This window comes from Ruegeria sp. BH8, from assembly GCF_056538065.1.
The window spans coordinates 114,300-168,215 of the sequence record NZ_JBQFSP010000008.1; the positions used below are offsets into that span (position 1 = coordinate 114,300).

General features: G+C 55.4%; 51 protein-coding genes and 6 pseudogenes (1 of these 57 cut by a window edge). 28 read left to right on the top strand and 29 right to left on the bottom strand.

Features of this window, described 5'->3' with window-relative positions:
* Positions 1-1,444: the 3' portion of an oxidoreductase gene (locus ACR0AD_RS14320; protein WP_480487963.1), read on the top strand. 584 nt of this gene lie to the left of the window's left edge; only the last 1,444 of its 2,028 coding nucleotides appear in the window; its start codon lies off the left edge, out of view; it ends in the stop codon at positions 1,442-1,444.
* Between the two features lie 35 nt (positions 1,445-1,479).
* On the opposite strand, the pseudogene ACR0AD_RS14325 reads toward ACR0AD_RS14320, so the two are convergent.
* A pseudogene (locus ACR0AD_RS14325) lies at positions 1,480-1,875 on the bottom strand (IS6 family transposase); the annotation flags it as partial.
* Between the two features lie 183 nt (positions 1,876-2,058).
* Between ACR0AD_RS14325 and ACR0AD_RS14330 the strand changes: the two are divergent.
* Both ACR0AD_RS14330 and ACR0AD_RS14335 read left to right on the top strand, forming a co-directional pair.
* Positions 2,059-2,757, top strand: a complete 699-nt coding sequence (locus tag ACR0AD_RS14330) for an aspartate/glutamate racemase family protein (RefSeq protein ID WP_480483566.1) — start codon at positions 2,059-2,061, stop codon at positions 2,755-2,757.
* 19 nt (positions 2,758-2,776) lie between these two features.
* Positions 2,777-4,156, top strand: coding sequence for an NCS1 family transporter (locus ACR0AD_RS14335; RefSeq protein WP_480483567.1), 1,380 nt, complete (start codon positions 2,777-2,779; stop codon positions 4,154-4,156).
* 415 nt (positions 4,157-4,571) lie between these two features.
* On the opposite strand, the gene ACR0AD_RS14340 is transcribed toward ACR0AD_RS14335, so the two are convergent.
* The 13 genes from ACR0AD_RS14340 to ACR0AD_RS14400 all read right to left on the bottom strand — a co-directional run bounded on the left by ACR0AD_RS14340 (position 4,572) and on the right by ACR0AD_RS14400 (position 19,497).
* Complete coding sequence (locus ACR0AD_RS14340; RefSeq protein WP_480483568.1) at positions 4,572-6,353, bottom strand: thiamine pyrophosphate-binding protein; 1,782 nt, start codon at positions 6,351-6,353, stop codon at positions 4,572-4,574.
* Complete coding sequence (locus ACR0AD_RS14345; RefSeq protein ID WP_480483569.1) at positions 6,353-7,762, bottom strand: aldehyde dehydrogenase family protein; 1,410 nt, start codon at positions 7,760-7,762, stop codon at positions 6,353-6,355. The genes ACR0AD_RS14340 and ACR0AD_RS14345 overlap by 1 nt, the downstream gene beginning before the upstream one ends.
* On the bottom strand, positions 7,743-8,657 hold the full coding sequence (locus ACR0AD_RS14350; protein ID WP_352996563.1) for a sugar phosphate isomerase/epimerase family protein: 915 nt from the start codon (positions 8,655-8,657) through the stop codon (positions 7,743-7,745). The genes ACR0AD_RS14345 and ACR0AD_RS14350 overlap by 20 nt, the downstream gene beginning before the upstream one ends.
* Positions 8,658-8,809: 152 nt before the next feature.
* On the bottom strand, positions 8,810-10,000 hold the full coding sequence (locus ACR0AD_RS14355; RefSeq protein WP_480487961.1) for a Gfo/Idh/MocA family protein: 1,191 nt from the start codon (positions 9,998-10,000) through the stop codon (positions 8,810-8,812).
* Positions 9,993-10,667 carry a hypothetical protein gene (locus ACR0AD_RS14360; RefSeq protein WP_480487959.1) on the bottom strand — a complete coding sequence of 225 codons (675 nt, stop codon included), beginning with the start codon at positions 10,665-10,667 and terminating at the stop codon, positions 9,993-9,995. Before ACR0AD_RS14360 ends, ACR0AD_RS14355 begins: the two co-directional genes overlap by 8 nt.
* A 7-nt stretch (positions 10,668-10,674) precedes the next feature.
* Positions 10,675-11,847, bottom strand: coding sequence for a Gfo/Idh/MocA family protein (locus ACR0AD_RS14365; RefSeq protein WP_480487957.1), 1,173 nt, complete (start codon positions 11,845-11,847; stop codon positions 10,675-10,677).
* Entirely contained in the window at positions 11,834-12,649 is an 816-nt protein-coding gene (locus ACR0AD_RS14370) for a citryl-CoA lyase (RefSeq protein ID WP_480487955.1), read from the bottom strand. The genes ACR0AD_RS14365 and ACR0AD_RS14370 overlap by 14 nt, the downstream gene beginning before the upstream one ends.
* Entirely contained in the window at positions 12,646-13,578 is a 933-nt protein-coding gene (locus ACR0AD_RS14375; RefSeq protein ID WP_480483574.1) for a shikimate dehydrogenase, read from the bottom strand. The genes ACR0AD_RS14370 and ACR0AD_RS14375 overlap by 4 nt, the downstream gene beginning before the upstream one ends.
* Positions 13,520-15,406: a bifunctional sugar phosphate isomerase/epimerase/4-hydroxyphenylpyruvate dioxygenase family protein gene (locus tag ACR0AD_RS14380; RefSeq protein ID WP_480483575.1), complete on the bottom strand. Its 1,887-nt coding sequence runs from the start codon at positions 15,404-15,406 to the stop codon at positions 13,520-13,522. Before ACR0AD_RS14380 ends, ACR0AD_RS14375 begins: the two co-directional genes overlap by 59 nt.
* Entirely contained in the window at positions 15,406-16,701 is a 1,296-nt protein-coding gene (locus ACR0AD_RS14385) for a TRAP transporter large permease (RefSeq protein ID WP_170753386.1), read from the bottom strand. Before ACR0AD_RS14385 ends, ACR0AD_RS14380 begins: the two co-directional genes overlap by 1 nt.
* The gene (locus tag ACR0AD_RS14390) at positions 16,698-17,273 is read right to left on the bottom strand and encodes a TRAP transporter small permease (protein WP_480483576.1); all 576 of its coding nucleotides are present in this window, start codon (positions 17,271-17,273) and stop codon (positions 16,698-16,700) included. The genes ACR0AD_RS14385 and ACR0AD_RS14390 overlap by 4 nt, the downstream gene beginning before the upstream one ends.
* Before the next feature lie 30 nt (positions 17,274-17,303).
* On the bottom strand, positions 17,304-18,314 hold the full coding sequence (locus tag ACR0AD_RS14395) for a sialic acid TRAP transporter substrate-binding protein SiaP (RefSeq protein WP_480483577.1): 1,011 nt from the start codon (positions 18,312-18,314) through the stop codon (positions 17,304-17,306).
* A gap of 100 nt (positions 18,315-18,414) precedes the next feature.
* Positions 18,415-19,497 (bottom strand): Gfo/Idh/MocA family protein, encoded by a 1,083-nt coding sequence (locus ACR0AD_RS14400; protein WP_480483578.1) that lies wholly within the window; start codon positions 19,495-19,497, stop codon positions 18,415-18,417.
* A gap of 208 nt (positions 19,498-19,705) precedes the next feature.
* Here ACR0AD_RS14400 and ACR0AD_RS14405 point away from each other — a divergent pair, with 208 nt between their 5' ends.
* Complete coding sequence (locus ACR0AD_RS14405) at positions 19,706-20,359, top strand: GntR family transcriptional regulator (protein ID WP_209506749.1); 654 nt, start codon at positions 19,706-19,708, stop codon at positions 20,357-20,359.
* Between the two features lie 244 nt (positions 20,360-20,603).
* Here ACR0AD_RS14405 and ACR0AD_RS14410 read toward each other — a convergent pair.
* From ACR0AD_RS14410 to ACR0AD_RS14420, 3 genes and pseudogenes are all read right to left on the bottom strand, one after another.
* Positions 20,604-20,836, bottom strand: a pseudogene (locus ACR0AD_RS14410) (IS6 family transposase); the annotation flags it as partial.
* Between the two features lie 530 nt (positions 20,837-21,366).
* Positions 21,367-22,476, bottom strand: coding sequence for a ParB/RepB/Spo0J family partition protein (locus ACR0AD_RS14415; RefSeq protein WP_480487952.1), 1,110 nt, complete (start codon positions 22,474-22,476; stop codon positions 21,367-21,369).
* Positions 22,473-23,780, bottom strand: a complete 1,308-nt coding sequence (locus ACR0AD_RS14420; RefSeq protein WP_480483587.1) for an AAA family ATPase — start codon at positions 23,778-23,780, stop codon at positions 22,473-22,475. The genes ACR0AD_RS14415 and ACR0AD_RS14420 overlap by 4 nt, the downstream gene beginning before the upstream one ends.
* A 469-nt stretch (positions 23,781-24,249) precedes the next feature.
* Here ACR0AD_RS14420 and ACR0AD_RS14425 point away from each other — a divergent pair, with 469 nt between their 5' ends.
* Together ACR0AD_RS14425 and ACR0AD_RS14430 are read left to right on the top strand one after the other, a co-directional pair.
* Positions 24,250-24,933: a DnaA N-terminal domain-containing protein gene (locus ACR0AD_RS14425; protein ID WP_480483588.1), complete on the top strand. Its 684-nt coding sequence runs from the start codon at positions 24,250-24,252 to the stop codon at positions 24,931-24,933.
* A 261-nt stretch (positions 24,934-25,194) separates the two neighbouring features.
* Positions 25,195-25,663: pseudogene (locus ACR0AD_RS14430) on the top strand (DDE-type integrase/transposase/recombinase).
* Between the two features lie 104 nt (positions 25,664-25,767).
* On the opposite strand, the gene ACR0AD_RS14435 reads toward ACR0AD_RS14430, so the two are convergent.
* The 4 genes from ACR0AD_RS14435 to ACR0AD_RS14450 all read right to left on the bottom strand — a co-directional run bounded on the left by ACR0AD_RS14435 (position 25,768) and on the right by ACR0AD_RS14450 (position 28,238).
* Entirely contained in the window at positions 25,768-26,391 is a 624-nt protein-coding gene (locus tag ACR0AD_RS14435; RefSeq protein ID WP_480483589.1) for a class I SAM-dependent methyltransferase, read from the bottom strand.
* Positions 26,392-26,400: 9 nt separating this feature from the next.
* Positions 26,401-27,147: a CDP-diacylglycerol--serine O-phosphatidyltransferase gene (gene pssA, locus ACR0AD_RS14440; protein WP_480487950.1), complete on the bottom strand. Its 747-nt coding sequence runs from the start codon at positions 27,145-27,147 to the stop codon at positions 26,401-26,403.
* A gap of 12 nt (positions 27,148-27,159) precedes the next feature.
* Positions 27,160-27,834, bottom strand: a complete 675-nt coding sequence (locus ACR0AD_RS14445) for a phosphatidylserine decarboxylase (protein WP_480483591.1) — start codon at positions 27,832-27,834, stop codon at positions 27,160-27,162.
* Between the two features lie 83 nt (positions 27,835-27,917).
* On the bottom strand, positions 27,918-28,238 hold the full coding sequence (locus ACR0AD_RS14450; protein WP_480483592.1) for a hypothetical protein: 321 nt from the start codon (positions 28,236-28,238) through the stop codon (positions 27,918-27,920).
* 72 nt (positions 28,239-28,310) lie between these two features.
* Between ACR0AD_RS14450 and ACR0AD_RS14455 the strand changes: the two are divergent.
* Both ACR0AD_RS14455 and ACR0AD_RS14460 read left to right on the top strand, forming a co-directional pair.
* Positions 28,311-28,514, top strand: a pseudogene (locus tag ACR0AD_RS14455) (transposase); the annotation flags it as partial.
* 83 nt (positions 28,515-28,597) lie between these two features.
* A pseudogene (locus ACR0AD_RS14460) lies at positions 28,598-29,277 on the top strand (IS6 family transposase); the annotation flags it as partial.
* 57 nt (positions 29,278-29,334) lie between these two features.
* On the opposite strand, the gene ACR0AD_RS14465 reads toward ACR0AD_RS14460, so the two are convergent.
* Complete coding sequence (locus ACR0AD_RS14465) at positions 29,335-30,045, bottom strand: GntR family transcriptional regulator (RefSeq protein WP_480483593.1); 711 nt, start codon at positions 30,043-30,045, stop codon at positions 29,335-29,337.
* Positions 30,046-30,273: 228 nt separating this feature from the next.
* On the opposite strand from ACR0AD_RS14465, the gene ACR0AD_RS14470 reads away from it, so the two are divergent.
* The 6 genes from ACR0AD_RS14470 to ACR0AD_RS14495 all read left to right on the top strand — a co-directional run bounded on the left by ACR0AD_RS14470 (position 30,274) and on the right by ACR0AD_RS14495 (position 35,609).
* Positions 30,274-31,461 carry an ABC transporter substrate-binding protein gene (locus ACR0AD_RS14470; protein WP_480483594.1) on the top strand — a complete coding sequence of 396 codons (1,188 nt, stop codon included), beginning with the start codon at positions 30,274-30,276 and terminating at the stop codon, positions 31,459-31,461.
* Between the two features lie 97 nt (positions 31,462-31,558).
* Positions 31,559-32,428 (top strand): branched-chain amino acid ABC transporter permease, encoded by an 870-nt coding sequence (locus ACR0AD_RS14475; protein WP_480483595.1) that lies wholly within the window; start codon positions 31,559-31,561, stop codon positions 32,426-32,428.
* A 19-nt stretch (positions 32,429-32,447) separates the two neighbouring features.
* On the top strand, positions 32,448-33,419 hold the full coding sequence (locus ACR0AD_RS14480; RefSeq protein WP_480478205.1) for a branched-chain amino acid ABC transporter permease: 972 nt from the start codon (positions 32,448-32,450) through the stop codon (positions 33,417-33,419).
* Positions 33,416-34,198, top strand: coding sequence for an ABC transporter ATP-binding protein (locus ACR0AD_RS14485; RefSeq protein WP_480487948.1), 783 nt, complete (start codon positions 33,416-33,418; stop codon positions 34,196-34,198). Before ACR0AD_RS14480 ends, ACR0AD_RS14485 begins: the two co-directional genes overlap by 4 nt.
* A gap of 3 nt (positions 34,199-34,201) precedes the next feature.
* Complete coding sequence (locus tag ACR0AD_RS14490; RefSeq protein WP_480487946.1) at positions 34,202-34,924, top strand: ABC transporter ATP-binding protein; 723 nt, start codon at positions 34,202-34,204, stop codon at positions 34,922-34,924.
* Between the two features lie 7 nt (positions 34,925-34,931).
* Positions 34,932-35,609 carry an aspartate/glutamate racemase family protein gene (locus tag ACR0AD_RS14495; protein WP_480483598.1) on the top strand — a complete coding sequence of 226 codons (678 nt, stop codon included), beginning with the start codon at positions 34,932-34,934 and terminating at the stop codon, positions 35,607-35,609.
* A 364-nt stretch (positions 35,610-35,973) separates the two neighbouring features.
* Here ACR0AD_RS14495 and ACR0AD_RS14500 read toward each other — a convergent pair whose 3' ends face one another.
* On the bottom strand, positions 35,974-36,351 hold the full coding sequence (locus tag ACR0AD_RS14500; RefSeq protein WP_480487944.1) for a winged helix-turn-helix transcriptional regulator: 378 nt from the start codon (positions 36,349-36,351) through the stop codon (positions 35,974-35,976).
* A 126-nt stretch (positions 36,352-36,477) separates the two neighbouring features.
* Between ACR0AD_RS14500 and ACR0AD_RS14505 the strand changes: the two genes are divergently transcribed.
* The 7 genes and pseudogenes from ACR0AD_RS14505 (at position 36,478) to ACR0AD_RS14535 (ending at position 41,521) form a co-directional block, all read left to right on the top strand.
* The gene (locus ACR0AD_RS14505; RefSeq protein WP_480487943.1) at positions 36,478-37,389 is read left to right on the top strand and encodes a PLP-dependent cysteine synthase family protein; all 912 of its coding nucleotides are present in this window, start codon (positions 36,478-36,480) and stop codon (positions 37,387-37,389) included.
* 321 nt (positions 37,390-37,710) lie between these two features.
* Complete coding sequence (locus ACR0AD_RS14510; protein WP_480487942.1) at positions 37,711-38,076, top strand: MerR family transcriptional regulator; 366 nt, start codon at positions 37,711-37,713, stop codon at positions 38,074-38,076.
* Complete coding sequence (locus ACR0AD_RS14515; RefSeq protein WP_480487941.1) at positions 38,073-38,783, top strand: transporter substrate-binding domain-containing protein; 711 nt, start codon at positions 38,073-38,075, stop codon at positions 38,781-38,783. Before ACR0AD_RS14510 ends, ACR0AD_RS14515 begins: the two co-directional genes overlap by 4 nt.
* 197 nt (positions 38,784-38,980) lie before the next feature.
* A complete protein-coding gene (locus ACR0AD_RS14520; protein ID WP_480483603.1) occupies positions 38,981-39,343 on the top strand; it encodes a MerR family transcriptional regulator in 363 nt (120 codons plus the stop codon).
* Positions 39,340-39,939 (top strand): short chain dehydrogenase, encoded by a 600-nt coding sequence (locus ACR0AD_RS14525; protein ID WP_480483604.1) that lies wholly within the window; start codon positions 39,340-39,342, stop codon positions 39,937-39,939. Before ACR0AD_RS14520 ends, ACR0AD_RS14525 begins: the two co-directional genes overlap by 4 nt.
* 270 nt (positions 39,940-40,209) lie before the next feature.
* Positions 40,210-40,341 (top strand): annotated as a pseudogene (locus ACR0AD_RS14530) (IS481 family transposase); the annotation flags it as partial.
* Between the two features lie 550 nt (positions 40,342-40,891).
* On the top strand, positions 40,892-41,521 hold the full coding sequence (locus ACR0AD_RS14535) for a helix-turn-helix domain-containing protein (protein ID WP_480483605.1): 630 nt from the start codon (positions 40,892-40,894) through the stop codon (positions 41,519-41,521).
* Here ACR0AD_RS14535 and ACR0AD_RS14540 read toward each other — a convergent pair.
* Genes ACR0AD_RS14540 through ACR0AD_RS14560 form a run of 5 tightly spaced genes read right to left on the bottom strand, consistent with a single transcriptional unit; the run spans position 41,499 to position 45,862 of the window.
* A complete protein-coding gene (locus tag ACR0AD_RS14540; protein WP_480483606.1) occupies positions 41,499-41,996 on the bottom strand; it encodes a GNAT family N-acetyltransferase in 498 nt (165 codons plus the stop codon). The genes ACR0AD_RS14535 and ACR0AD_RS14540 overlap by 23 nt on opposite strands.
* 28 nt (positions 41,997-42,024) lie before the next feature.
* On the bottom strand, positions 42,025-43,092 hold the full coding sequence (locus ACR0AD_RS14545) for a heme-dependent oxidative N-demethylase family protein (protein WP_480483607.1): 1,068 nt from the start codon (positions 43,090-43,092) through the stop codon (positions 42,025-42,027).
* A 13-nt stretch (positions 43,093-43,105) separates the two neighbouring features.
* On the bottom strand, positions 43,106-44,068 hold the full coding sequence (locus tag ACR0AD_RS14550; protein WP_480483608.1) for a PDR/VanB family oxidoreductase: 963 nt from the start codon (positions 44,066-44,068) through the stop codon (positions 43,106-43,108).
* On the bottom strand, positions 44,065-44,661 hold the full coding sequence (locus ACR0AD_RS14555; protein ID WP_480487939.1) for a dimethylamine monooxygenase subunit DmmA family protein: 597 nt from the start codon (positions 44,659-44,661) through the stop codon (positions 44,065-44,067). The genes ACR0AD_RS14550 and ACR0AD_RS14555 overlap by 4 nt, the downstream gene beginning before the upstream one ends.
* A 55-nt stretch (positions 44,662-44,716) precedes the next feature.
* Complete coding sequence (locus ACR0AD_RS14560; RefSeq protein ID WP_480487937.1) at positions 44,717-45,862, bottom strand: aminomethyl transferase family protein; 1,146 nt, start codon at positions 45,860-45,862, stop codon at positions 44,717-44,719.
* A 340-nt stretch (positions 45,863-46,202) separates the two neighbouring features.
* On the opposite strand from ACR0AD_RS14560, the gene ACR0AD_RS14565 reads away from it, so the two are divergent.
* The 6 genes from ACR0AD_RS14565 (at position 46,203) to glnT (ending at position 52,324) form a co-directional block, all read left to right on the top strand.
* The gene (locus ACR0AD_RS14565; protein ID WP_480483611.1) at positions 46,203-47,576 is read left to right on the top strand and encodes an ammonium transporter; all 1,374 of its coding nucleotides are present in this window, start codon (positions 46,203-46,205) and stop codon (positions 47,574-47,576) included.
* An 11-nt stretch (positions 47,577-47,587) separates the two neighbouring features.
* A complete protein-coding gene (locus ACR0AD_RS14570) occupies positions 47,588-47,803 on the top strand; it encodes a hypothetical protein (protein WP_480483612.1) in 216 nt (71 codons plus the stop codon).
* A 147-nt stretch (positions 47,804-47,950) separates the two neighbouring features.
* Positions 47,951-48,880: a class II glutamine amidotransferase gene (locus ACR0AD_RS14575; protein WP_480487935.1), complete on the top strand. Its 930-nt coding sequence runs from the start codon at positions 47,951-47,953 to the stop codon at positions 48,878-48,880.
* Position 48,881: 1 nt separating this feature from the next.
* Complete coding sequence (locus ACR0AD_RS14580; RefSeq protein ID WP_480487933.1) at positions 48,882-49,565, top strand: protein GlxC; 684 nt, start codon at positions 48,882-48,884, stop codon at positions 49,563-49,565.
* Between the two features lie 20 nt (positions 49,566-49,585).
* Positions 49,586-50,914, top strand: coding sequence for an FMN-binding glutamate synthase family protein (locus ACR0AD_RS14585; RefSeq protein WP_480478657.1), 1,329 nt, complete (start codon positions 49,586-49,588; stop codon positions 50,912-50,914).
* 81 nt (positions 50,915-50,995) lie between these two features.
* A complete protein-coding gene (gene glnT, locus ACR0AD_RS14590; RefSeq protein WP_480487932.1) occupies positions 50,996-52,324 on the top strand; it encodes a type III glutamate--ammonia ligase in 1,329 nt (442 codons plus the stop codon).
* Positions 52,325-52,393: 69 nt separating this feature from the next.
* On the opposite strand, the gene ACR0AD_RS14595 is transcribed toward glnT, so the two are convergent.
* Positions 52,394-52,843, bottom strand: a complete 450-nt coding sequence (locus tag ACR0AD_RS14595) for a group II truncated hemoglobin (RefSeq protein WP_480487931.1) — start codon at positions 52,841-52,843, stop codon at positions 52,394-52,396.
* A 129-nt stretch (positions 52,844-52,972) separates the two neighbouring features.
* Here ACR0AD_RS14595 and ACR0AD_RS14600 point away from each other — a divergent pair, with 129 nt between their 5' ends.
* Positions 52,973-53,818 (top strand): EamA family transporter, encoded by an 846-nt coding sequence (locus ACR0AD_RS14600; protein WP_480483616.1) that lies wholly within the window; start codon positions 52,973-52,975, stop codon positions 53,816-53,818.
* The last annotated feature ends 98 nt before the right edge of the window (positions 53,819-53,916 follow it).

A 53,916-nucleotide genomic window follows, 5' to 3' on the forward strand; every position in this document is an offset into this window, starting at 1 on the left:
GCGCCTGACCTTGCAGGTGCTCGACGCCGTGCGCGCCGAAGTCGGCGCTAATTTCATCCTGTCGATGCGCATCACCGGCGATGAACTGAAAGAACGTGGGCTGAGCGCTGAAGAATGCATTGCCGCAGCCAGGATGCTGGAAAAATCCAGCGATGTCGACCTGCTCAACATCCTCGCCGGCGCGCCCTATGATGATCTGGGTTTGGCTGAATGGGTGCGCCCCATGGGCCTGCCGGCGGCACCGCATATCACCGTGGCCGGGCGCATCCGTGATGCCGTCGATTTGCCTATCCTGCACGCAGGAGGGATTGCGGATATTGCCACGGCCCGCCACGCGGTCTCCGGCGGCCATGTCGATCTGGTGGGCATGACCCGCGCACAGATGGCAGATCCCTATCTGGTAGAAAAACTCGCGCGGGGGGAAGAAGAACGCATCCGCCCCTGTGTCGGCTTGGGCTACTGCGTGGACCGGGTCAATCAGGGCAAACCTGCCGTTTGCGGACACAATGCCGCCACGGGGCGTGAGCAGACCTTGCCTCATATCATCGCCTACAGCGACACCCGAAAGAAAGTTGTTGTCGTCGGCGGCGGGCCCGGCGGACTGGAGGCCGCACGGGTCTGCGCCCTGCGCGGTCACGAAGTCGTGCTGTTCGAGGCATCGGATCGGCTGGGCGGGCAGTTGGTTCTGGCCTCTAAAGGGAAAACGCGCAGACAGGTCTGGGGCGTAGCTGACTGGTTGATTTCCGAAGTGACTTTGCTTGGGATCGATATCCGCTTGAACACCTATGCCGAAGCTGATGACGTGATATCCGAAGCCCCCGATTTGGTGATCGTTGCAACAGGCGGCTGGCCCGAAACCACAGTTATCCCCGGCGGCGACCTGGCAATTTCCAGTTGGGACGTGTTGTCGGGCGAGGCACGTGTCTCGGGCGAGGTGCTGTTGTTCGATGAAGTCGGCGACCACCCTGCGGCTGTAACTGCCGACGCGCTGGCGGGCAATGGTTGCAGTGTTAATCTTGTAACCCCGGACCGGGCACTTCTGCATGACCTTGGCCCAACGACCTCTGCCGTCGCCTTACGCGATCTGGCCGCCAATGGAGTTACCTTCACCAGCCTGCAAGAGCTTACCTCCCTGGTGCGCGAAGATGATGGAGTTCGCGCCAGCCTGCGTCATGTGTTGACGGGGGATGTCACTGAACGTCTTGTTGATCACGTAGTCGTAGAACATGGCCTGTCCCCAATGGACGGACTTTTTCACGATCTCAAACCAAGCTCGCGGAACCACGGGCAGGTTGAACACAAGGCGCTTATTGGTGGGACATTTCCATTCGTTGACACCAATCTAAGCGGCCGTTTCCATTTGGCCCGAATTGGCGACGCAGTTACAAGCCGAAATATACACGCCGCAATTCTCGATGCATTGCGGATATGTGTAACTGTCTGAAAGAAATTTCACTTCTTTGCTGACCAATGGAGGAAGCCAAGACGCTTTATCAGGCGGCGCAACAACCGTTTTGCGGCCCGTTTGTCCCGCTTCGGTTGGAGTATTTCGTCCAGCACGATGCCATGCTGATCGACCGCGCGCCAAAGCCAATACCTGCGACCAGCGATTTTCACGACAACTTCATCGAGATGCCAGACATCACCAGGACGGTCCTGACTTAGTCGCAAGTTTCGAGCCATCATCCGTCCGAACTTGATCACGCAACGCCGGACAGTCTCGTAAGAAACGCCGATCCCGCGCGCAAGCAGCATCTCTTCAACTTCGCGAAGGCTCAAATTGAAGCGGAAATACAGCCACACAGAGTGGGCAATGATCTGAGGCGGAAATCGGTGACGCTTGTAGCTGTTGGACGATGGATTCACCAATGCGATCTATGTCCAAATCCAGACACGAGCAACCGATCTAGGGTTAACCTGACAACACCCCTGTCATTCTGCCCCCAGTCGGAACAGACGCCATCTAGGCATCGGTAACGCCTTGACAATTTAAGTTAACATTTTGTTTGGAATCGTTAACACTGTTTGTTAACAATTTATATCGTCAAGGGAGATCACATGGAAATTCTAGTTGTAAACCCCAACTCTACTGAATCGATGACACGCAAGATCATCACGTCCGCCCAGGCGGCCGCGAGTGCCGGTGTCGTGATCAGAGGCGCTACCGCGCAAGGCGCACCGGCGAGTATCGAAGGGCATTTCGACGAAGCGATGTCAGTTCCCGGCCTTCTGTCCTGCGTGCAAGCCGCAGAAGACCAGCAGGTCGATGGCATTGTCGTTGCTTGTTTCGATGATCCCGGTATCGGCGCTTGCCGCGAGATCGCGACGGGCCCTGTCATCGGAATCTGCGAAGCTGCGGTGAAGGCGGCGAGCATGCTTGCCACCTCGTTCTCGGTCGTCACCACTTTGCCGCGGTCAGTGCCCATCATCGAACACATGATCCATGGCTATGGCCTGTCGCATCAATGCCGGCGGGTTCGGTCAGCAGAGATCCCTGTTTTGGCCTTGGAAGAGCCCGGCTCGAACGCGCGCGAAAAGATCCGCGAGGAAATCCTGCGCGCGATTGAGGAAGATCGTTGCGAAGCAATTGTTCTGGGATGTGCGGGGATGGCCGATTTGACCGCGTGGCTCAGCGAAGAGACCGGCATTCCTGTGATCGATGGCGTGAGCGTGGCAACCCGCATGATCGAAGCGCTGGTCGGTTGCGGCCTAAAGACCAGCAAAATCAATGCCTACGCCCGGCCAAAACTAAAATAACCTGTCATCGGAGGAGAAAATGACAATCAAATCAGACACGGCCGACACGGTCGCTATGTCGCACGACGATCACGTAACCCATATCGAACACAAGGCGATCGGGGAAGAGAGCCTGGCACCGCAAGAGACGCGGATCATGGACCCGTGGTCCTATCTTTTCGCGTGGCTTGGCGGATGTGTTTCCATCGGAACATTTACTATCGGGTCGGGCTTGGTCGGTACGCTGAACCTCCTGCAGACCTTTGTCGCTATCGCCATCGGCTGCACGGTGATCGGGCTCGCGCTAATGATCAACGGTCAGGCCGGTCACAAATATGGCATTCCGTTCATGGTACAGGCCCGGTCCGCCTTTGGCTTTGCGGGCACTCGGATTCCGGCGCTGGTGCGTTCGGTTCCCGCTATCGTCTGGTTCGGGTTCCAGAGTTGGATCGGCGCGGGCGCACTCAACCTCGTGTCGGAAACGCTCCTCGGTTATTCGAACATGTGGGCGTTCTTTATCGGCTTCCAGTTCCTTCAGATCGGTCTTTCGGTGCTTGGGTTTCACGGGATCAAGTGGCTCGAGAATATCGGATCGATCTTCATCATCGCGTCGCTGATCTACATGTTCTTTAGCGTCATCAACAAATACGGCGAAGAAATCTCGACCAATCTGGTAAATGTCGAGGGCACCTGGGGTGCACCGTTCTGGGGGGCAACCATGCTCTTCCTTGGGATCTACAGTACGATGATGCTGAACGTATCGGACTATTCGCGCGAATTGCGTCGGAGCGTTGGGCCGCTAAGGCAGGTCGCGATCTATGCCAATTCGATCCTGCCGGCGACACTTTTTATGGGCCTCATTGGGCTGATGGTGTCCGGTGCTACCGGTGAAGTTGATCCAATCAAGGTGTTTTCGAGCGCTGTCGACAACAAGCTGCTGCTGGTCGTAACGCTCCTGTTCATTGCTTTTGCTCAGGTCACAACGAACATCCTGAACAACGTCGTCCCTCCCGCCTATGCGCTGATGGATGTCTTCAAGATCAAATTCAAAACCTCTGCAGTGATCGTCGGCTTGCTCGCCTTCTGCACTTTCCCGTGGGAACTTGTAAAAGATGAGTCCGCGGCAGGCCTGAGCATTTTCATTCAGACCTACTCGGCTTTCCTAGGTCCCATCTTCGCGATCCTTGTCGTCGATTACTTCGTGCTGCGCAAACAGACGCTTGATCTTGACAAGCTCTATGATCCGGAAGGCCCCTATAACGGCGTGAACTGGGCTGCCGTGATCGCCATGGGTGTCGGAGTTGTCGCGGCCCTGATCTTTTCGGGGATCTCCTGGTACGCAAGTCTGATCCCGGCGGGTCTGACCTACTACGTGCTGATGCACCACCTGCCGAGCGCGAAAAGGTTTCTCGACGCATAGTCGATGACCCATCCGCCAAAAGAAGGCTCGCGTCATTGCGGGCCTTCTTTCTTAGGCATTTACTGCTCGCCGCCATCAAAAAACAGTCACGTACCGGGTAGCTAATAAGCGCCTTGGCCTAAACGACGCGCCCGGCCCTAGGCTGCCGTTGGCTGCCTGTTGGTGATGCTGCGACGCATCCCGTCGTATCTGCCATTCGCTGCGAGAGAGAAAACTTGGACGCTAAGAACGCACATACTTCAGCGTTATTGCAATTTGACATTATCTCACGTGCTTCGTTGAGAATAACTAACCAACAAAAAAGTTCAGACACACAACAACGATGACCGCGCCGCGACGGAGCTGTTGATATTTGCTCGAACACGGATGAGCATTGACACAAGAAACTGGGCGCGTTCAGACGCGCCCAGTTTCGTCAAGTCGCGACGTGAGATACCTCTTTGTCCGGTGAGTATATGTCCAAGATGTTCCAATGTCCGGTCGTTGGTGTTGGGTTGTTGATCATTGGGACATCAAGAACGGTTGGTTTGCCGCTGGCGATTGCCGCTTCCAATGCGGGCAACAATTCATCAGCAGCACTGAGCCTGTGCCCTTCTGCACCATAAGCTCTTGCAATATCCGCATAACCCGGTCCGTTTGCAGGAGCTGCGGCTGATCCAGGGAACGTGGTCCCGTATGTCAGACCGTAATGCGCCTTTTGAAGGCCCGCGATAGTGCCGAAGGCGTTGTTGTTCATAACCAGCCAGATGATGCCCAGATCAAGCTCGACCGCGGTTGCCAGCATCGACGGGTTCTGACCGAACCCCCCATCGCCAACAAGACTTATCACCACACGGTCAGGGGCTGCCAGTTTTGCGCCGATCGCTCCCGGAGGGCCAAAGCCCATCGTCGCGAATCCACCCGGGGTCAGGATTGAACCGGGTGCCAGGATATCAAATTGTTGTCCGACGCCGTTCTTGTTCCATCCCACGTCCGTAGTGATAATGGCATCCTCGGGCAGTGCCTTGCGGGTATCTGCCAAAATACGTTCGGGCATCATCGGAAAGGACGACGAGGTCGCCATGTCCACGTTGCGCGCTTTGAAGTTCGTTCGGAAGTCGGTGATCTTCTGTTCCAGCGCGGGGCGTTTGAAGCCCTCAGGATACATCTCGCGGGCAACTCGGTTGACGACGCGCAAAGCGGCCTTGGCGTCAGCAACGACTCCGATCTCGGTGGGATAATTCCGTCCAATCTCTTGCGGTTCAATGTCGATATGGATGACCTTTGAGCCAGGAATGTTGAACGTGTAACCAGGATACCAGCTGGAGCAATCGGCCTCTTTGAACCGGGTTCCGACAGCAAAGATGTAATCCGCATTCAGGCAAGACTGGTTGACCAGCTCGGTGCCCCAAAACCCGGTCATTCCCAGCACAAGCGGATGGTCGTCGCGCAGTGCGCCTTTACCCATCAAAGAATGCGCGACTGGTAGGCCCATGTGCTCCACAAAGGCGCGTAATTCCTCGCTGGCCTGTGCCAGTAGAATACCACCACCGACATAAGCGACCGGACTTTGAGCCTGCGCCAACGCTTCGACAATCTCTCGCGCTGTTTCATCGTCAATCGACGGTTTTTTGAGCGCGCGCGTGTTGTCGCGGATACGGTCGAAACTGTCCGAGGGGATCACCTCGGAGAAGATGTCCATCGGCACGTTGACCAGCACTGGCCCGGGCTGGCCGCTTTCGGCCAGATGAAACGCCTTTTCCAGAATTTCGGCCATCAGGTCTGCCCGATCGACCCGCCAGGCGCGTTTGACAAAGGGACGATAGATCTCCCACTGGGCGGCGTCTGCATGGAGGTTCACTTCCTGATGTGGATGTTTACCGTAGTAGTGCGTTGGAATGTCGCCCGCGATCACGACCATCGGGATACAGTCCAGTGCGGCGTTGGCGACCCCGGTTGCACAATTGGTCAGCCCCGGGGAGAGATGGGACAGCACCACCGAGGCCTTGCCCGTCACGCGGGCATATGCGTCCGCTGCGTGGCTGGCGATTTGTTCGTGCCGTACGGTGACGAAATCGATGGGGCTTTCCGCCAACGCGGCCAGAACCGCGATATTCGTGTGCCCGCACAGGCCAAATACATGCTTGACCTCGCGACGTTCGAGAAAGTCGACGATGTGTTCGGCAACGGTTTTGCCTTCCAGTTTCGCTCCGTCCATCACGCGACCTCCTGTCCGTAGAACTCACCGAACAGGTCCGGCTCCGAGGGGCGATCCTCGGGGATGGGACGGCTGACCCAGGTGTAGTTCATCATGTGTTTCATGGTGACATTTTCATTGGTAATGTTGCCGCCCCAGATGCCGCAACCTAGGCTGCTGGTCATAGGCATGCCATTGGTCCAGGCACCCGCATTGGCCTTGGACTGAGGCTGTCGCACCATCATGCGGCTGACCGGAGCCAGGCGCGCCAACCGGTCGATGTGATCGTCATTGTGGCTGTAGATGCCGCAGGAATGGCCCTTGCCTCCGGTGTTGTAAATCTGGCTGACCGTTTCCAGCGCGTCATCGAAAGTGTCAAAGTGATATAGCGCCATCAGCGTGGTCAGTTTTTCCTTCGAGAACTTGTGCTGCGGCCCGATTTGCCCCTGATTTTCAACCATCAGGAACTTGCGATCTTCGGGGATCGAGAAACCGGCGACCTTGGCCGTTTGCTGAGGCGGACAGGCGATAGTCGGGAAGGTACGGTTTCCTTTCTCATCCCACATGGCAGCTTCGAGCATGGCCTTCTCTTTGGTCGAACACAGGTATCCACCTTCGGCCTCAAGCGCCTTGACCATATCGTCGTAAACCGAGCGCTGGATGATGATGTTACCGTCGGCCGAACAACCCGAACCAAAGTCAGACGTCTTGGAAATTCGTGTGTTCTGAGCGGCGATGTCCAGGTCGGCAGTCTCATCGATGACGATGGATGAATTGCCCGCGCCGACGCCAAAGGCCGGGCGCCCTGAACTGTACGCCGCTTTGACCATGGGCTTGCCGCCCGTTGCCAGCGTCAGATCACAGATCTCCATCAAATGTTGCGTCAATGGGATCGACGGTTTGCGAATGGATTGAAACAGATCCTCGGGGGCATCAGCGGCACGGCAGGCCGCTCGCATGACCTCGACCATCTCGAAGGTGGTATGAGCGGTTCGCGGATGCGGACTGAAGATAACAGCATTCCGGGCGTTGGCGGCGGAAACACCGGTCACCGGTGGTGTCATCGCTGGATTGGTCATCGGAATCAGAGATGCGATCACACCGGCAGGCTTGGCATATTTTACCAGACCCTTTTCTTCGTCTACTTCGACGATCCCGGTCGATGGTGTCCGCAAGACGTCACGCAACACCATGTGAATCTTAAATCGCTTGGCAGGACGCCCTTCGCGATCTCCGATACCGCTTTCGTCCACGCCTTGCTGGGCCAGACGCGTGAAGGTTTTCTCGTTCCCCGCATACCATGCAATGGCCTGAGACAGGCGGTCCAACCTGCCCTGATCCCAATCCTCGATCTCGGCCATGGCAGCGCGGGCGCGTGCCAGCATATCGGCCGCCATGTTGCGGTCGTTTTCAGTGAGCTCTTTGCCCATGATGATCCTCTTGGTGTTTTGGAATTGCAGCATCGGGCATACGACGCTGTGACCGCGCCTCGCCGAATGTTCGCTTGGCGTGGCTGAGACAGCGACGCGCGTGTTCTTCATATCCCAACTCGGCCACGCGGCTTTGGTTGGGCAGTTCGATGGAATAGTCGACGGGTGGCATCCGTTCGATGATGCCTGTGAAATCGATCCATCCCTCACCGGGATATAGCCGCGCATCGCGGGCCAGTTGGATCATGCCCTCACGCGTATCGGCGATGCCGGGCAGGCAATCAGAGATATGCAGGAAGTGAAACAGGTCCGAGGGAACGTGCAACAGCTCACCAAGATCTACGCGGCTGAGGTGCAGGTAGAGCGTATCGACCAGAATACCGCCGTTGGGCTGATCAGAGGCGCGGACAATGTCCAGTGCTTCATCCAGCGTGCGCAAGCGGGAGAAGCTCGGGAACTCCAAGTCCACCGTTAATCCGTAGGGCGCTGCCAGTTCGCAGGTTTCGGAATAGACGTCGATCAGAAAATCACGATCATCGCGGGTGTTTGTCCACGCGCTCATAATCATGCGTTTGGCGCCCAACTCCCCGCCAATCTCAAGAGAAGGCTCAAAACTGCGTGGATCGACATCTTCGGTGATGCGTGCAAGCTCGACATCAAGGACCTTCAATCCGGTGGTAGAGAGAGCCGTTTTGGTGGCCTGCACCTGTGCCTTGTCGATTGGGGATTGAGTGAATTCGCCGGGCACATGCATCGGAATGAATCGGGGGCTGACGGCATCGTAACCGGCCCGTGCGGCGATATAGACCAACTCGGGCGGCGTACAGCCAATCAGCGTCAGATGCGCCAAGGAATAGAGAGAGGGGCTTGCGCCAGCCTCTTCGGGTTTCACCATGAACGACAGCTCCACGTGTCTGCGAATCTAAAATTCATCACACGTAGTCAAAAATATCTGATATTTTTTAAAATATCAACTTCAATACTTAACAGAAATGAAAACGCCCGGGCAACGCCCCGGGCGTGTATTACATTCGTGTAGGCAGACCCTTAGAGAGTGACCCAGTCCCCTCCGGACTGGTGAGAGCGCACAGAGGCGTCAATGAATCGAACACCGTCTGCGCCTTGTTCGACACTGGGATAAGCAAGCCAATCGGCCGGAACGGTTACGCCATCCCGACGCGCGGCTACGGCCATCGCAAGTTCCGTATAGAGGTTGGCCCAAGCTTCGATAATCCCTTCAGGGAAGCCGCGCGCGGTACGGATCAAACGTTCTGCGCCGGGTCCGATACCATGCCCGAGACCTCGGCTGATGATTTGATCCGGTTCACCAAACCGATTGAATTTCAGCCGCTCCGAGTTCTCTAGGTCCCACTCGAGGCCTCCTTCGTTCCCGAATATGCGCAGGCGCAACCCACCCCGGTTTCCGGGGGCAAGGCGTGTTGCCATCAAGGTTCCGGGGACTTCATTTTGGTAACGGGTGAACATGAACACCGTGTCTTCCAAAGGCTTTGGCGCGCCGCAGACATGAAACTCGGCCCGCAGGTCGGTCAAGGGCAGGCCGGAAACAAAACTGGCGAGATGCGCGGCATGGGTGCCGATATCGCCGACACAGCTGGTTGGACCAGAAATCTTGGGGTCCAGCCGCCACTTTACATGAGGCGCATCGGCCACATCTTCGGGCGTCATCCAGTCTTGCATGAACTCGACATGGATCTGGTTGATTTTGCCGATGCCCCCGTCGGCCACGATCTGCTTGGCCTGCCGTATCACCGGAAAACATGACATCACATAACCGACAGCAAAGATGTGTCCCGTGCGCGCGGTAATCTCCTCAAGCCCTTCGGCCTCGGCCACTTCGTTGGTCAGGGGCTTGTCGCACAACACGTCAATGCCCGCTTCCAGAAACGCTTTGGCCACGCCGAAATGAACGTGGTTTGGGGTCGTGATCATGACGGCATCTACGCCATCTGGGCGCGCCGCCTCGGCCTGTGCCATCTCCTCGAACGACGCGTAGCACCGGTCGGCCGGCAGGAACCACTCGACCCCGCGCGCCTTGCTGCGCTCGGTATCTGAACTGAGCGCGCCTGCGGCGACCTCCCACCGGTCGGTCATGCGCGCAGCCGTTGCTTGCGTGTCCGAGATCCGTCCTCCACCAACAACGCCCAGCCGCAAACGGCGAGACAACCGGGGGAAAGGGCCGTCGAACTTCAGGTCTTCGGGTAAAAGTCTCTCAGCCATTCTCAACCTCCGCTTCCGGGACCCGTACGCCCTCGGGCAGTATCTCCACCGCCATGAAGATACCGGGGGTGATCGTCTCGTATTGATGCCAGGGATAATTGCCTTCGGCGTCATACATTGGTTTGTGGGTCGTGCCCGGGGCCATGAATTCTTCGAGATACAGGGTCTCGACATCCCGTTCGCGACATTGCTGCATTTTGCCGAAGCCAACGATCTGCGTATGCACTTCGCGAAACCCTGGTACCGGGCAGAACGGATGATCCTTATGCAATCCGACATTCAAAGGGACCGAGCCGGAATGGTACATGGTCAGTCCAACGTTACCCACGAAGACCTTCGGCGACATGTAGTGGCTGACGCCACGCAGACGCTCCTCTTGGCGAACATCAAAAGCAGATGGCCATGTATCTTTCACCCATGCGAACAACTCGTTGTCATTGGAATGGGCGTCGAAACCGTGGACAATGACTGCACGTTCCACGCCGCTAAGCGTGCTGTCTTGCACGATCACAGAGGAAAGCGGTGCAATGGTCTGATCCTCGACAGAGAGATTTCGCCCCCCAAGGTTAAGGACGATGGCGCGACCCTCGATAGAAAATCTGCGCTCGTCAGTTATGTGCTGGACACCAAAGAATGGCTGGGCAAAGTCGAGTGTCTCAATCGGCATGGACCAGCTACTTCCTCTCATCGTTAAGGAAATCGACCGGCAAAGGCTCCGGAGCCGCGCAACGGCTTTCTATCGTCTGATAGGCACCGAATTTCGGTGCCCGCTCAATTGCGTCCATGACCTCGAAAACGTGGTAAGCAAGCGCTCCACTTGCACGGGGTTGGCGTCCTTCTTGTGCCGCCAGGGCGAGGTCCAAAAGACCGAGCCCGCGGCTATCTTCGTTAAACCCATGTCTGTTTTCAACAACCTGCCAGTCTTCACGACCGGTTGGACGGGGCTGATGAGACCAGCGTGAGGTCTCCCGCGTTTTCAGCCAGACATCCCCCTGAAACATGTTGGCGCCATGAACCGGGTCAGGGTCAGGGATACTGATGGTGCCGTTTTCACCATAGATCTCGAACCGCGGAGTTTCGCTGTCCCAGACGTCGAAGCTCATGGTCATCGACCCTATTGCTCCGGAAGAGAACTGCAGCAGGCTTAGGGAGTGCGTGTCCACCTCGACATTCATCCATTCGCCGTTGCGAGGGCCGTTTTCGATCATCCTTTTGTCAAACGTGCGCCGAGCCATTCCGGCAACGCGGTCAACGGGACCAAGGCAGTAGATCATAGCGGTCAGGTAGTACGGCCCAAGGTCCAGCAATGGCCCACCACCCGCCATATAGTAGAAATCCGGGTTGGGGTGGTGGCGCTCCGTCCCGTGGGTCCCGACATGGGCAAAAATCCCTGTTGGTTTCCCGATAGCGCCTTCATCGATCAAGCGCCGAACGGTCTGCCAACGACCGCCCAGAAACGTGTCGGGTGCGCAACCGACCAGTAGCCCCTTTTCAGTGGCAGTGTGCAGGATCGCCTTTCCGTCCGTTCGATTCATAACCAGCGGCTTCTCGGAATAGACGTGCTTGCCGGCCTCCAACGCGCGCAAACTGATTTCCGCATGCGCCGCCGGAATTGTCAGATTCAGAACGCAGTCAATCGTCGGATCGTCAAACACTTCATCTGGTGTGCAGGCCTGGGCGACACCGTATTGATCCGCTTTGGCGCGGCTTTCCGAAGGATCAAGGCTTGCACAAGCCACGACCTCGACGTTTGAGAATTTGGATAGCGTTTTTAGATAGATATCGCTGATACGACCACAACCGATAAGGCCGACCCGGAAGGATTTCGATGTCTCACGTGTCATCATTCCTGTCTTCGTAGAGAGGTAAGTAATTCGGGGGCATGGGCCCTTTGTTGCGGCCACCCTGGTTCATCTGCTCCCAAGCGTGGGCGAGTATTCCGACCGAGCGGGACAGGCAGAACAGCCCCCGCGACAAGGGCGCGGGAAAGCCAAGTTCGCAGAAGATCACAGCTGTCGCGCCATCAATATTCATGGCAATTGGCCGACCGCCGCGTTGACGGCCGAGTTCAGCCTGAACCTCTTCTCCGATATCAGCAAAGCGACCCGAAACAGTGCCTTCATCTGCCGCATCACGAACAAGTTGCATCAGCCGGGGCGCGCGCGGGTCGACGGGCTTGTGAAAACGGTGGCCAAAGCCCGAGACGATCTTGCCGTACGTCTCGCGCCAGCTGTCCAGACCGTCCTGAACAGCATTAATCAGCGATGCCCCAGCATTCACGCGTTCCGAGATATCATAGTACAGCTCGGCGCATTGTTCGCCTGCTCCGCCATGCACATCGCCCAGCATGTTCACCGCAGTCGCCATCGCATTATTGAGACCTACCCCGCAGGTGGCAGCCATGCGCGCCGCCGCGATTGAGGGGGCCTGTGGGCCGTGATCCACGCCTGCGACCAAAGCGGCTTCGAACAGACGCGCTTGTGCGTCGCTGGGCAGATCGCCCCGCACCATCAGCCAGATCATCTGCGGGAAAGAAACGTTCCCGATCAGATCCTCTATTGCGTTGCCACGAAACGCGATCTTGCCGGGTTTCATGTCAATGATGGATGTGCGCCACCATTGGCGGATTGCTTGTTCGTCGTTTGTCATACCGTTGCACCTCTAAACTCGCGCATGCGCTGCTGACGAAGTGAATCGAAAACGTTTTGAAGGCGACTGATTGAGGCGGTGCAGCCGGTGAAGATTTCAAAAGACGCTGCAGCCTGATGAACCGCCATTCCAGCACCATTCATCACTTTCAACCCAGTTGCGCGGGCCCTGCTCAGTAGGTGTGTCTCAAGCGGGAAATATACGATGTCTGCCACCCATGCATCGGGCCGCAACAGGGATGGTTCAATGACTGTTCCGGGGTACTTGTCCATTCCAAGTGGTGTTGCGTTGACCACTCCGTCCACAAGTTCGATCCGATCCAACGAAATCGAAGGGGAACCCTGAATCTTTGCGTAAGGGCGCAAGACCTCTAGTCGACTGACCAGCGCCTGCGCTCGGCGGAGGTCAGGATCAATAATCTCCAGGTCTCGAACACCTGAATCAAGCAAAGCCAAAGAGACTGCACTGCCCGCGCCACCAGCACCAAACATGAGAACCGTTTCAGTCTTCGATGATCCCAAAGAATCTCCGAAGGCACTGTGGAAACCTATGTAGTCGGTGTTGTGGCCAACCATTCGGTCGTCACAAAAAACCACCGCGTTGACAGCTTGAAGCTCCTCAGCAGTCTTGGAAAGCTCATCAAGATGATCAATGACTGATGCTTTGTAGGGATGCGTCACGTTGACCGCCGCGCAGCCTAATTCAACGGAATAATGCAGTAAATCAGCGACCGACATTCCACGAAATGGCTCTTTTGCAGTGTCGATCCTACCGTAGCTCAGATCGATACCCTGCGCCCGACCTTCTGCCTCGTGCATCTCAGGCGTCATGGAGCCAGCAATACCTTGGCCGATTAGTGCCGCCTTCATTTCAGGTTGTTCCTTCCGCCATGTGGTGTCGCGCTTGGGCCGCCAATCGGAACGCAGCATTGCGCGCGCCATAGCCGGAATAGCCAGATCGGCGCTCAACAATTTCAAAGAAGAAGCCGTTAAAGATAGGTCGGCTGTAGATCTGAAAATACTCGGAACCCGCTGCGCGGTCGTAGAGAATGTTATCCCTGCGCATTTGGGCGATCAGGTCTTCACTTAACCCGAATGTCGCTTGCAGATCAGCGTAGTAGTTTTCTGGGATGGACAGGCTGGGAAAGCCGGACTTCCGCAATTGGGCTGAGGTTTCAAATATGTCGTCCGACTGGAAGGCTATGTGCTGAACACCGGCACCAAAACCGTCTTCAAGGAATGAAGCCGCCAGTGTTCGACGCCCAACTGCACCATTCAGGTTTAAACGCACTTCGCCCTCGGGGCTCTCGATGGCTTGGCTTTGCACAACACCTGAAGGGTCGGCAACGTTCACGATCGGAGATTTTGCCATCTCAAAAGTCGAAATGTAATAGAGCAGCCAGCTTTGCATCTCATCGTTACGCATCGTCTGCGCCAGATGGTCGATGCGGCGCAGACCAGCAGGCTGGATCGCTTTGGTCTTGGCGACTGGCTCGAACTCGATGTCCCAAACCCGATGCAGATCGGATTTCTCATCTATGAAATGGACAACATTGCCACCAACACCTCGGATGGCCGGGATGTCCAGTTCCCCAGTCCCTACCGGCTGTGAGAAATTCGGCGCGCCCAACGCGGTCGCTCGCTGAACCGTCTGATCCGCATCTTTGACACGCAACCCCATGTCACACACGGAGGGGCCGTGACCCAGGAACGCCGAATGGGCGAAACCTTCCTTTTCGGTATTTACAACGATGTTTATCGCGCCCTGCCGCCACAGCTCGACGGACTTGGTTACGTGTTTTCGCTCCATTCGAAAACACATTGCTGACAGCATATCTGCCAGCTGCGCGCCGCTTGTTTCGTCGGCTGTAAATTCGACGAATTCGAAGCCTGACGCATAGACGCGTTCCGGCAGGTCCGGGATGCCGAAATCTGTTCCCGGTTCGGTCCGGGAAACCTCATCTAACAGGTTCACCAGCGACCTGTAGCTGTCTCGGGCCAGTGTCAGGCCACCGGGTTGAGGAGCTGCTTCATTGACACGCGCAATAGACCAAGGCCCCTTGTACCCAGCGCGGGACAACACCCGCACAAAGCCCGCAAGGTTCAGCGACCCAAGCCCCGGCAGAAGCCCAAAGTGCCGTTTGAGCCTGCGAATATCCATCTCAAGTCGGGGTGCATCGGATAGCTGCACATGGAACAGCCGATCTCCGGGAATGTCCCGAAGGCGGGCTGGTTTGGACCCGTCGGCAAGCGAGAAGAAGGAATTCAAGGCCAACCCCAAATAAGGGCTGTCGATAGCTTCAACGACGCCTAACGCCTGTTCATCCGAGTGAATAAGATCCGACCATGGCAAGCCCATATAGGCCAGACGCAACCCCAATGCCTTTGCTATTTCGGCCGCCTCGCCAAGATCTGCGATTACCTGTTCTTCGGTCGCAGCGGCATCGACCTCGAATGCGGACCCGATTAGCAGCAGATCCGTACCCAATTCGCTCATCAGGTCGAGTTTGCGCTTCAGTCGATCAAAGGCGCGCTCCCGTCCGCCGCCAGACTGACCTTCAAGGTTATGGAAAGGTTGCAGCAGGCAAATCTTCAGGCCGAGATCTGATGCAATGTTCCGAATTTGCGATGGCGGCCCGTCAAAAGCGGTCAAGTCCGGTTCGTGTAATTCGACACCCCCGAATCCCGCGTCAGCGATAGTGCTTAGTTTTTCGGCCAGATCACCGGGGATCGACGTTGTCGAAACCGAGAGGCACATTATCCCTGATATCCAAACATACGCGGCAACCACAGGACCAAATCAGGCATCAGTATCATGATCACCAGGGCGAAGATGAGAACCGCGAGGAAGGCCCAGATTTCCGAGATGATTTCGCGTAGCGGAATGTCCGTCACGGCGTTGATCACAAAGAGCAGAATGCCATAGGGCGGCGTGATCAGACCGATCATCGAGTTCACGACGACCAGCACCCCGAAATGCACCAGATCAATCCCAAGCGCCTCGCAGGTTGGAATGAACAGGGGCACAATCACCAGGATGATCGTTGTTGCGTCTAACACGCATCCCAGCGCGAGGATCAGCAGGTTTACGAGGATCAGGAACACAATCGGGCTAACATCGGAACCCTCCAGCAGCGCCGAGATAGACTGCGGTATTTGTTCCTGGATGACGATGAAGTTCAGAATGAACGCGCCACCAATGACAACCCCGACGGCTGCGGAAGAGCGCGCACTATCGACGAACACCTGATAAAGGCCGCGGAAGGTCAGCGCTCGGTAGAACAACGCTGCCAGTAGCAGGGCGTAGAATGCAGCTACGGCGGCAGCTTCAGTCGGAGTGGTGACGCCCCCATATATGCCGTAGAGCAGGATTGCGGGCATCAGCAGTGCCGGAAATGCGTTGGCGGTTTTAGCCGGCAACTCGCGCAGTGGAACAGGTTCTTCCAATGCAAAGTTCCGCTTTCCGGCCAGATAATAGTTCATCGCCATGAGGACGACGCCCATGATCAGGCCCGGCAGAATACCGGCTAGGAACAGCGACCCGATGGAGGCCTTGGAAACGAGCGCGTACAAAACCATTGGGATAGAGGGCGGAATAATAGGGCCGATCGTTGCCGACGCCGCCGTGATTGCAGCTGCGTAGCCTCGGCTGTAGCGGCCATCCTTGGTCATCATTTCAATGATGATCTTCCCGATCCCAGCAGCATCCGCGACGGCCGAGCCGGACATACCCGAAAAGATCAGTGACGCTACCACGTTTACGTGCCCGAGGCCGCCCTTGAAACGACCGACAGCAGCGACGCAGAAGTTCAAAAGACGGTCCGTGATCGATCCAGCGTTCATGATATTCGCGGCGACGATGAACAAAGGCACGGCAAGCAGGATCGTGCTTTTGTAAAAACCTTGCAGGATCTTCTCGCCCGCGAGGGCGACGTCCAGTCCGGCCGTGCCCAGGTACACTAATGAGGCCAGGAGGATGGAATAGCCGATAGGTGTCCCGATGCCTGCCAGAAGAAAGAGAGCGAGCAGGCAGGAAAGAAGTTCAAAACTCATTTCTTAACTTCCTCATCCTTTTCGACGTCGACACGGGGATGATCGTCAACCACGTTGTACCCAACGACCAGTTCCAACTCTGTCTTTGGTGGGCCATTGCGCATGACGTCGAAGAATAGCCACGCGTAGCGCGCTGCGACGACCAGCATGAATACCGCGTAAATCGAGAATACTGTGCGCAGCGGAATCTTCTCACCGGAGAACGGATTGCGGACAGTCGATGTCTTGCGGATTTTCATCCAGTCGATGTAGTCCCACGTCGGAAGGAAGCTGTAGAGCATACCGACTACGATCGCTGCGGCCGCCAGCATCGCAAAGACCTGCCGTACGCGCATCGGCACCGAAAGATAGATGATGTCGAACTTCACGTGATCCCGTTCGCGCACGATGAAAGCGCAGCTGAAGAAAATCACCCAGACCCAAAGAATGCCGATCAATTCCAGCGTCCAGCCTGCTGGGGTGAAGAAGTACCGTAGTAGAATTTGGAGAAGGAAGATAAGGAAGATTGCCGCCAGCATCCCGCCGGCAATCGCTTCGGTCAGTCGGGAGAACCCCTTCATAAAGGCCTTCATTATGGTTCTCCCTCCCCTGTCTTACTGGGTTCAGTTGCCCAGAGCGTTGATCTGATCCAGAACGCCTTCGGGCCATGAGCCAGCGAATTCGCTGTCCAGATACATAGACTGTACCTGATCGCGGAACGCAGCGAGATCGGGTTCGTAAATCTCCATGCCCTGCTCTTTCAGGAAGCTGACAAGATCCTCTTCTTTCTGAAGCTGCTTCTGGCGGCCTGATTCAGCTGCTGCGTCCGCAGCTTCCTGAACCTTGGCTTGCTGTTCCGGTGTCAGCCCGTCCCAAACCTCTTTGCCGATGGCGATATAGTTCAGGTCGACCAGATGCGATGTCAGGACGATCTGATTGGTCACTTCATAGAACTTGGCGTCGACGACGGTCGGCAACGGGTTATCCTGCCCGTCAACGGCACCGGTCGACAGCGCGGTATAGACTTCGGAGAAGGCCATCGGTGTCGGCGCGGCACCCAGCGCCTTGCCAAGGAACTGCCATGCGTCGGTGCCCGGCATCCGCAGATTCACGCCTTCCAAATCTGCGGGTGTCGTGACTGTCAGCTCATCCTTGGGCTGGCGCAGGTTCACCTGACGACGGCCCAGATACATGACCGACAGCAGTTTGACGCCTAATTCTTCTTCGGCCTTCTGCTTAAAGGCATCCATCAAGGGATCGTTGAAGACAGCCACCTGATGCGCGGCGTCCTGGTGGACATAACCTGCGGTAAAGATCGAAAACTCGGGGAAGAACTGTGCCAGTTCCTGCGCCGAGGTGATCGACATTTCCAGGTTACCCCGGCTGATGGCATCCAACTCGGTGCCTTGGGCAAAGATGGTTCCATTATAGCTGGGCTCGTAGCTTGCAAAATCAGCGACCATCGGCGCGAAAACCTCGGCCATAGCGACCGAGCGCTGGTCGGTCTCCGATCCTGATGTTGCGAGGCGAAGTTGCACTTTGTCTTCCGCCAGCGCACCGCTTGTCGCGCCAAACAGAACACCGGTTGCAACAAGGGCTGATACAGCAGCCCGGCGGGTAAGTTTGGTAATCACTTTGCTCCTCCCTGAGACATCATGATGCTTCTTTTTTGCGATTCAGAGTTTTGCCCTATTTTGGAAATTTTGCAAGATTTTTTGCAAAATATCTGATATTTTATACTACTGTCATATCTACCATTGGTGTTTTTTGTAAGTTTTTGATCCTGACCGTTTCACCTGTTCTGCAGGAATTCTGAATAGCTTCAATAACTTGAAGCGTTCTGAAACCTTCCCATCCAGACACAATCGGCACTGCTTCGTGCCGGGCTACTTCAATAAAGTGCCTGAGCTGATTGACCAAAGGGTCAGACGCACCCTTCTTCAGCGCGGTCGATGAGATAGGCGTCCACCAGTCCCGTTGCTCACTCTGGTAACTCCACAGGCGAAGATCGGGAACGGACAACGAACCATGAGAGCCACCGATCATATAGCTACTCTCTGTGGTCGAAGGATAGATTGGATATTCCTGAGACGTCATCTCCCAGCTCCATGGAGCAACGATGCTGTCGGACACACTTATGGTCCCTATCGCCCCGCTTTCAAATGTCAACAGCGCACCAGCAACATCTTCGTTGTCGTAGCCCCGCTGCGATGCAGCCGACTGAGCCTGTACGGTCACAACTTCTCCGGCCAGGTACCTCAGCAGATCCACATCGTGGACAAGATTGACCGAGATGGGCCCTGCACCGGGTTTCTTTCTCCAGGGCGCAGTATCAAAATACTCGTCTGGCTTATAGAACCAGCAATTCGCATGGACAGCGCGCACATTTCCAATCTTTCCATCGACAATTGCTTCCTTAGCCGACCTGATCAGAGGATTGTGTCTGCGATGATGACCGACCATCAGTGGCACATTGGCCTTCTCCGCAGCTTGAACAAGCTCAAGTGCAGCGGTGGCTTCTACGGCGATCGGTTTTTCGACAAGAACAGGACAACCGTGTCGAACACACGTGAGGCCTTGTTCAACATGAAGCGTGGTCGGGGTCGCAAGAACAGCTCCGTCTGGCGTCTGATTTGCAAACATTTTCTCGAGGGTCTCGTAACATGCGACCCCGTGCTCAACGGCGTAAGCACGACCTTCATCACTGGGGTCGACTACCGCAACGAGATCAACATGGCGCAACGCTCGGATAGCGTCTGCGTGGCGGCGTCCAACAAGACCAATGCCGACAATGGCAATGCGAAAGTTCTTAGACACTTTGCTTCCTTCCGGAGGGTCCGGAAAATCCCGAAACCGTTGATTGCGATCAGGCTGCCTTGCCCAATTTGGCCACGACCGTATTGGGGTTTTCGCGATTCCGCAATAATGTATGATATTATTATTTATACCATACATCAGTTTGGATTGCTGATGTCTCAAAAAAATGCTAATTGAACGAGGAAACTAAAAATATCGGGTGAAACGCATGGCGAAACAGCCGTCTACGATAGGTGCAAGCACCTATCAGCGCATCAAGCGGGACATCATCTTCGGGGAGCTGCAGCCCGGCTCCAAACTGAAGCTGGACGCCTTGAAGGAACGCTATTCGGCAAGCCTTTCGACACTTCGTGAAACGCTGAACAGGCTCGCCAGCGACGGATTTGTCGAAGCTCCTGAGCAACGGGGTTTCCTGGTCACGCCAGTTTCACGAGAAGACCTGACCGAGATTTCAGAACTGCGCGTTCTGCTGGAATGCCACGCGTTGGAGTTGTCCATTGCGAATGGCGACACGGACTGGGAAGGCAACCTGGTCGCTGCGCATCATAAGCTGCATTTGATGGAGCAACGGCTTCTCAAGGGTGATGACTCTGAAAAGGAAACCTGGAAGAGGTACGATTCAGAGTTTCATCAAGCGATGATTGCAGCCTGTAATTCCAAGAACCTCTTATCCCTTCACTCAATCATTTATGACAAGTACCTTCGTTATCAGATGCTCGTACTGACCTACCGAGGTGAGGTTGCAGCCCAAGAACACAAACGAATGTTCGATGCCGCGTTGGCCAAAGACGCTGATACAGCCAAGAAACTGTTGGAAGATCACATCAGAAATGGCCTCGCCCACACGTTGGAGGCTATGTAAGGCGGCATGCTGATTGTGTGCCTCGACGTCTTCAGGTCGATTTGGCAGGGAATACCTCAAGATTCCACATCTAAATCGAGAAGTTTGTGAGCGCCCCATACCGGACCTTTCTCGTCGCATAAACAAATAGACGTCTCAGCTTTCGAAACATCCAATCCGACAAAACACTGTTCCATTTTACTCTCCTGTCTTTGTTCCGATGCCATCATGCACCGGCCAAGAGAGCTGCTGGTCAATTACTCAGAGTCTCGTCCATGCGCCAAGAGTTCGGCGTTGGGCGTTTCTTCAATTGCGATCTTACTGCGATCATCGGTGAATACCTCACGACCCACCTGATGAGAGCGGCATGGTCCACCTGAACGCCGCGTTCCGCCAGGATTTCTTCTAAGTCCCGATACGACACCGTGTAACGCAGGTAGAAGTACACAGCGTACAAAACTGCATCCTTGAGAAATGACAGCCGTTCAATGAGATCATGCTCAAACAACCTGTTCAAAACTATCCGACGAGTACAAACCGAGGATCACGCACGCGCGTCAACCAGACCCCAGAGGTTGCGACACATCTTTTTTGGGTGCCAAGCCAGAGCTGTTGGCATATATTGTAGTTTATGCAAGTCGCTAACACTACATATGCCTCAAATCACAACCGACTGATCTTCGACTGTAAACATCGCAACGATGCTTGTGCACTAGGTAAGTTTGACGTTCGGCGGGTCGGCGGGGTAAGCGCGACGCTCCCGGCGCCGCCTGTTTTCGACAGAACGGAGATACATGCCTAAGCAGATTATGTCCATAATCGATATGTTGAGAAACTTTATACTTGGCTTGACAGCAAGCTTTGATATGCCGGTTACCCCGTTCACGCCATGGCCCGCGCCCTCCGGTTCAGCTTGGACAGTGGATTTACCCGACAATGTCACTCAAGGCCCCTACCCTTTGCGCGGCAAAACAAAAAAGGCGCCGAAACCTTTCCGACGCCTTCACCTGACTTGCTAGTTCGTGATCTTACCCGTGGGTAAGATCATCTTCCTCGGGAAGCGCATCGAGCAGCGCGGCAATTGCTGCCTCCAGTTTGCTTCGATCAACGCGGGTAAAATCCAGATCATACCGCACCTCGATCCTTCCACTAGAAGCAGCACATTTCGCGATCCCTGCCCTGCCCGAAACCTGAAAAGTTGTTTTCGCGCGGCGTGGTTTACCTGCACTGGCGGCCTCCGTCTTCTTCGAGGACACAGCTTCTGGCTCACCTAGAAATGACCTCAGAATTGCGACTTCACGCGCGCCATCCCGATCAGGCTCACTCTTCAGTGCCTCGCTTACCTGGCGAACCAGACCTGGCGTCGCGTCAAATTTGCGCTTTAGCTCAACACCCACGTTTCGCGGAATGTCGTTCGGGTGGGTCAGAACTTTGTCCAACATCAGCAGCAAACTGGCAAAAGACCGGATATAGCTGCGCTTTGTGTAGCTGGCAGATTTGAACAGCGTGGACACCGCCTTGTCGACATCGGGACAGTCATTCGCAGGGTCTTCGGAATATGCACGGGCGAGGGCACCCATTTCCGCAAATGAGATATCCTTTCGGATCAGGTTCTCGTCGACCATACGCCGATAACTGTTGTCCAGATCACCCGCATCAGAAATCCCCGCTGGAATTCTGGCGTAGGTTTCATCACCGGTCTCATCGTACAAGGCTCGATAGGCAGACAAACGGCGCATACCCTGGATCAATTCATACAGCCCGTCCGACCTGCGCTCCAGGCGGATCGGGTTGGACAAGCCGACCTCCCTAATAGAGTCCTTAAGTTCATCCAGTTCTGGATCGGGACCGGGTTTGCGATCTCGTGTCAGCTTTTCCGTTACAACGTCGTTTAGCACCACTCGTTCTGTCACCAAACCTTCGGCTCTCAGCCGAACCAGTTCGTGTGCAAGACGATCGTTTTCTGCGCGAATGGATTGTTCCGTCGATTGCTGATCACGCAAAGCGTCGGCATTTTCCGAAATTGCAGCGGCCATTGGGCCACGTCGTTTTTCGAAAACTTTATCCGGCACCTTACCAACAGGAATGTCATCCATAGCCGGTAGATCAATATCGAACATTCTCCGCTTGCGGCTCATGCGTCATCCTCCACCTTGTCCCAGGCCGATAGCATTACGCCCCGGAATTCCTCATACACATTGTCGAAAGTTGAGCGGGCGCGCCGCCAGGTTTCGCGGGTCATTTCGCGGTAATCCATTTCGTAGACCGAGCTCAGAAAACGTCCAGACTGCTCCACCGCACGGGTCATTTCCACCGGGTGCTGTGCGACGTGCTCGCCAAATACCTTCTTAAAGGCATCAAACATCGCCAGATGCAGCGCATTGCCCGGTTCATACCGCGTCAACAGGAACCGCAACTCACAGAAGGTTTTGGGCAACCCAATCTTACCCGTGGGTAAGGTCTTGTCGAACCCATAAGCCAGGTCTTCCAACGCTTCTGCCAATTGGCCGATGAACGATGTGGTCGAGTCATATTCCCAATAGCCAGGGCCCGAAGGGATATAAAGCATGTCTGCGGCAAAGACCGCGTTCATAGACTGGTACCCGATTGCGGGCGGACAATCGAACAGGATAAGGTCATAGGCGTCATCCGGAATCTGATCCAGATACCGGGACACCGCCGCAAAGAAGGACCATTCGGGATTCAGGTGCCGGTACTGGGCCGACGCAAATTCAACAAAGGCTGCGTTCGCACAGGAAGGTATCGCATCGATCGTCGACCAGGAGGTCTTCTTGATGAAATCAGCAATTCGCAGATCGCCCAGGCCCATATCTGTTATCGCGGGCGGCAACTCCCGGCGGGGCAGGGCGGTTCCCGATTCTGCAGCGGCGGGGCGGTTATTCATGCGTTCTGTTTCACGAATGAGGTCACGCGCCATGATCCCCCAGACCGTATAATCTTCGGCCACATCCGTCAGCCCCATCGAATGGCTTAGTGTTGCCTGAGGGTCGAAATCCACCACAAGGACCCGATACCCATCCAGGGCGGCTGCATGGGCAAGATGCAGCGCCACGGTCGACTTTCCCGCGCCACCCTTGAAGTTTGCGACAGCCGCACGAATGGCGCGCTTGCCTTCAGGGCGAGGGGGCATCAGTGACTTGCGATTAATCTTGAGCCGTCGCCGAAGTTCGTTCACCTCTTCCAGGCTGAACCAGCGCTGACGCCCGTCGGGCTCAACTTCTCCACCAGGTAGGGAAGGATCGGCTGCAAGCTTTCCGCGAAAGGTTGACTGATTCACCCGGAAGATCAGTTCGGACACTTCCCAGCTGGAAAACCGGCGGAGCGTTTTCTCCATCTCAGGGCTAAAGGTCTGCTGGCGAATCCACCCCTGCAACTTGAGGGACTGATTGCGCAATGCGTTCAGGTCTTCGTGCGTGTACATGCCTCGGGTCTCTTAGTTTGGAACGTAAATTTCTGCTCGTTTCTTATTTACGCTTGATTTGCACTTTAAGCAAAAGAAATTATGATGAGAGTACGATCTTACCCACGGGTAAGAAAACAAGGCGCAAAAACACCCGAAGCGATTCGACCGCCCCAGGTGGAACAAAACGATCAAGACAGCCCTATCCAGCCAGTATTTAGGGGGACGGACCGAAGGAAATAACCACATATAGGGGGACACAAAGACCCAATAAGGGGACACACAGAATGACCCCCATCACCAATATTTCACCAAATTTCTTTTCGTTTTTTGAGTTTGATCTGCGCAAGATCACGCGATGTTCCAGTCTTGGCTTGACAGAATCGAAGCTTTGGACGCTAATTAGGCCAAGATGACGAAAAGCGTTGGCAAACGGCGCGAGATTGGCGGGACACACCCGCCAGAGGCAGACTGAGCGGTGAGAACGGATATGCAGCTTGCGAAACCGGTCGGGCGAAATGCGCCGGCTTTGAAATATGATATACTATCTGCTCTGACCGTTCATGCGCTGTCAGGCGACAAGCACCGACAACGAAGTATTTTGCGCATCATTGCGTTGATTACGACCCGGTATAACTGGCGCAACAACGAATTATCCATTGGGCGGGAAGAAATTTCGCGCCTGTGGGCAGTGAACGAAAGAACCGTAAAGCGCGAAATGTCCAGATTTCGCACATTAGGTTGGGTAACGGTAAAACGGCCCTCAGCGCGGGGTCGTGTAGCCGTGTACGAGATCGATCTGAAACAAATCCTGATTGACACCGAAGAGGTGTGGTCTGTTATCGGATCGGACTTTCAAGCCCGGATGACTGACGTGCCGGAACCCGAAACGAATGTCGTACCCTTTGCAACCAAACCCAGTGCCCCTGACAGCCCAGCTGGGGATGTGTGGTCGCAGGTACAGGCGATTCTACACGGTCGCGATCCGGAACTGTGGGCAAGCTGGTTTCAACATCTGTCCGAAGCTGAAAGGGCAGGGGGGCGTGTTGTCCTTATCGCACCGTCACGATTCATGGCCGATTATATTTCGCAGAAGTGGTCGGCGCGACTTCTGGCCGCCTACAGCCGTATTGATCCCAGCATCAGGACGGTTCGCGTGGACGCAGCTGAGTAACTGTCTTCGGCCTTGTTGCCCAATTGTCGAACGTACGTGATCTCATGTTCGGTCCCATCGAGTAGTTTCCGAACAGTCTTCAAGAAGATCAGCAAAGGTCAATTCACGCCCATATTCCGTCTTTTTCAGCAGTTCAGCCAACTGGCTGGACAATCGTCCCTCCAGCTTCATGTATGCAGATCTCAGAGAAGTTTGCGAAAGAACCTAACTCGACGGTATTGCCAAGTTGTTCACGTTGAATGATCCAGCTATGTCGCGCCAATGAACATCCCAACGATCATGCCACTCCTGAAAAGTTTTCGCTTTTCTCGTGAGATCATTGCCTACGCGGTCTGGGCTTACCATCGCTTTGGGTTGAGCACAGCTGACGTTGAGGATCTGTTGGCTGCTCGGGCCGGTTGCCAAGTTTGGCGAACCCAGGGTCGTCATCACCGACAAATTGCGCAGCTATATCAAGCCGATCAAAATACTTGCACCAGAGGTTGACCATCATGCCCACAAAGGTCTGAATAACGCCATCGAAGTGTCGCACCGACCAACCCGCAAACGAGAAAAGATCATGGGCCGGTTCAAGTCTGACCTAAAGGCTCAGAGATTTCTGTCTGCGCATGACAAAATCAACCTGGTCTTCCGCCCCAGCCGCTATCAACTCACCGCAAACTCTTACCGCCACGCTCGTTCCGACGCGTTCAACCTCTGGGACGAGTACACTGCGGAAATGACCGCTTGATCCTGTCTTCGCCAATACCTCACATGCTCAGGTCATCAACTTGGCAATACCTGTCATTCTGCTCGGCTTCCTGTTTTAGTAGGCGCTAACTTTTCATTAGACCACTATGCAACCACTGACTTTCTCAAAACCAGAAAGGTCATCATCCCAATCGGTGGTAGGGCTCTTTGCTCTTCGACAGTTAGCGCTTGCTCTTGTAATACCGTGTCGATTTCGAAGTCAGAGTGCCAACCGATTGTGTTAGCAATTGGCGCAAACGCGCGTTCCAAGGTTGCCAGCAGACCTCGCTCTCGTTTGAAATGGTTCGTAATCACCACACTGCCGCCGGGTTTACAGACCCTCACAATTTCCGCCATTACCTTTTCCGGTTCTGGAACGACGGACAGCACATGCATCGCTGCAACCGTATCGAAATGGTTGTCTGGGAAATCAAGCGCGCGGGCATCCATTTGCCTTAGCTCCGCAACGTGGCTCAGGGATAAATCTCTTACCTTGCCGCGTGCTTTTTGCAGCATGTCCTCGCTGAAGTCGATTCCGGTCACCTGAGTCCTGGGTCCGTAATGTTCCAGTGACAGCCCGGTGCCCACGCCAACCTCCAGAACCTTGCCAGAACGTCTGTTGATATAGTCAACCGCATGCTGCCGCCCGACATTGGTGACGGCCCCAAACGTCTTGTCATAGACGGGTGCCCAGCGAGCGTAAGAGGTTTGAACGGCTTTGATGTCCATATCGTATCCTTAACGGTTAGAACGTGCTTCCCTGTCAATCCACGCCCAGGCGACCATTCCCACATATCCGACACAAAGCGCGATCAGCGTGGCCCAGGCAAAGGTCAGCAGCGCGGCGCCAACAACAGCGACACCGATGAGAAAAAACTTCGCGTTCTCGCGTGAAATCCGCGTGGTTTTAAAAGACCAGGTCGGTATGCGACTGATAAGCAAAAGACCAATGATCACGATGAAGAGGCAAATCAATATACTGGGCAGCGCGGGCGCATCCGCGAAAGCGAAGGACAGATACATTGGCAACATGACCAGCAGCGCCCCTGCAGGGGCTGGAACCCCCTCGAAATAAGCGCTGTCATGTTCGCAGGTCTCGGACTTGCTGCCCACATTGAACCGAGCAAGGCGCATAACGCAGCACACCGCAAAAAACAGCACGGCGAGCCATGCAGCACTGGGTACATCCTGCAAAGCCCAGAAATAGAGAACAAGCGGCGGGGCAACGCCGAAGTTCAAGAAATCCGCGAGCGAATCCAGTTCTGCCCCGATTTTGCTGTCACTGCTGAGCAAGCGCGCAATGCGCCCATCCAACCCATCCAGCACACAAGCGGCTATAATCAACTGCACCGCAAGCTCGTAGTTTCCCTGAACGCCAAATCTGATTGCCGACAGGCCCGCGCAAATGGCTGTTATTGTCAGTGCATTGGGCAGCAAATGAATCAGCGCAAACCCGGTCTCTTCCTGTTCGGATGGTTCTGTCACTGATCCAGCCACCTACTTTTCATTGGGTGTGTGCAAACTGGCAAGGATGGTTTCGCCGGCAATCATCGTTTGCCCGACACGCACCTGCGGCTCCACGCCATCTGGAAGATAAACATCCAGCCGGGATCCGAAACGGATCAATCCAAATCGCTCTCCGGTTTGAAGCGCGTTGCCAGATTTCACAAAGCAGACGATCCGTCTGGCCACTAGGCCGGCAATCTGGACCACGGCCAGGTCCTGACCATTCCTCATTCGAATACGCAGGCTGTTGCGCTCGTTATCGGCACTGGCCTTATCTAGGGATGCGTTGAAAAACTTGCCGGGGCGGTAGGCAACGGCGGTGATCTCACCTTCAATGGGCGCGCGGTTCACATGGCAATTAAAGACGCTCATGAATACACTGACACGAGTGAGGGGCGTGTTTGGCATCCCAAGCTCACTCGGCGGCACTGCCGCTTCGATTAGCGATACCACCCCATCCGCCGGGCTGACAATCAGGCCTTCCCCTGTCGGTGATACGCGTTCGGGGTCGCGAAAAAAATAGTAGCACCAGATCGTAAGGCCGACGCCAATCCAGCCCAGAATGTCGGACAGGAGAAACAGACCGACCGTGATGGCGGCAAAGATCGCGACAAACCGAATGCCTTCAGGGTGCATCGGTTTGATGAACGTATCGCGCATGCGCATCGCAAGCTTTCCCTAGGTCAATTGATGGCACTTTCATAAGTGGATTGCTGGGGAACGCAAGTGTAGCGGGTGCAGACGATTCATTATTTCAGATATCTGATCCAAAGGGCTTGATCGTCTGAATCTCCGCGCACTTCGGTAACTTCAGCTGGGTTGAGGCCAAATTCCGCAACCAAGTCTTCGACCTGACCCGATTGGAAGCTATCGAGGCTTCGTACAAGTCCGCCTTCTTCAAATGCGATCAATTCGTGAGATCTGCCGGACCACCGGACGATCCCGCCACAGAGCGTTCTAAGTTCCATATCGACCAGTTCTGCCACCGGGTCGGCAAAGAAATCGCTCCATTTGAGAAATCCTGTACGGTTCTGAAGGTGTAGAGGCCCCCGCTGGCCTCGGTGTGCCATTGTGGGTTTGCAAACAACCTGAATGGAGGCCTGCGCCAGTGCTTAGAAAGGCTGATCAGCATGTTGAACCAACTGGAGGGTCAGATCAAAGAACTGGATGCCGAGATTGCCCGCCGCGCGCGGTCAAATGAAACGGCACGCCGCCTTATGACGGTGCCTGGAATTGGTCCGCTCATCGCAACTGCGCTGGTGGCCCTCGCCCCGCCGCCGGAAACGTTCCCGCGAGGGCGCGACTTCGCCGCCTGGCTCGGGCTGGTTCCAAGACGGCATTCAACGGATCTGTTGCAAACATTTGGCTGTTGACGAGGTCAGATGCTGCGGGTGAATGACTTTCGGTATAATCAGTCGAAAGTTGGTTCATGATTTCTTTCAAAGGCGCGCAATATCCGAAGGACGTGATCCTGTTCGCGGTGTTTTTTTATGTCCGATTCGGTGTGTCATACCGGGATCTGGAAGAAATCATGGCCGAGCGCGTTGTTTTAGTGGACCACGCCACGCTAAACCGATGGGTAACACGGTATTCTGGTGCGATCGCTGAGGCAGCACGTCGCCGCAAAGGACCTTGTGATCGTTCGTGGAGAATGGACGAAACTTACATCAAGGTGAAAGGCGCGTGGGTTTACCTCTATCGAGCTGTCGACAAGCACGGCAAGACCCTTGATTTTATGCTGTCTGAGCGGAGGAACCCTCCAGCGGCAGCCAGGTTCTTTGCCAAAGCGCTGTCTTCAAATGGAGTCGCGAGCAAGATCGTCATCGACAAAAGCGGAAACAACGCAGCGGGCATTCGAGAGGTGAACAAAATCTTTAATCGGTTTGGTTGCCTCGACAAAATTCAAACAGTCAGGTCAAGTATTTGAATAACCTGATCGAGCAGGATCACCGGTTTATCAAGCGTCGCGTGCGGCACATGTGCGGGTTCAAATCGTTCGGGTCCGCATCGGCTAGTCTGGACGGCATCGAGGTCGCAAACATGATCCGAAAGCAGCTGTTCCCCAACGCTACGACGTCGGGATTTCAGCTATTTGCAGAGATCGCAGGAAAGGTGTGTCCGGTTATTCGCTACTCTGGCCATTCCAAAAGTTTGCAACAGATCCAATTACATGCGCCCGGTGAGTATCTTGGCCAGATCGGGTTCAACCTTTTGGGTTTTTTCCAGATCCAGGCTGTTTTTAACGTGAAAAAGGTGGTGTTGGATGCTGTCTACCGCAGCTTGCGGGTCACCACTCGCGATCGCATTGATGATCGACGCGTGCTCATCATCGGGGCAAGATGAGTCCTTGTTGGTTCCGAACAGCGCCACGATCAGAGAAGACCGGGTCACCAGTTCCCTGACGACGCGAGTGAGTACTGCGTTGTTGTGGCATTTAGCTAACTCGACATGAAATTCACCAGAGAGCCTGATAATTTCTGTTTGGTCGTTCCTTGCCCTAGCCTCATCTTCTTTTTTGATATGAAGCCGCAACGCTTTGACCCCCGCGTTGCTAATTTCTCGCGTCAAATCCCGAACGATACCGGTTTCGATCATCAAGCGGGCCTCAAACACGTCTCGGGCTTCTTCGGGGCTTGGGCAAGCAATGAAGGCACCGCGGTTGGAATGAAGTTCAACAATGCCTTGGCTGCTCAATAACAACAATGCGCGGCGGACGCGCATGCGACCAACGCCAAAGGTCTCACATAAGGTTTGTTCGCTCAATTTGGTTCGTGGCGCCAGCTTTTGTTCCATTACCGCGGAATAAATTCGATCAACGATCAATTGCTCATCCGGATCAGATTGGACGGTGTCGAGTATTTGTTGTGCGTCTGTCATCTGGTTTCAATTCGACTGGAATTCTTGTGCGTTTTCTTAGACGCACGGCTTCTGACTGACAATATATTGAGTATTTGTTCACAATATCAACACTGTCATTCATTAAAAAATGTTGACATAGATTGTTAACAATGTTGAGCTTGGCAGCATCACCGGGATTCGACCTGTGACTCAATGACCTTTGCAAGCGCCCGAAAGAGGCGCCCAAACCTCAATAGGGAGGAAAAAATGAAACGCAGAAATCTGATGAAATCATCGGCGGCCCTGGCGCTGGCCATATCCGTTCTGGGCTCCACCGCCTGGGCGGAAAACCCGGTTCTCAAGATTGGCTTTGTTGGTGTGACTTCAGGTCCGGCAGCGGCCTGGGGCATCTCGAACCAGCGCTCGATGGAAGCACGCGCTGACTGGATCAATGAATCCGGCGGCTACAAGATCGGTGATACCACTTACGATATCGAAATCGTCTCGTTCGATGACCAGAAAGACCCCAAGCGCGCAATCGCGGGCATGGAGAAGATGGCACAGGAAGGCATCCACTATGTGGTTGGTCCGAATGTGGATGACGGCGCTGCCGCCGTGCGCCCTGTGGCCGAGGCTCAAGGGATCATGTATTTCCCATATGCCTTCCCGAAAGAGCTTTATACCGCTCCGGCGTCCAATGCGGTTTTGGGCATGGTTGCGAACTATCAATCCGGCCCGGCGATTTACGAATACCTGCGCGACGAAAAAGGCGTAAAGAGCGTGGCCTTTGTTGCTGCCAACGAGTCTGATCCGCTGAGCCAGCGGGATGGAGGGATCGCAGCGGCCAATGCGTTGGGTCTTGAAGTTGTGTCTGACAACGTGACGTATCAGGTGGACACGACAGATTTTACCCCGGTTCTGACGCCTGTAATGCGCACGCAGCCTGATTTGCTGGTTCTGTCCGGCGTCTCGCCGGCCAATGCACCTCAGTTGATCCGGTCTGCGCGCGAACTGGGGTATCAGGGCATCATCTCGACCGAAACCGCGCAGGATGCGACGGTTCTGCGCGAAGGTGCGGGCGATCTGGCCAACGGGTTCATCTCGGTCGGCGGTGCATCGACGCCTGAAATCGCATCGGACGACATGAAGGAATTCGTCAAGCGTTACACTGATATGTTCGGCGAATATAACGATGAATCGAATACCAAGGTCTATGCGCTGGAGTATATTCTGGCGACCTTGAACGCCAACCCGGCGGGCATTGACGACGTCAAGGCGTTCCAGACCACGATGGACACGTTCGAAGCACCGAACCCTTTCATGAAGGGCGACGCCGTGATGCGGTACGTCGGAACAACCTCCTTCGGACAAAAGCGTCAGATTGCGGTCCCGCTGGTAGTGAATGTTTACCAGGACGGAGAGTTTGAAACACTCTTTGTCGCTGAAGTCGACTGAGGCAGAACTCCCCAAGACAAGGCGAAAGCCTAACGAGCCACTCAAACTCCCGGGCTGATGATCGGCCCGGGAAACCCGAACCTAACGCGGGACTATCATGGAACAGATACTAGCAAACGGCATCTATCTGGGCGCGCAATATGCGATGATCGCCTTGGGTCTGACGCTGATCTTTGCCCTGATGAACGTACTGAATTTTGCTCACGGACAGATGTACGTTCTCGGCGGCTTTGTGACCTACACCTTCTACGGACAACTTGGCTGGCCTTTCATCCTTGCGCTGCTGGCGTCCTGTATCACTCTGGCCGTGCTCGGCGCGCTGATAGAACGGTTTCTGTTCGCCCCAGTCATACGACGGTCATCGCGCGAAGAAAGCACAATGCTGTTGGCGGCGGGATTGGCGTTTCTGTTTGACGCGGTCATCCTGCTGGTCTTTGGAGAAAAACAGCGCGGTGTGCCCAAGATCGTCAACGGGGTTTTCAACTGGGATTTCAAGTTGATCATGCCATATGACCGTATTTTGATCTGCGTGCTGGCTATTCTGTCGATCGTCACTTTCATCCTGTTTATGCAGTATTCCAAAACCGGCCGCGCCCTGCGTGCGCTGGCGCAGGACAGAACCGCTGCCCAACTGATGGGAGTCAATGTTGCTCGCTACTCCATGATTGGATTTGCATTGGGCGCAATGCTGGCTGGTCTGGTCGGCGGTCTGCTCGTGACTATTACCGGCGTCAATCTGGGTATGGGCGGACCGACCTCAATCAAGGCTTTCATGATGGTCATGATCGGCGGCGCAGGTGTGATTTCCGGCGCAATCGCGGGCGGAATTATCCTTGGTTTCATGGAAGCCATCGGTCTGGCTGTCCTGTCTCAATATGGCGATATCACTTACCTGTTGATCTTCGTCTCACTGATGATTTTCCTGGCCATCCGCCCGCAGGGCCTGATGGGCAAACCGTGGGGATAATGCAGTGCCAAAACTATCAATGATTCAATGGGCCGGTGTGGCGGTCTTCCTGCTGGCCATCTTCATCGCGGTTCCCGGCTTTGTCGCCGCGTCCGGTCGGTCTGACCTGTACTACACGCTGACATCGGTGGCACTGCTGTCGATCGCCAGTGCCGGTGTCTGGCTGACCTTCTATATCGGCCGCATTAACATCGGGCAGGGTGCCTTTGCCCTGATCGGAGCTTATGTCTCGGCCATTCTGGTGACAAAGACTGGCATTTCGTTCTGGCTGTCCCTACCGCTTGCGGGCCTCTTTGCAGCTGGTGTGGCGGTTCTGATCGGTCTGCCGATCCTGCGGCTGCGGGGTGTGTATTTTGCAATGATCTCGCTGGTGCTGACACAGGTCGTCACCCTGACTGCGCTGGCCCTGCCCGTCACCAATGGTGCCAAGGGCATCACTTCGATCCCGCTTCCGGGTGGGGTGTCGATCCTTGGTATCCCTCTGATACCCGATTTCGGAACGCTGGAGAACCCAAGGCTGGCCTTCTACTACACGGCCTGTGTTCTGATGGTCCTGACCTTTGCTGCCATGTACCGGCTGGTGAATTCGCGCCTTGGCCACCTTTGTCGCTCGATGCAGCAGAATGAGGAACTGGCCAGCTCCATAGGTGTGAACATCTCGTATATCCGGGTCATCGTCTTTGCCATCTCGTCCTTTCTGGGCGGCATTGGCGGCGCGATGTTCGGATCGATTGCGCAATCGGTTTATCCGTCCAGTTTTCAGGTCGCCGACAGTGTGAACTTCATGCTGAATTGCTTCCTCGGTGGTCTGGGATATGTGTTCGGCCCGATGTTGGGCACGCTGGTCCTGTATTTTGGCTGGGACCTGTTGTTCGAGTTGGGCCGCTTCCAGCTGCTGGCCTATTCCAGCTTGCTGATCATCCTGATGCTGTTCCTGCCCAACGGGCTGCTCAGCCTGCGTCTGCCTGGCAAGAAAGGAGAGGACAAATGAGCCATCTTCTGGAAGTCCGCCATGTCACCAAGAAATTCGGTGGCCTGACCGCGAACAGCAACATCTCGTTCAACGTCAATGAAAACGAGATCCTGTCGGTGATCGGACCGAACGGTGCGGGTAAAAGCACGTTGTTCAAGATGATCTCATCCTTTCTGCCGACCACGACCGGAGAGGTGCTGTTCAAGGGCGAGAGAATTTCTAACCTGAAACCACACGCAGTGGCCTGCAAAGGCATTGTCCGTACGTTTCAGGAAACGACGATCTTCAAATCCATGACAGTGCGCGAAAGCATCATCGTCGCTCAGCACTTAAGGGCCCGTGCTTCGTTGGCCGGGTATTTCTGGGGCACAAAAACGGCGCATGAAGATGTCGACAGCTTCGGGCAATATGCCGACGATCTGATCGAATTCCTCGGCATGACCGAGATCGCCAACGAACAGGCCTCAAACCTGCCGCAGGGCAACCTGCGGGCGTTGGGGATCGCGATTGGTCTGGCAACCGATCCCAAGGTGTTGCTGCTGGATGAACCCTTCGCCGGGATGAACCATGACGAGACCATGAAAATGGTCAATCTGGTGCGCAAGGTGCGAGATGACCGGGGGGTGACCGTTCTACTGGTAGAACATGACATGCCTGCGGTGATGAATATCTCGGACCGGATCGTTGTGCTGAATTTCGGTGAGATGATCGCCGAGGGCACACCGGTAGAAATCCAGAACAACGAAAAAGTTATCGAAGCCTATCTGGGCAGCGCCGACGACGAGATTGGGATCTGAGCCATGACCAAAATGTTAGATTTCAAGGATGTCGAGCTTTACTACGATCACGTCTATGCCCTTAAAGGGGTATCAATTGATCTTGAGCAAGGTGAAACGGTTGCTTTGATCGGTGCCAATGGGGCAGGCAAAAGCTCGATCCTGCGGGCGATCACTGGGCTGGCGAAGATCAAATCCGGTTCGGTTGCGTTCGAGGGCGAACAGATTGCCGGAACCAACCCGGCCGAGATCGTCTCGAAAGGCATCGCTATGGTGCCCGAAGGGCGGCGCGTCTTCCCGTACATGTCGGTAAAAGACAATCTTCTGATGGGGGCGTTTACCCGCTCGGACAAAGCGGATGTTCAGCGCACTCTGGATTCGGTTCTGGAACGGTTTCCGCGTCTGAAAGAGCGCTACAGCCAGTCGGCAGGAACCTTGTCGGGTGGCGAGCAGCAGATGATGGTGATCGGGCGCGCTCTGATGGCAAAGCCACGCCTTCTGTTGCTGGATGAGCCGTCGTTGGGAATTGCGCCCAAACTGGTGCAAGACATTGCGCGGTCTATTGTAGCTATCAACCGGGACGAAGGTGTGTCTGTGTTGCTGGTCGAACAGAACTCGCGCATGGCGCTTTCGATTTCGCACCGTGCCTATGCACTAACCACTGGAAATGTGGTGATCTCGGGCAATTCCAAAGAGCTGTTGACCGATCCCCGGATCAAAGCTGCCTATCTGGGCGGAGAAATGTGAGGACGTTGTGAAACTTCTAGTCGTCAATCCCAACACCACCAGTTCCATGACGCGAAAGATAGAAGAGGCAGCGCGGGCGGCTGCGCATCCTGAAACCATGATTATTGCTGCCACTTCGCAAGACGGTCCCGCCAGCATACAGGGCTATCTGGATGTCTCTACTTGTGTTCCGGGCTTGTTGGATGTGGTCAAGCAGCATCCGGATGTGGATGGCATCGTAGTGGCCTGTTTCGATGACACAGGTGTCGACGCTGTACGTTGCATCACCTCGGCTCCGGTCGTTGGTGTTGGTGAGGCCGCCTATCACGCGGCCTCCATGATCAGTCCAAAATTCAGCGTCATTACTACGCTGTCCCGATCTCTGGCTGGGTTGGAAACCAATTTGCTGAAATATGGCCTGGATCGCAGATGTGCCCGGGTTCGGGCATCGGACGTGCCGGTTCTGAAGCTTGAGGAAAACGATCCGGCGACAATAGATAAGATACGGGCTGAAATTCGCGCCGCCATTGACGAGGACAAAGCTGAAGCCATCGTTCTGGGTTGTGCCGGAATGACAGACTTGATGTCACAATTATCCGAGGAGTTTGGTTTGCCAGTTGTTGATGGTGTTGCCTGTGCCGTCACCTTTGCCGAAGCCTTGGTCAAATCCAGATTGACGACGTCGAAGCTGTGTTCTTACGCCTAGCCGGGGTCTTCGACTTGCTCTCTACGGCCAACTATTCCACCACTTTTGGGCAAAATCAGAGTTTTTCAACACTATCGGCCGGGCCTCATCGTCAGCTAACGCAATCTGCCGCTTTCCGGCTGACCGTATTCCTCGATGAAGTCCGCCATCACGGTGCTCCAAGCCTCCTGTCCACAACATCGTCTAAGTGTTCCAGGAGGATCGTCAGCAGATAGTTGTTGCCGAAACGCCATTCGCTGGTCAGATCGCGAAGCCGTTGGTATTCTGCTTCGGACATGCCGAGGATGTGTCGCAAACTCTGGAATCTAGTTGACGCGCATGCTCCCAGGTCTGCTACGAACCCAGAACGAACGTGTCTGGAAACTCAGACCGATGTTCCAGCCACTGTCTTGCCAAGCGTTGGGTCGAACAGTCCTCCCCCTAAGTGCAAGTGCCCCCAGTTCATGATCCCCAACAAGGTTGGCTCTAACGCTCGCCCCCGGTCGGTAAGCATGTAACGATAGCGCACTGGCCTGACCTGATAGGCCACCCGCTCCACAAGCCCCCACTCCATCAACCGCTTTAGTCGTTGAGACAGAAGGTTTGGGGGCAGGTGTTCCTCACTGTTCTGCAATTCCTGGAATGTATGTTTTCCGTGCCACAACAGGTCTCGCACCACCAGCAGGGTCCATTTGTCACCAAGGATCTCAAGGCTGCGCGCAATCGAGCATCGGGAACGAAACTCATGCTCTGTTTGGGTCATTCCGTCCTCATGTTAGCTGTCAATTTGTTGAACTTAGCGCAGTTACTTAAAAAATGGAAGTTTGACTCAGTATGTGACTTAACTTATGGAAGCCACTGGTGATGACAGTCCGCGAAAGGCTCCAAAATGACCACCATCGGCAATACCCCACTCATCAAACTGTCCCATCTGACAGGACCCGATCACGCCGACATCTATGTGAAGTGGGAAGGGGCCAACCCAACGGGCAGCATGAAAGACCGCATGGCCTTGTCGATGATCGAAGGGGCCGAACGGCGCGGAGAGTTGAAGCCCGGTGGGCGCGTTGTCGAGTACACTGGTGGCAGCACCGGAAGCTCGCTGGCGATGGTCTGTGCCACTCGCGGGTATAAGGCCTACTTTGTGTCTTCAAACGGGTTCTCCGAGGAAAAGCTACAAACGATGAGAGCGTTCGGCGCGGAAGTGGAAATTGTTCACGCCGAGGGCGGCGTGCTGACTGCGGATGTACTCGACCGGATGATTGTGCGCGCAAAAGAACTGGCCGGGGAACCGGGCACGTTTTGGCCGGATCAGGTGAACAACATAGATAACAAGCTGGGGTATCACGACATGGCTCAGGAAATTCTGAGCCAAGTAAACACTCCCGTACATGCCTTCGTCATGGCTGCGGGCGGTGGCGGTTGCATTTCGGGCAATGCCGAGGTCTTGAAGACGCACAATCCCAACACCGAAGTTGTCGCCGTGGAGCCCTACTACGTGCGCAACCTCTCAGGAGGTGACACCAGTGGTACGCACAAGCTCGAGGGGATAGGCTTATCCTTCGTGCCGAAGATCCTGCGCAGGGACCTCATCGATGATGTAATTCCAGTGAAGGATGAAGACGCCTATTGGGGGGCCCGGGCGCTCGCTGGCCAGGAAGGTTTGCTTGGCGGTGTGACGTCAGGTGCAAACATCTGGGCGGCCCTGAAAAAGGCCAAGGAACTTGGACCGGGCAAAACCGTAGTGACCGTGATCATCGACACCGGTCTGCGCTACTTGAACGGAGACTTGCATCGGTAGTGGGTCTCAAACACGAATTGCTGATGCCAGCTTTGTTCGCACTGCTGACCTTGCGGTGATCCTACCTTTCGTGCCTGCAGCGAATGTCTGAATTTCGGGCAGCGACCGCAGAGTATGGGGTTGCGCTGAGAGATTGGTTTGGGCCGTCCTCGATGGCTCCACAGATCTCTCTTAATTCAGATGCTGCTCCGCCTTCGATGACCGCCCAGAGCCCAGTTTGACAGATGCCGCACTCTGCACGAATGCCGGCTTTTCAATAGTCGCTATTGACTTAGAGTGGCTCTAACTCGCTACCCAGAGATCAGAGGAACATTTGCGAAGATGAGAATTGCTGAAGCGGCGGAAGCCTGTGGGCTATCCGCACATACTATAAGGTTCTACGAGAAGTCGGGAATGCTGCCAGAGATCGAGCGTGGCACCGATGGACATCGTCGGTTTACGCCTCGTTTGGTCGAGTGGCTGACTCTGCTCTATTGGCTGCGCGAAACCGGCATGCCACTCAAGCAAATGCGTCGGTTCACGACTCTTGCCAAAGTGGGCGATGCAGGTATCGAAGAACGCCGAAAAATCCTGTCGGATCACGCGGCAACGCTGAAAGCCAAACGCGCAACTCTCGAAAAATGCGGAAGCATCCTCGCCATCAAGATCGCCAGCTATGGCCCGGACGCCAAAGAGGATGACCAATGAAGTTTGCCTACCTGATCGAACCGCCGTTCAACTACGTCGATGCAACAGGCCACGTCACGGGCTGTGACGTTGAGCTCGCGCGGTATGTAATGGCGCAACTTGGCATTGCCGGTTTTGAAATGGTAGAAACGGAATTTGCTGAACTCTTGCCCGGGGTCGGGGATGGCCGATGGCGCATGACGACCGGTCTTTTTGGAACGGAAGAACGCAGGAAGAGCGCATTGTTCAGCCGCCCGATCTGGGCGCAACCCGACGGGCTCCTGGTGGCTGGGGGCAATCAGATGGGTTTGAGCGGATATCGATCGGTTGCCGACAATTCTGATATCCGTTTGGCGGTTATCCGGGACCAGTTTCAGCATCGCTCGGCGATTGAATTTGGCGTCAGCGCAGAGCGCATCATGATTTTCGAAACATATGTCGAGGCCGCACAAGCTGTTTGTGAAGGCACCGCCGATGCCTATGCCAGCGTGGGCCGAGCGCATGGTGGATTTATCGAGCAGAACCCGGAATGGGATCTGGAGCTGATCCTTGTGCCAAACTCAGAAAAACCTCCTGCGTTCGGGTCATTCGCGTTTGGTTTGAACGACACAAACCTGCGGAACGAAGTCGACGCAGTTCTTTCGCAATTCCTTGGGACCGATGCCCATCGGAACATGGTCGCTTCTTTTGGATTCTCGGCTGCCGAAGTTGATATGGTGGCTGCCTGATACGTCGAAAGCTGACCTTGGCCGCGGCGCGCCAAGTCCTGTCTGTCCGCATCGATACTGCCCAAGCGCTTTGCAGCGAGCCAGAGTGGCCGAAGCTGCGCGATGCGAGAATGGCGGCTTTTGAGAGTTTCTGCAGAAGTTGCTTGACCTGAAGTAGCTTCAGGTAGGTAGGGACTTGGGCGAGAGGATCAGATCGCATGATGATTTCAGAAGTTGCAGAACGCACCGGACTCAGCGCTTCAACAATTCGTTTCTATGAGAAATCGGGGTTGTGTCCATTCGTCCAACGCGGCGCGGATGGCAAGCGCAAATTCTCGAAGGCAGATGCCGATTGGTTAGAGTTACTGGCGTCCCTTCGTTCGACAGGTATGCCTTTGGCAGAAATGCGGGCTTTTGCGGAGCTTTACGCATCCGGCGACGGCAAAGTCCCTGAGCGCAAAGCTGCCCTTTTGGCACATAGCCGCCGCCTGGAAGATCGACAGGCCGATCTGGACCGATGCCGCGTGATCCTAAATCGAAAACTGAAACGCTATGATGAGATATTGAAGGATCAGGCATGAGAATTATCGTAGTCGGAGCAGGTGGTGATATTGGACAAGCTGCCTGCAAGGAGCTTCGGCAAAGGCATGAAATCGTCACAGTGGGACGTTCAAGTGGGGACCATCGGGTCGATTCAAGTGACTTAAACGCGGTGAAATCACTGTATGAAAGCCTCGGCAATTTCGATGCTGTGGTGTCCTGTGCAGGCGACGCGACCTTTGCCCCGTTGCCGCAGATGACCCAAGTGACCTTCATGGTGGGTCTTCAGCAAAAGGTTATGGCGCAAGTGAACCTTGTCCTGGCTGGGCTGGACGTCATTTCGGATGCAGGTTCCTTCACTCTGACAAGCGGTGTTCTTGATCGCGATCCGATCAGAATGGGTTCAAATGCGGCAACCGCTAACGGAGCATTGGCAGGCTTCGTAAAGAGCGCTGCAATCGAGATGCCGCGCGGGTTGAGAGTCAATGTTGTCAGTCCGGGCATGTTGGACGTGTCCGCGCCACGTTACGGCGCATGGTTTCACGGCCACAAACCGGTTTCATCCCATCATGTTGGATTGGCATATGCGAAATGTGTCGAGGGTGCTCTCACAGGGCAGGTGGTGATCGTTGACTAGAAACCCGTCGTGCGACCGGACGTTGGTGCAACCGCAGCGAAATAGGACTCTCGTCCGCGACTCGTAAATTGGGTGTCCGAAAATTGCTGCGCAGTCGATGAATGGCCGGTCTCCGCGCTGCACCGCGGCGCCGAAATTTCCGTCCCTGCGGCATACAGGTGCTGTGAGCGCGCGCAACACGAAATCGCTCAGAGTGTCATTTCGCCCCGTCCCGCAATGGCGTCATTGTTTTCTTAGCGTTGGATTCCACACTCTTCCGCAATTGACCCCTACAACTTTGCCCTCAGACTGAAGACGCTCAGCGGTCTCGCACCATATGAATACATCTGCAAAATCTGGACATCAAAACCAGATCGATCCATCCTAAATCCAATCCACCAGATGCCGAAACTGAACACCTAACCCCGGCCGATGTCTACTTCGGACGCGGGCAGACCATACTAAGACAACGAGGAAGGACCAAACAAAAGACAATCGAAACCCGGCGCTTGCTCCACCTCGAATCCGCCGCATAATCAAAACAACCAGGTGAGCCTGATCCTCTCTTAGTTCAGGCGGCCAACTGTCCCAAATTCCCTGACGACAGGCAGCATGTCGCACTTTACGCAACTGGCGACATTTGAAGACGGTCGCTACGAAATGCGATTCTGTGGCGCAGTACTGAAATCGACCCAAGTAAATCGCTGGGTCGATTTAGCCGAGATTTCAGATTGATGCAGTGAAACCTGGCAGTCCAGCGTTTTGGCAAAACACCTGCGTGCAGCGGAACGGTTCCTGCGATTGAACAGTGTGCTCATATTCTCTGTCAGCATGATTATTTTACTATCAGGAAAGCTTGGTGCTATTGTGGTCCGAATTGGATGGGCTATTGCACCGCGCCTGGTTGCAGAACCGGTTTGGACAAGTGTAGCAAGACGTTGAAAGAGTGAAATTGAAAAAAAAAGACAAAGACATGGCGATAAATCTGAGTCAGGACCCGCATTCGGTTCGTTCGGGTGACAGGGAAAAAGTTCTCGAAGTCGCCATTGGTCGCGAGGTTCGAGCGTTTCGTAAACAGCAGAACATCACGGTTGCAGACCTGGCTCAGCTAACTGGGTTGTCAATCGGCATGTTGTCGAAGATCGAAAACGGCAACACGTCACCTTCTCTGACAACCCTGCAATTGCTGGCGGATGCGCTCTCGGTTCCTCTGACTAGCTTTTTCCGTCAGTTTGAAGAACGCCGCGAGGCGGTTCATACGAAAGCTGGTGAAGGGGTCGAACTGGAGCGCGAGGGAACTCGCGCCAACCATCAGTACAACCTGCTTGGGCATATCGGCGCCAATGGATCAGGTGTAATCGTGGAACCTTACCTGATCACACTGACTGCTGAATCCGATGTGTTCCCAACGTTCCAACATGGCGGAATTGAGACGATTTACATGCTTGAAGGCGAGGTAGACTATCGCCACGGGGACCAGATTTATCCCCTGAAGCCCGGCGATACCCTGTTCTTTGACGCCGACGCACCCCACGGCCCGGAACGGTTGGTCAATCTGCCGGCACGCTATCTTTCAGTGATCAGCTATCCGCAGACAAACTGATCGGCTTGCGCAGCAGGAAATCTGTGGGTCTGTCATACCCCTCATGGCTGCCCGTGCTGACAATCGTGAACCCAAGCCTGGAAAATATGCGATGGTTTTCAGTGAGCTCCACGCGCGTTTGCAGTTCCAGCGCGGGCAGGCCAAGCTGCGCTGCGCGGATTGCAGCATGATCCACCAAGGACCGGCAAATACCCTGTCCTCGCAATCCGTCCTTCACTGCCAGCTTTCCAAGGTACAAGCTGTCGGGCTTGGGCGTTAGAAACATGCAGGCGAAAAGCGGTCGGCCGATGGCCCAGATTTCTCCGCCACTTTGACAATGCGCAAGCATTCCGTCCACGTTCAGACGATGGATGGACGACGGAGGGTCGATCCGAGCATCCATGTACCGAAAGGACTCGCGCAGCAGCGCCAGAGCGTCATACAGAGCGAAGTCATCGCTCGGGATGAGCCACGGTGTTCTGTCTGGATCAGTCATAACAGCCAAGACACCTGACATTGCCGGTTTACTTTGACAAGGGGGGTTCCGTTTCCAGATCCGGCCAGATCCCGGGCGAGGTGGGCAACCCGTCGTCGAACTGGCTGAGATAGTCCAGCATCAGCGGCCGGTTGTCGATGAACCCTTTGTAGGTTGCCAGTTCCACTGGCAGATCACGAACAACACGATGCAGGCGACGACCCCATTTCGGTACAGTCATCAGATCCTGAAAACTACACAGATAACAGCGGATTGGGAATAACAGCGCGTTTGAACGCGGTAGTCGGAAGAATGTCTGCAACTCGACCCGAAGATGTTGTTTTTGGCCAATATTCTCCGGTGTCAGTGTGGTTTTCTGAATACCCCATTTATGGTAGTTCTCCGGGCTGGTATCCAAAAGCGGGTTGACCGTCATGGTCCAGTTCAGGCGGCGTGCGGGTGCGCCCTGCTGAATACTCAGCAAGAATTTCAGCGCACGCTGAAAGATACCCATCTCGTGGGCCAGTGGTACCGGGGCGTGCCATTCGAAAAAGTTCATGCCAATGTCGAAATCCAGGCTCCAGTCGGCCTGGGTGGTCACCATTCCGGCATCCATCCACAGCATGTCGTCACGTTGATCAAGCACCGCATAGTCACCCTGGGCCTGACGGGTGATATATTCCATCGGCCCGCAGGGCAGGGTGGTTTCATCCATGAAGGTAAAGCTGTGATCAATCCCCAATGGTTTGTTGATCCAGCGCCACTGGTTGCCGTTGCGGTGCAGTTCAAACAGATCCGGGTAATCCTCGGACTTGCAAACCATAATCAGTTCCAGAATGTCCCAACCCGCCAATGTCATGTGTGGCAAAGACTGGCAACGCAGCGGGTCCTGATCCAGAACGATGGCGCGGTCTTTCATTTCCGAAACGTAATGTTCGTCCACATCGAACCGCTTTTCATAGACTGACCCTTCGGGCCCGCCGCGATGCTGTTCCATGTTGACCGAATACATGTAGCTGTCTTCGTGGAACGGAAACGGAAAGCGATTTATCGCCCAGTCCGAGTTATGAAACGTATAATCGTCGCGGAAGGACTCGTCGTTGAATTGAATGGTCATGTTGGGCCTCCTCTTAGCGGTCCAGCACAAGGGACTTGCCCTCGAAACGCGATACGCAAGGCATGATTTTCTTGCCCGCTGCCTTTTCTTCGTCGGTCAGCCAGTGGTCGCGGTGAACGAAATTGCCATCATGATCCAGCACAACGGTTTCGCATTGGCCACAAGCCCCGCCGCGGCACAGATACGGTGCATCCACGCCTTCACGTTCGATCGCCTCCAGCAGGCTTTCATTCTCGCCCACATGAATAACTTTGTCCGATGTGGCCAACCGCACTTCGAACGGTTTGCCGGGTCGCGGGGCCAGAAACTCTTCGTAATGGACGCAATCCTCGGGCCAGCCTTCGGCAGCCGCGGTGTTGCGCACCCAATCAATCATGCCCTTGGGACCGCAGACATATACATGTGTACCCAAGGGTTGCCCGCTCAGCAGGTTTTTCAGATCAATCTGCTGGTTTTGGTCGTCGTAATACAGATGGGTTTCATTCGGATGACTGTCTGTCAGTTGCTCGGCATAAGACGCCAATGCCGTGTTTCGACAAGCGTAATGCAGTTCCCAGTGCCCGTGCAGCAGTTCGAGTTGCTTGATCTGCGCCAGAAAGGGCGTGATGCCAATGCCACCGGCCAGAAACAGGTGCTTGCGGGCGCGCAAGTCAAGCGAGAACAGGTTGACCGGATAACTGATGGTCATTTCATCACCCAGCTTTACCTGACGGTGCATGAACAACGAACCGCCCCTGCCTTCATCGTCACGGCGGACCGAGATCGTATAGGATGACTGATCAAACGGGTCGGACATCAGGGAATAAGGATTAAGCCGTGTGATACCGCCATCCTTCATTTCGACAACGGTATGCGCCCCGCCGGAAAATGTTGGCAACTGACCGCCGTCGATGCGTTCGAACCGGAACCGCGTCACGAGTTCATTCAGCGGGGTGATTTCGGTCACTTTGACCTGAATTTTCTCGGCACCGCTCATTCGTAAATCCCTTTCGGCTCGGGCACGTTGCCATGATCTTCGGCGTCGACGCGGACACCCTGATAGGCGGCAAGCCGGCGGGAGTAGTGATCGCGCACGAACAGATTCAGCCCGCAATGCGAGCAGACAAACGGATCAACCTCGACATCTTCGGTGATGCCTTTGCAGTGCACGCATTGCATCCGGCGTGCAACCGAACCGCGATGTTCGGTCTGTATCGCCGTGTGTGGCAGGCCGACTGCTGTCACCTCATTCATGGCCTGACCCATCATGCCCTCAGTACCGCTCAGATAGACCTGCAATCCCATATGCGCGTCCTCCAGTACGCGGCGGATGCGTTGCAGCGCGGCCGCATAGGAAGGTCCTTCGTAGAACTGCGCGGGGTTCAGCGCCTGCAACCTTTCCGAGTAGTCCGTCCCTTTGGGGATATAGATCAGGTGCGTTTTGGCCATCAGATCAGGCGTCGCGATGTCGAGAACGGCTTCTGCGCCTTCGGCTTCGGCGATCATGAGATGATGGTCACCCTTGCGAGCTTCCAGCGTGCCCCAGATCGGTCGGCTTGTGATTGACTTGGGAAATTCGAACTTTGACATTGTACCCTCAAATAGGAAAAGGGCGCCACGGTATGCCCGTTGCGCCCCCTGAAACTCAGCCCTTTGCGGTTCTGATCGATTTATCCTGATCGTAGAACGGCATCTCTTCCGCAGTCGCCGCTATTTCCGTTCCATCTCCGTTGCGCACCGTCAGCTTGGTTCCGGGCGATGCGCAGGCAACCGGCATCCGCGCGATACCCACGTTATGCCCGTTGATTTCGGAATACATGCCAAAGGTGACAACACCGACCTTTTCACCGTTCTGCAGCAGGTCCGCGCCCTCATTCGCCGGTGTCGTGCCTTCCAACTTGACGCCATAGATCTTGAACCGTTCCTTGCCCTTCGAGGCATAATGGTTCTCGGCGCCGATAAAGCCGGTCTTGCCGGGCGAGACAGTGAATTCCAGACCCAGTTCCCACAGCGTATCGCCACATGTCTCACCATCGAACGGATAGGTTTCCGAATTATCGCCCGGATAGAACAGCAGGTAACTTTCGGTGCGCAGCAAATCGAGTGTCGAGAACTGGACTGGTACGATGCCCATGTCCTTGCCGTCAGCCAGAATGCTGTCCCACAGATGCACAGCATGTTTGGCCTGACAGAAAATCTCGTACCCACGCTCACCGGTATACCCGGTCCGCGAAACCATCACCGGGCACCCATAAAGCTTAGTCTGCATGATGCCGAAATAAGCCAGGTCACGAATGCCGGGGATATGCTTTGCCAGGAAATCAACGGCGACTGGCCCTTGCAGCGACATATCATGCATGTCGTCGTCAAAAATGACCGAGCAGTTCTTGCCTGCCGCCACGGATGTCAGCTGCTCCATACCTGTTCCGGTGCCATGCACCACCAACCATGTGTTCACCGACAGACGATAGATGATGCAGTCATCAACAAACTTGCCTTCAGCATTCAGGATCGAGGCATAGGTCGATCGGCCCGGCATGATTTTTTCCACATTCCGCGTGGTGACGCGATCAATAACATAGGCGGCATCCTCGCCAACCACATGAACCTTTTTCAGGCCGGATACATCCATAAGACCAGCTTTGGTGCGGATGGCTTCGTAGTCCGCTTTGGCACGTTCAGGGCTGTGGTCATAGAACCAAGCGGTCCCCATTCCGTTCCAGTCCTCAAGCTCGCCGCCGATCTCGGCATGGCGCTGCGCAAGGGCCGACGTCCTCCAAAGAATGGCCATGGTTCAGGTCTCCCGTTGATCGTTTTTGTTGGCCACATTGAGGCCGATGTTGGATTGAAAATCAACACCTGAGTGCAGAAAATTTTCCTGCTGGGAATATTTGCCTGCAATTTTTGCACCCTGAAAACATTCCTGAGAAGGGAATTTGTTAGTTGTTTGTCAGATGTTTAGGTCCGTTTTTGGTGTGCCAAAGCTTAGGTTACGGACAGGCCTAAAAGGTGTTTGCCCCACATATCTATTGACAGGTCGCAAATGAAAATGTCCTCTGAGTAGATAAATATTCCCAGCAGGAAATTCTGCGCGGGCGGACCTCCTGCTGCAACAACAGGGAGACTACGAAGTGGATGGTAATCTAAACGCACTCACGACGGTCTTTACCGAGTTTTATTACTGGGTAACGGTCGTCTTCATGTTCCTCATCCATGTGGGCTTTTGCATGTACGAGGTCGGCGCCAGCCGAGCGCGTAACCACATGCACACATTGATGAAAAACATCATGATCATCCCGCTGGTGACGGTCACGTTCTTCTTCTTTGGATGGTGGATCTATTGGGCCTTTCCGAACTTTCCGTTCTGGGGCGGTCTGGATGCAGAAGCGGGTGCCGCGAATCTGCCTTGGGCCGACACAATGGCCACCAACCTTGGCGACAGAATCACAGGGGTCTTCTGGGCCGCATTCTTGCTGTTTTCGTGGACCGCGGCCTCGATCGTTTCCGGCTCGGTGATCGAGCGGATCAGATCTTCTGCCCTTTGGGTACATGCGGTGCTGATCGGGTCGGTCTTCTGGATCATCGATGCCGCATGGGGTTGGCACTATGCCGGCTGGATGGTGCGTGTTCTGGGGTATCATGATGCCTATGCATCCGGCGTTATTCACGCGATCGCGGGTGGGTATGCGCTTGGTGTGATCATGGTTCTGGGTCCTCGCCTTGGCAAGTTTGCTAAGGACGGAACTCCTCGGGATATTCCACCTCACAATCCGTGGATGCTGACGATCGGGATTTTCCTGATCTACACCGGCTTCTGGGGTTTCTACGCTGCCTGCAACGTTCCGGTGATCTCTCCCGAGGCGATTGACGGGCAGATCACTGGCGTGACCTGGACGGCAACAAACATCTATCTGGCTCCGACGACTCTCTCGGCGATTACCTTCAATTTCCTGATGTCTCTGTCTGGTGGATTGATGGCGGCGTATGTGGTTTCAAAAGGCGATGCCTTCTGGACGTTCTCGGGCGGGCTGGCCGGTGTTATCACAGCATCCGCAGGGAATGACCTGTACCACCCGATCCAGGCGATGATCATCGGCGCGATCGGTGTCGTGATTGTCTACAAGCTGCACTACTGGGTCGAACGCCGGTTCAAGCTGGATGATGCTGTCGGGGCGGTTGCAGTGCACGGGTACTCAGGTGTTATTGGCCTCATCATTGCTGGGTTTGTCCTGTGGGGTGTCCCGTCTTCGCCTTACGAAGGATATGCGACGATCAATCCGGTCGGACAGGTCACCGGTGCAGTCATCATGTTCTTTGTTCTGGGTTTCATGCCTGGTTGGATCGTGGCCAAGTTGCAAGCGGCTGCCGGTGTTCTTCGCATACCGGAAGAGGTTGAGCTTCAGGGCCTCGATTACGCCGAACACCATGCCTACGAAGATGCCAAAGCAGCGATTATCGCGGCTGACAAAGAAGAGCTGGCCGCCCGCGGCGCAGCCGCGAAATAGAGGAGAACGTTATGTCTACAATCGGATATACAAGTTGGGCCGTTGATCTTGCCGAAGTCGGCCCGGTCTATCCCTTCCAGGGGTACGAAATTCTGATGGTCATCATTGGCGTCGTCTTCTGGATCGGCTGGCACCGTATCCAATTTGTCCGCGAGGGCGAGCATCTTGAAAAAGCCCGCCACGCAGGAGACGAAGACAGAGTAAAAGCACAGCTGGATCGTTATTGATCCGGTTTTGAGAACTGGCAATGGGCGCAAGATCAATGAATGCGTCCATTGCCTGACAGGAAAAAAACTTTCCTACGGTTATTGATATCCTGCAGAATAATTGGTACCGTCGAATCATAACTAAACACACAAGGAGATCTGCCAGCCATGTGCGGAATTGTTGGATTATTCCTCAAAGATCAGTCCCTTGCTCCTCAACTGGGCAATATGCTGACAGACATGCTGATCACGATGACAGATCGTGGCCCCGACAGTGCCGGTATTGCGATTTATGGCGCAGAATCGGCGGGTAAAACCAAGATTACGGTTCAGTCCCCCAACCCCGAAACCGATTTTGTCGACCTTGCGGACGAGTTGGGTAAAAGCTTGGGCACATCTGTTGGTCAAAGAAACAACGACACACATGCCGTTTTGGAAATTCCCGCCGGTCAGTTCGAAGCTGCACGCGCCGCGCTGGCTGAGATCCGCCCGTCGGTCCGGGTGATGAGCCGTGGTGACAGCCTTGAAATCTACAAGGAAGTCGGCCTGCCGAAGGATGTTGCCGAGCGTTTTAACCTCAGCGGAATGAGCGGCACGCATGGCATTGGACACACCCGCATGGCGACGGAATCTGCGGTGACCACAATGGGTGCCCACCCGTTCAATACAGGGTCTGACCAATGTCTGGTCCATAACGGGTCGCTTTCCAACCACAACTCGTTGCGCCGCAAGCTGCGCCGCGCGGGTGTAACGATCCAGACAGAGAACGACACCGAAGTTGGCGCAGCCTACCTGACCTGGAAGATGATGAATGGTGCCACCTTGGGCGAGGCTCTGGAATCCAGCATTGATGATCTGGACGGTTTCTTCACTTTTGTCGTGGGAACCAAGGACGGCTTTGGCGTCGTGCGTGATCCGATCGCGTGCAAACCAGCCGTGATGGCTGAAACCGATCAGTATGTGGCTTTTGGCAGCGAGTATCGCGCCCTGGTGAACCTGCCCGGCATCGAAGATGCACGAGTTTGGGAACCTGAACCGTCCACCGTTTATTTCTGGTCGCACAACGACAGCCCCACAACCCACGAAAAGGCCGCCTGATATGCAGACCTATGATCTAGAGGCAGACGGGCTGCGCGGATTGAACTCTTGCTTGCAGGCACAAAATTCCGAGACCAACCAGACCCGTTGGGAAATTGTAAATCCCAAGGGCAGCCATGCGATTGCCGTTGGGCTGGATGCGCCGATCGAAGTGACGGTCAAGGGATCGACTGGGTATTACTGCGCGGGGATGAACCAGCAGGCAACTATCAAGGTAGAAGGGTCCGTCGGGCCGGGTGTTGCAGAGAACATGATGTCCGGTCAGGTCATCGTCGATGGTGACGCCAGCCAATATGCCGGCGCGACCGGCCATGGCGGATTGCTGGTGATCAAGGGCAATGCAAGCTCGCGCTGCGGCATTTCGATGAAAGGCATCGACATCGTCGTGCACGGCAATATCGGCCACATGTCCGCCTTCATGGCGCAAGCCGGAAACCTGGTGGTCTGCGGAAACGCAGGCGATGCGCTGGGGGATTCACTCTACGAGGCGCGGCTGTTCGTGCGTGGCTCGGTCAAAAGTCTTGGTGCCGATTGTATCGAGAAGGAAATGCGTCCCGAACATCTGGAGATACTGAAAGACCTGCTGGGCCGGGCGGGCTGTGATGCCAAACCGGAAGAGTTCAAACGCTACGGCTCGGCACGGCAGCTGTACAATTTCGACATCGACAACGCCGCCGCATACTGAGGAAGAAGGGTATGAAAGATATGGACGATCAGATCCCCCGCACCCTGCCGATCCAGTCGGCGACGTTCTCCAACCCCATCAATGCCGAGATCCGACGCGCAGCCGCGACAGGCATCTATGATATTCGAGGAGGTGGCGCCAAGCGCAGGGTCCCTCATTTCGACGATCTGCTGTTTTTGGGCGCATCCATCTCGCGCTATCCGCTGGAAGGATATCGCGAACGCTGCGATACCTCGGTAACGCTAGGCACACGTTTTGCGAAAAATCCGATCAAGTTGGACATTCCGATCACCATCGCGGGTATGAGTTTCGGCGCGTTGTCTGGTCCCGCCAAAGAGGCTTTGGGCCGTGGCGCATCTGCTGCGGGCACATCGACCACAACCGGTGATGGCGGCATGACCCCGGAAGAACGGGGCCACTCGACCAAGCTGGTCTACCAGTATCTGCCCTCGCGCTACGGCATGAACCCGAATGATTTGCGCAAGGCGGATGCGATTGAAGTCGTGGTCGGGCAAGGCGCTAAACCCGGAGGTGGTGGGATGCTTCTGGGTCAGAAGATCAGCGACCGTGTGGCCGAAATGCGGACCCTGCCCAAAGGCATCGACCAGCGTTCGGCCTGTCGCCATCCGGACTGGACCGGGCCGGACGATCTGGAGATCAAGATCCTTGAGCTGCGCGAAATCACCGGTTGGCAGGTGCCGATCTATGTCAAGGTCGGCGCGACGCGCCCCTATTATGATACTGCACTGGCGGTAAAGGCCGGGGCTGATGTCGTGGTCATGGACGGGATGCAGGGTGGCACAGCCGCCACGCAGGATGTGTTCATCGAACATGTTGGCTTGCCCACACTGGCCTGTATCCGCCCCGCCGTGCAGGCGTTGCAGGATCTAGGTGTGCATCGTGAAGTTCAGTTGGTCATTTCGGGTGGCATACGAACAGGTGCAGATGTGGCCAAAGCATTGGCGCTTGGGGCCGATGCGGTCGCCATTGGCACCGCCGCTCTGGTGGCCCTTGGCGACAACGATCCCAAATGGGAATCCGAGTATCAGAAACTGGGCACGACCACAGGGGCCTATGATGACTGGCACGAAGGGCGCGACCCCGCTGGCATCACAACGCAGGACCCAGAGCTTGCCGCGCGCTTGAACCCCGTCGAAGCGGGTCGCAGGCTGCGCAACTACCTGAAGGTCATGACGTTAGAGGCGCAGACCATTGCGCGCGCCTGCGGTCACAACCACCTGCACAACCTCGAGCCGGAGGACCTGTGTGCCCTGACTATGGAGGCCGCCGCGATGGCGCGGGTGCCCTTAGCGGGAACCAGTTGGTACCCGGGCAAGGAAGGGTTCTGAACATATGCGACGCGGCCTCCTGAATGGGGGCCGCGTTCTTGCTTTGAAAACCGAAAATTCAACAGGGAAAGGAAAGCAATCGTGACGATAGATCTCGCAGCTTTCGCAAAAGAAAAAGGCGTCAAATACTTCATGATCTCGTTCACCGATCTGTTTGGTGGACAGCGGGCCAAACTGGTGCCAGCGCAGGCCATTGCCGAGATGCAGGAAGATGGCGCTGGTTTTGCCGGTTTCGCTACCTGGCTCGACATGACACCGGCGCATCCCGACATGCTGGCGGTTCCGGACCCGACTTCCGTCATCCAACTGCCCTGGAAACCAGAGGTGGCATGGGTTGCGGGCAACTGTGTGATGGAAGGCAAGGACGTCGCGCAAGCCCCGCGCAATGTTCTGCGCCGCCTGATCGACGAAGCGGCAAGCGAGGGCATGCATGTCAAAACCGGGATCGAGGCCGAGTTCTTTTTGATGACCCCGGATGGCGAACAGATCAGTGATCCGTTCGATACAGCCGAAAAGCCCTGCTATGACCAACAGGCCGTGATGCGCCGTTATGATGTGGTGCGCGAAATTTGCGACTACATGCTGGAACTGGGCTGGGGCCCGTACCAGAACGACCACGAGGATGCCAACGGCCAGTTCGAGATGAACTGGGAATTCGATGATGTCCTGCGCACAGCAGACAAGCATTCCTTCTTCAAGTTCATGGCAAAATCGATCGCGGAAAAACACGGGCTACGGGCAACATTCATGCCGAAACCGGTCGAAGGGCTGACCGGCAATGGCTGCCACGCCCATATCTCGGTCTGGGATGCGCCGGGTGATGCCGCTAAAACCAATGTATTCGCAGGAGAGGGTGACGGCCCCACCGGCGAGGTTGGTCTGGGAGAACGCGGCAAGCACTTCCTCGGCGGGATCATGAAGCACGCCTCGGCACTGGCGGCGATCACCAACCCCACAGTGAACAGCTACAAACGCATCAACGCGCCGCGGACGATGTCCGGTGCAACCTGGGCGCCAAACACGGTGACGTGGACCGGCAACAACCGCACGCACATGGTGCGCGTTCCCGGCCCCGGACGTTTCGAGTTGCGCTTGCCCGATGGCGCAACCAACCCCTACCTGCTACAGGCCGTCATCATCGCGGCCGGGCTGTCAGGTATCCGGTCCAAGGCCGATCCCGGCAAGCGCTGGGACATCGATATGTATGCCGAAGGCCATAAGGTACGCGGTGCACCGAAACTGCCCCTGAACATGCTTGATGCGCTGCGCGAATACGACAAGGACAAAGAGCTGAAGGCGATGATGGGTGCCGAATTCTCGTCAGCTTTCCTGAAAATGAAGCATCAGGAATGGAACTCTTTTGTTTCCCATTTCTCGCGCTGGGAAAAAGACAACACGCTCGATATCTAAGTCGGATTGCAGGATTGCATATCGGGGCCGCGCCATAGGCGGCCCTGTTTCTGCGATGGCCACGCGAAGTTAGTCGCTCTTTTCACGCTGTGTGTCACGGGCATCTGCGCCCGCATCCGCCTCCAGCCGCCAGTCAGGTACGTCATTGACCAGCATGAGCGCCGCCCTGCGCAACGTCACGCGCATCCTGTCGACAACCGGACCGGACATGCCGCAATCCGCCAGCGCGGCGTCAAACGTCTCCAGCCAAAGCTCGGCATCAGCTTCGCGGATAGGGACATGCGCATGAATTTCACGCAGGTCCATGTGATCAAATCGTTCGCGGTAATAGGCCCGCCCTCCCAGAAAACCGCTGAGAAATTCGAACTGGGCCTGTCTGGTATGGTTCAGCCCATGGCCGCGAAAGTGTAGCCTGTGCAAGGAATAAACTGCCGGATCCGTTTCCATCCGATCATAGAAACGCTCAACCAGACTGCGCAGCCGGCTCTCACCGCCAAGTTGCTCTAATGCAGACGTCATGTGCTGCCTCTTACTGCCTTTGGCTTCAATAATATTGCATAACAGGAAAATAAGTTTAATACCAGTGACAGTTTGACGTATGCATGGTCTCAAGCGGATTGAAACAAAGCCGATGATGGTGATGACAAAATGACTGCTCTGGCGCTTGGCCTGGTCGCGGCACTTTGCTGGGGGATACACGATCTGGCAGTACGTTATGTCAGCCAGTCTGTCAGCGTGATCGCGTCGCTGATGGTCGTGCTGATATCGGGCGCGGTGCTTCAGTTTGGTCTGACGGTGACGCTGGGTACATTTGACTCGATTTCTGGTGCCGCAGTGTTCACCGCTGTCGCCGCGGGCGGGTTTTATCTGTTGGCGGGTATCAGCATGTATGCCGCTTTTCAGCGTGGCCCGGTTCGGTTGGTTGCGCCACTTGTCGCGAGTTACCCGGTCTTGTCCGTGTTGCTGGCCATATGGCGTGGTGCAACTATCAGCCCGCTGCATTGGCTTGCCGTCATTGCGATTGGCATCGGGGTTTCCGTGGTCGCAGCCAAGTCCGAACGGGATGCGGTGGTGTATCCGGCAACAGGCCCAACAATACTGCTGTCGCTGGTTGCGGCCGTCGGCTTCGCGGCGGCCTTTGCCCTAGGACAATATGCAACCGAGCTTAGCAACGAGTACTCGGTCTCGCTGGTCAGCCGATTGGCGGCAATCCTGACTCTGGGGATGGTTGCTGTGGCATCTGGAAAAGCAATTTGGCCCGGACCCCAAGCGATGCCCCTGTTATGTGTGATGGGTGTTCTGGATGCAGTTGCCATCCTTTGCGTGGTCTCAGCGGGTGGTTTGCCCAATGCACAATTTGCCTCGGTCTCGGCATCCGTTTTTGGGTTGTTAACCGTAGTTCTGGCCTGGGCCATATTGAAGGAAAAAATGGCTCTTCAGCAGTGGCTTGGGTGTTGTGTTGCATTTGCAGGTATAGGGTACCTTGCACTCTGAAACGCCCCGCTCCGGCCCCCGTGTTTATCAGGCGGTCAGGCCTTCTGGTTCTGGGAGTTTGTTTGCGCGGCAGCAGGCGGTGAGGGTGTTGGCCAGCA

Coding starts and splice junctions, on each gene's coding strand:
- ACR0AD_RS14355 (WP_480487961.1), bottom strand. CDS start 10,000: ATGGCTGAGAGACTTTTACCCGAAGACCTGAAGTTCGACGGCCCTTTC.
- ACR0AD_RS14525 (WP_480483604.1), top strand. CDS start 39,340: ATGAGAATTATCGTAGTCGGAGCAGGTGGTGATATTGGACAAGCTGCC.
- ACR0AD_RS14335 (WP_480483567.1), top strand. CDS start 2,777: ATGACAATCAAATCAGACACGGCCGACACGGTCGCTATGTCGCACGAC.
- ACR0AD_RS14580 (WP_480487933.1), top strand. CDS start 48,882: ATGCAGACCTATGATCTAGAGGCAGACGGGCTGCGCGGATTGAACTCT.
- ACR0AD_RS14520 (WP_480483603.1), top strand. CDS start 38,981: ATGATGATTTCAGAAGTTGCAGAACGCACCGGACTCAGCGCTTCAACA.
- ACR0AD_RS14380 (WP_480483575.1), bottom strand. CDS start 15,406: ATGTGCCTCTCGGTTTCGACAACGTCGATCCCCGGTGATCTGGCCGAA.
- ACR0AD_RS14445 (WP_480483591.1), bottom strand. CDS start 27,834: ATGCGCATGCGCGATACGTTCATCAAACCGATGCACCCTGAAGGCATT.
- ACR0AD_RS14480 (WP_480478205.1), top strand. CDS start 32,448: ATGATTCAATGGGCCGGTGTGGCGGTCTTCCTGCTGGCCATCTTCATC.
- ACR0AD_RS14375 (WP_480483574.1), bottom strand. CDS start 13,578: ATGCTGCGTTCCGATTGGCGGCCCAAGCGCGACACCACATGGCGGAAG.
- ACR0AD_RS14545 (WP_480483607.1), bottom strand. CDS start 43,092: ATGACCATTCAATTCAACGACGAGTCCTTCCGCGACGATTATACGTTT.
- ACR0AD_RS14405 (WP_209506749.1), top strand. CDS start 19,706: ATGGCGAAACAGCCGTCTACGATAGGTGCAAGCACCTATCAGCGCATC.
- ACR0AD_RS14475 (WP_480483595.1), top strand. CDS start 31,559: ATGGAACAGATACTAGCAAACGGCATCTATCTGGGCGCGCAATATGCG.
- ACR0AD_RS14490 (WP_480487946.1), top strand. CDS start 34,202: ATGACCAAAATGTTAGATTTCAAGGATGTCGAGCTTTACTACGATCAC.
- ACR0AD_RS14415 (WP_480487952.1), bottom strand. CDS start 22,476: ATGAGCCGCAAGCGGAGAATGTTCGATATTGATCTACCGGCTATGGAT.
- ACR0AD_RS14560 (WP_480487937.1), bottom strand. CDS start 45,862: ATGGCCATTCTTTGGAGGACGTCGGCCCTTGCGCAGCGCCATGCCGAG.
- ACR0AD_RS14585 (WP_480478657.1), top strand. CDS start 49,586: ATGGACGATCAGATCCCCCGCACCCTGCCGATCCAGTCGGCGACGTTC.
- ACR0AD_RS14595 (WP_480487931.1), bottom strand. CDS start 52,843: ATGACGTCTGCATTAGAGCAACTTGGCGGTGAGAGCCGGCTGCGCAGT.
- ACR0AD_RS14330 (WP_480483566.1), top strand. CDS start 2,059: ATGGAAATTCTAGTTGTAAACCCCAACTCTACTGAATCGATGACACGC.
- ACR0AD_RS14510 (WP_480487942.1), top strand. CDS start 37,711: ATGAGAATTGCTGAAGCGGCGGAAGCCTGTGGGCTATCCGCACATACT.
- ACR0AD_RS14600 (WP_480483616.1), top strand. CDS start 52,973: ATGACTGCTCTGGCGCTTGGCCTGGTCGCGGCACTTTGCTGGGGGATA.
- ACR0AD_RS14540 (WP_480483606.1), bottom strand. CDS start 41,996: ATGACTGATCCAGACAGAACACCGTGGCTCATCCCGAGCGATGACTTC.
- ACR0AD_RS14535 (WP_480483605.1), top strand. CDS start 40,892: ATGGCGATAAATCTGAGTCAGGACCCGCATTCGGTTCGTTCGGGTGAC.
- ACR0AD_RS14420 (WP_480483587.1), bottom strand. CDS start 23,780: ATGTACACGCACGAAGACCTGAACGCATTGCGCAATCAGTCCCTCAAG.
- ACR0AD_RS14555 (WP_480487939.1), bottom strand. CDS start 44,661: ATGTCAAAGTTCGAATTTCCCAAGTCAATCACAAGCCGACCGATCTGG.
- ACR0AD_RS14570 (WP_480483612.1), top strand. CDS start 47,588: ATGTCTACAATCGGATATACAAGTTGGGCCGTTGATCTTGCCGAAGTC.
- ACR0AD_RS14385 (WP_170753386.1), bottom strand. CDS start 16,701: ATGAGTTTTGAACTTCTTTCCTGCCTGCTCGCTCTCTTTCTTCTGGCA.
- ACR0AD_RS14515 (WP_480487941.1), top strand. CDS start 38,073: ATGAAGTTTGCCTACCTGATCGAACCGCCGTTCAACTACGTCGATGCA.
- ACR0AD_RS14575 (WP_480487935.1), top strand. CDS start 47,951: ATGTGCGGAATTGTTGGATTATTCCTCAAAGATCAGTCCCTTGCTCCT.
- ACR0AD_RS14340 (WP_480483568.1), bottom strand. CDS start 6,353: ATGGACGGAGCGAAACTGGAAGGCAAAACCGTTGCCGAACACATCGTC.
- ACR0AD_RS14365 (WP_480487957.1), bottom strand. CDS start 11,847: ATGATGACACGTGAGACATCGAAATCCTTCCGGGTCGGCCTTATCGGT.
- ACR0AD_RS14390 (WP_480483576.1), bottom strand. CDS start 17,273: ATGAAGGCCTTTATGAAGGGGTTCTCCCGACTGACCGAAGCGATTGCC.
- ACR0AD_RS14350 (WP_352996563.1), bottom strand. CDS start 8,657: ATGGTGAAACCCGAAGAGGCTGGCGCAAGCCCCTCTCTCTATTCCTTG.
- ACR0AD_RS14345 (WP_480483569.1), bottom strand. CDS start 7,762: ATGGGCAAAGAGCTCACTGAAAACGACCGCAACATGGCGGCCGATATG.
- ACR0AD_RS14360 (WP_480487959.1), bottom strand. CDS start 10,667: ATGCCGATTGAGACACTCGACTTTGCCCAGCCATTCTTTGGTGTCCAG.
- ACR0AD_RS14450 (WP_480483592.1), bottom strand. CDS start 28,238: ATGGCACACCGAGGCCAGCGGGGGCCTCTACACCTTCAGAACCGTACA.
- ACR0AD_RS14485 (WP_480487948.1), top strand. CDS start 33,416: ATGAGCCATCTTCTGGAAGTCCGCCATGTCACCAAGAAATTCGGTGGC.
- ACR0AD_RS14505 (WP_480487943.1), top strand. CDS start 36,478: ATGACCACCATCGGCAATACCCCACTCATCAAACTGTCCCATCTGACA.
- ACR0AD_RS14470 (WP_480483594.1), top strand. CDS start 30,274: ATGAAACGCAGAAATCTGATGAAATCATCGGCGGCCCTGGCGCTGGCC.
- ACR0AD_RS14465 (WP_480483593.1), bottom strand. CDS start 30,045: ATGACAGACGCACAACAAATACTCGACACCGTCCAATCTGATCCGGAT.
- ACR0AD_RS14370 (WP_480487955.1), bottom strand. CDS start 12,649: ATGACAAACGACGAACAAGCAATCCGCCAATGGTGGCGCACATCCATC.
- ACR0AD_RS14435 (WP_480483589.1), bottom strand. CDS start 26,391: ATGGACATCAAAGCCGTTCAAACCTCTTACGCTCGCTGGGCACCCGTC.
- ACR0AD_RS14425 (WP_480483588.1), top strand. CDS start 24,250: ATGCAGCTTGCGAAACCGGTCGGGCGAAATGCGCCGGCTTTGAAATAT.
- ACR0AD_RS14500 (WP_480487944.1), bottom strand. CDS start 36,351: ATGACCCAAACAGAGCATGAGTTTCGTTCCCGATGCTCGATTGCGCGC.
- ACR0AD_RS14550 (WP_480483608.1), bottom strand. CDS start 44,068: ATGAGCGGTGCCGAGAAAATTCAGGTCAAAGTGACCGAAATCACCCCG.